Raw genomic sequence first — 57,671 nt, 5'->3', positions numbered from 1 at the left:
TTTAAGAAGAAATAATAAAACCAAATTAGAGGTTTCTATTGATGAACCTTTAAATGTGGATTGGGATGGGAATGAACTTCTTTTGTCGGATATTCTGGGAACAGAAGAGGATGTTATTTATAAAGGCATTGAAGAAGAAGTAGATCGAAAACTTTTAGGAAAAGCGTTGGCAAAATTAAGTGAACGGGAAAGAATTATCGTTCAATTACGTTTTGGACTAAATACGGAAGATGGTAATGAACGTACCCAAAAAGAAGTTGCGGATCTACTTGGAATATCACAATCTTATATATCCAGGTTGGAAAAAAAGATCATTAAGCGCCTTAAGAAAGAAATGTTAAGATTGGAATAATAGATCCATTTAAAGAATGAAGTATAAAGACTTCCATAAAAGGAAATTATTACATCCTTTTCAACCGTATAAAGAGACATGAAAAAGTGAATCATTAAACTAAGTAATTAATGATTTGGGAGGTTTTCATATGGCTCTTTATAAGGTAGAAATCTGTGGAGTAAATACTTCGAAATTACCATTACTAAATAATGCTGAGAAGGAAGAGTTATTTCAGCGAATATTGAAGGGGGACAAAGAAGCAAGGGAATTGTATATCAAAGGTAATCTTCGACTAGTTTTAAGCATTATTCAACGTTTCTCTAATAGTAATGAAAATGTAGATGATTTATTTCAAATAGGCTGTATCGGACTGATGAAAGCAATTGATAATTTTGATATATCCCAAAATGTAAAATTCTCTACTTATGCAGTTCCTATGATTATTGGAGAAATACGGCGTTACTTACGAGATAATAACAGCATACGTGTCAGTCGTTCTCTTCGAGATACCGCTTATAAAGCCATATATGCAAAAGAGGCATTAACCAAAAGGAATGATAAAGAACCTACAGTTACTGACATTGCAAATGAAATTGGTATTAGTAAGGAAGACATCGTTTTTGCATTGGACGCCATTCAAAGTCCGGTATCTTTATATGAACCTGTTTATTCTGAAGGTGGCGATACCTTGTATATTATGGATCAGGTCAGCGATAAGAAAAACAGGGAAGAAAATTGGGTAGAAGAAATTTCTCTAAAGGAAGCTCTATCTAAATTATCGGAAAGAGAAAAGAGTATTATAGAACTTCGGTTTTACGAAGGTAAAACCCAGATGGAAGTTGCAAAAGAAATATGTATTTCTCAGGCACAAGTCTCAAGGCTTGAAAAATCAGCATTAAAGAGTATGAAGAACTATTTAAGTCAATGAATGAAGATGCTTTACCCTAGGGATTATGAGACCTTCAAGGGAATACCCTTGAAGGTCAAAAAATAATTTTCTCCAATGCCTCATTGATATCTATATCCACCAGAATAACATCAGGCCCAATTTGCTTAATACTGCAAAAAGCTATGCAGTATTCATGCTCACGGCCTAAGATGCCCCAGATTTTACAGGGTCCGGGAACGATTAGTTTTGTTATGATTCCGGTATTTATGTCAAATTCTATATCACAAACATAGCCCAGTCTTTCACCGTCTCTACAATTTATTACTTCCTTTTCTCTTAATTCACACATTCTCACGACAAAACCCCCACTAAATGTATTGAATATTTATGTTTATTAACTAATATATGATTCTTCTTCTATTATATGTGATATTTCTTGACTTTGAAGCTATTTTACATATAATCTAAATTAGAACATTAATTGTCGCACACTTAAGGAGGAAACATTATGAAATGCCCATTTTGTGGGAAAGAGAATACCAGAGTTATAGATTCAAGACCCTCTGATGATAATAATTCAATCAGAAGAAGACGTCTATGTGATGAATGTCACAAAAGATTCACAACTTATGAGAAAGTTGAAGCTATTCCACTGGTAGTCATAAAGAAGGACAACAACCGTGAGCCCTATGATCGTACAAAAATTGAAGCAGGTGTGTTTCGTTCCTGTCATAAGAGACCAATTTCCGTAGATCAAATCAATCAATTAGTGGATGAAATTGAAACTGCAATTTTTAACCGGGAAGAAAAAGAAGTACATAGTTCTATTATCGGTGAAATCGTTATGGATAAATTAAAGGAACTGGATCCGGTTGCTTATGTTAGATTTGCATCGGTTTATCGTGAATTTAAAGATGTGAATACCTTTATGCATGAATTAAAGAAGATTTTGGATAATGAAACAACATTATAGAATAATTATAACCTTTATTGGTTAAGAAAAACTTTTTGGAGTATAAAATCTACCTATATAAAATGTAGAATTCAAGGAGATTTATAACTTAACCAATAAAGGTTTTTTATATTTAATGGCAATCAATATCCTCTAATCCAGGAAATGTAAGTTGTTCATATAGATTCTTTTCTTCATATTGGTGCAGGTATTGAAAACATGCATTTACATCCTGGAGTATATGATGAGTGGAACAGGTTTCTTTCAATATATTCATTAATTTAGTATTATTTGGACTATAGATTTCGTATGAGTTTCCATAGGTTTTTATATACCTTTCTTTTAGCCCCGGGAAATGTTCATCCAATTTTTTATAGAAATATTCCCGGTTTCCTTCTCTTAAGGTCAGCCCCATTCCAAAACATATAATTCCGTGTACTTTTGCTTCTATACAATAGTTTAAGATTCCTTTTATATTTTCCTCCGTGTCATTTAGAAAGGGCAGTATGGGACTTAACCAGACAATGGTGGGTATTCCGTTTTCCTGCATAATCTTAAGAACTTCATATCTTTCTTTTGTAGTGCTTACATTTGGCTCAATTATTTTACAAAGTTCTTCATCATATGTAGTTAAAGTCATTTGCACTACACATTTAGATTTCTCGTTTATTCTTCTTAATAAATCTAAGTCCCTTAAGATTCTTGCTGATTTTGTCTGTATGGCAAGACCAAACCCGTATGTTTCTATCAGTTCTAAACATTTTCTGGTGTTCCTTTGTGTTTCTTCCAAATGAATATAAGGATCTGTCATAGCTCCGGTACCAATCATAGCTTTCTTCCTTTTACGTCGAAGGGCTTCTTCTAATAATTCGGGTGCATTTACTTTGATTTCTATATCTTCGAATTCATGTTTTATCTGATAACATTTGCTTCTGGAATCACAATAGATGCATCCATGAGTGCAGCCACGATATACATTCATTCCATTATGGGCAGATAAGATTCCTTTTACTATTGATTCATGCATTAAACTTCTCCAAATTTTTATAAAAGATTTGCTTTTTTGAAAATTAGCGGTAATATATACTTTGAATGCTGTCGTAATTGTATTTGCTTCCATTATATCGGCAATTTATTTAATGATAGAACATATGGTCTGAAATAGCAATAGATTTATTGAATTCAACTAAAGAAAAATTAAAATAAAAATTTTTAAAAAAGTTGAAGATTTTTTTATTACAAATTCGTTCTATTTATTATGAGAGGAAGGAGGCGGATGAAATCAGTAGTGAAGTTTATTATGAATATCTAATCGATACATATCAGAACTTAGTCTTCTCTGTATGTTTTAAGATAGTAAAAGATTATTTTGAAGCAGAAGATTTAGCCCAAGAAACCTTTTTATCCGCTTATAAAAATCTCTCATCCTTTGACAGAGATAAGGAAAAAGCCTGGCTCTGTCGTATCGCAACCAATAAATGCTTGGATTATTTAAAAAGGGCTGAAAGAAGAAGTATTCCTGTTGAAGAAGAATATTTTCTTGTACAAAAAGATAATTCTCCTACCTTGGAAGAAAAAGTTCTTGATAGAGAAATAAAAAACCAGCTGCTAAATCAGTGTAATCAATTGAATTCACCATATAAAGAAATAGCATTAGATTATTTTTATTATGAAATATCTGCAGCTGATATTTCGGATAAAACAGGAAAGAATTTAAAAACTGTTCAAACACAGATCTACCGGGCAAAAGCAATGCTTAGGAAAAAATATGAAAAGGAGGCCGGATTAAAATGATAGAAAATCACCATATTTCTGATGACAGGTATTTGGAATTTCAACAAGACAGGCTGGATGAGGAGGAACGGATAAGGTTTCTTATGCACATTAGTCAATGCGATTACTGTTCTGAAAAACTGGCTGGTTTTTTGGAAGCAGATATGGTTTCAGCTCCACCGGATATGAAGATAAATATATTAACGGCTTCCAAGAAAGCAGATGTTCAGTTTGTTAAGAATGCGGTGGAAATGACAAAGAGAATGCAGCTTTTCCTATATAGCCTAAAAGTGGGGGCGGCAACCATAGGAGCATTTATCATTTTACTTCTATTTATAAATGGGCATGATTTTTCCAATGTTCCAAAAAATATTGAAGTAGATATTAAGAAACAATCGAATACATTTTCCATAACGAATATGATTAGGGAGAGTACCAATTCGCTAAGTGATAATTTATTTAATTTTTCTAATGAAATTATTAAAATGGAGGATAGAAATCATGACAAATAAAAAGAATGGATTTTTAACATTCATGTTCTCCCTATTACCCGGAGCGGGAGAAATGTATATGGGATTTATGAAAAGAGGTATTAGTACAATGGCAGCCTTTTTCGTAGTAATTGCTTTATCGGCCTGGTCAGGGATCGGAGTTGTTATGTTTGTGCTGCCAATTATCTGGTTTTATAGTTTTTTTACCGTTCACAATCTTCGGTCACTGCCGGATGATGAATTCTTTGCAATAGAAGATGATTATATATTTAACTTTACCACAGAAAAAGATAGAACTATATTATTTGCTAAAAAATATAAAAATATAATTGCAATATTTTTAATTATGCTTGGTGCTTCCAGCCTTTGGAATAATTTAAATCGTATATTTTTACCCTTCCTGCCGGGCAGATTAAGAGATTTTATTTATTCTTTAAGTTATATTGGGCCACAGAGTATGATTAGTCTTGCAATTATTGCTTTGGGAGTATATTTGATTCGGGGAAAGAAGAAAGAGCTGGATATGTTAGAGGACAAAGGAGAAAATCATAATGAAAATTCATAGAGTAGGAACTTTAACTTTTGGAATTCTCTTAATTACATTTGGTATATTATTCTTTTTACATGCGTTTATACCGGATTTATCTTATATGTTCATATTCAAATTTTGGCCGATTATTTTTATTCTACTAGGAATTGAGATTTTGCTGGTAAATATAAAGCAGACAGAAGATAAACTGCTTTATGATAAAACAGCCTTTTTCTTAATTATTGTATTATCCTTTTTTGCAATGGGAATGGCTTTTACAGAAGAAATTCTTAATTATGTGATGAATTATCGTATTGAAAATATACATCGTATTTTTTAGAAAGAAAGCAGGAAGAATCTATAAACAGAAAACAGCTGTTTAGGATTCCTCCTGCTTATATTTTTTAAAAATCTTGTAAATACAGCAGTTCTTTGCTATACTGACTTTGGATGAATGCTTCCTTTTTTTGCAGAGAGACAAGGAAAGGAGCTAATATATATGTTTAGTAAAGCATACAGTGCTGCTGTCAATGGTATAGACGGTATGATCGTCACTGTTGAAGCAGATGTAAGTGATGGATTACCGATGTTTGATTTGGTGGGCTATTTGGGTTCTGAAGTAAGGGAGGCAAGGGAGCGGGTCCGTATTTCCCTTAAGAATTCAGGATATCATTTACCGCCTAAAAGGATTACCGTCAATCTTTCCCCCGCAGATATTCGAAAAGAAGGTACAGCCTTCGATCTTCCTATAGCAATCGCTATTTTAACCGCTTTCGGTTATATTCCTCAAGAAAATCTAGCTCATACTTTATTTATTGGAGAACTAAGTTTAAATGGTGACATTAACAAAGTCAATGGAGTTCTTCCAATTGTTTATACTGCCTTAAAACAAGGCTTTACCAGATGTGTTATTCCTGCCGGTAATGTAAAAGAAGGTGCTGTAGTTCAGGAGATGGATGTATATGGTGTAAGCTGTCTTAAGGAAGTGATTGGATATTTGAATAATGATTCTATCCTAGAACCTTACTTTCTTGATGTAGATAAACTTTTTTCAAGTCATAGAGATGATGAGGATATTGATTTCTCAGATGTAACAGGTCAGGAACTGGCTAAAAGAGCCATCGAAGTGGCGGCTTCCGGAATGCATAATGTTTTAATGGTGGGTCCGCCGGGAGCCGGCAAAACAATGCTTGCAAAACGAATTCCCACAATTATGCCAGAACTATCCTTTGAGGAAAGTTTGGAAATATCTAAAATCTATAGCGTATCAGGGCTATTGGATAATAATCAGTCTTTAATTCTTAAAAGACCATTTCGGTCACCACATCATACCATAACAACGGCAGCTTTAACAGGAGGAGGCAGAATACCTATGCCGGGCGAGATTAGTCTTGCTCATTTAGGAATTCTGTTTTTGGATGAATTTCCGGAATTTAACCGTAATACCATTGAAATATTGAGACAGCCCCTGGAGGAAAATGAAATCACTATCGCAAGATTACAGGGAACCTTTCGATATCCTGCCAACTGTATGCTGGTGGCGGCAATGAACCCTTGTTCCTGCGGTCACTACCCTGATCGGAATAAATGCAATTGTTCACCTAATCAGGTAAAAAGGTATCTGGGTAAAATCAGCAGGCCTTTGCTGGACCGCATTGATATCTGTATTGAAACCCTGCAAGTGAACTATAAAGAGCTGGAAGAGAAAAAAGTTTCAGAAACTTCAAAAGATATAAGATCAAGGGTTATGAAGGCAAGAGAAGTACAAATGAACCGTTATTGTAATGAAAAATTCAATTATAATTCCCAATTAACTCCTAAATCCATATCAAAGTATTGTAAATTAGGAAAAAAGGAACAGATTCTGATAGAAAAAGCATTTACCAAGATGAACTTAAGTGCCCGGGCATACCACAGAATCCTTAAGGTGGCAAGAACGATTGCCGATTTGGATAGCTCGGAGGATATCAGTGTAAAACATTTAAGTGAAGCAATTTGTTATAGGAGTCTGGATAAAAAGTATTGGGAAGAATAAGGAAAGTAATAATAACCTTGTTTGGTGGGAGTTATTGAAATATAGAATTCACAGCCTGATTTGTGGCAGTGCTGCAGCTGCAAGCAGACGCAGCATGCAATGGAAGCTGGTATGAAAGAATAATACAATGTAACGAAGGTGCATTATAATTATATTGAAAGAAGGATTTGCCTGTGAAGAATAAAGAGTATTGGTTTTGGTTATGTAATATACATAACATTGGATTAAAGAAAATACAAGCTGTTTTGGAACTGTATGAGACTCCTGAGAGAGCCTTCCATGAAAGTGAAAAAGGATTAGAGTGTTTAAATATATTAACGGATGAAGATAGGTTTATGATGCATAAAAGTAAGGATTCTGGAAAAATTCAAGAAAACTATGCTAAACTACTGGATAAGGGCATATATTTTGTAACAAAAGAGGACAGTGAATATCCGGATAAATTGCGAAATATTTTTAATCCGCCTTATGCACTATATGTGAAAGGAAATCTTCCAAAGAACCAACTAGGTTCTGTTGCTATTATAGGTGCCAGAAACTGTTCTGAATATGGCAGGGAGGTAAGTAAGTATTTCGCATGTGAATTGGCAAAAGCGGGTCTGCAGATTATCAGTGGATTGGCCAGAGGAATTGATGGATATGCCCACGAAGGAGCACTGGCGGCCCAGGGAAGTACCTATGGAGTATTAGGGTGTGGAATTGACATTTGCTATCCAATCGAAAATTTTTCAATTTACATGGAGATGCAAAAAGAAGGGGGAGTTATATCAGAATATGGAATAGGAGTAAATCCAAAAGCTGGTAATTTTCCAATGAGAAACCGTATTATCAGCGGAATGTCCGATGGAATATTAGTAATAGAAGCAAAAGAAAAAAGCGGTTCTTTGATAACGGTTGATCTAGGTTTGGAACAGGGAAAGAACATTTATGCCTTGCCCGGACGCATTAATGACCGGTTAAGTACAGGCTGTAATAATTTGATAAAAATGGGTGCAAAATTAGTTTTAGAGCCCAAAGATATACTGGAAGATTTCTTTCTAAATTATAAAGAAAATGAAATGGATTCGAAAAAAAACTATAAATTGCTTGAAACCCAAGAAAAAATGGTATATGATAGTTTAAGTTTCTACCCGAAGCATATGAATGAAATTGCTGGAGAAACTAATTTTAGTATATATGAATTATCCGAAATTCTTTTAAGCTTAGAGCTAAAGAATTATATTAAGCAGGTTAGAAAGAATTATTATGTTTATATTCCATAAAAAATGTAATGAAAGCTGCAAAAAATTATAGGGGAGTGAATGATAGTGGCTAAAAATCTAGTAATTGTAGAATCACCGGCAAAGGCGAAAACCATAAAAAAGTTTCTGGGAACCAACTATGAAGTAATGGCTTCCAATGGACATGTTCGTGATTTACCAAAGAGCCAGCTGGGCATAGATGTGAATAATGATTATGAACCCAAATATATAACGATACGTGGTAAAGGAGAATTACTTGCTAAATTACGAAAAGAAGTAAAAAAAGCAAATAAAGTATATTTGGCAACTGACCCGGACCGTGAAGGAGAAGCTATTTCCTGGCATTTGTTTCAAACATTAAAGCTGGATAAGAATAGTACCAGCAGAATTGCTTTTAATGAAATTACTAAGAATGCGGTTAAGAATTCCATAAAGCAAGCCAGAGATATAGATATGAATTTAGTGGATTCTCAACAAACAAGGCGAATTCTTGACCGTATGGTGGGATACAGTATCAGTCCACTGCTATGGGCTAAAGTAAAAAGAGGATTAAGTGCAGGACGTGTACAATCCGTTGCTTTGCGAATTATTTGTGACAGAGAAGAAGAAATTAATGCGTTTGTACCGGAAGAATATTGGAATTTAGAAGCAACTTTTCAGGTAAAAGGTGACAAGCATCCCTTGATTGCCAAGTTTAACGGTAAAGGTAATAATAAAATGGTGATTTCTTCAGAAGAAGAAATGAATCAAATTCTAAAAGATTTAGAAAATGCTTCTTACAAAATAACGGAAATTAAAAAGAGTGAGAGACAGAAGAAAGCGCATCTTCCTTTTACAACCAGTACTTTACAGCAGGAAGCTGCCAAGACTCTTAATTTTTCTACTTCAAAGACAATGAGCCTGGCGCAACAATTATATGAAGGTGTTGACGTAAAAGGCCATGGTACGGTTGGTTTAATTACTTATTTACGTACGGACTCCGTTCGTATCTCAGATGAGGCAGATACTGCTGCAAGAGAATTCATTGGAGAAACCTATGGCAAAGAGTTTATTGCCGGCAAAGAGGAAGGAAAAGAAAGTAAAAAGCGTATACAGGATGCCCATGAAGCTATTCGTCCGACTTATGTTACTTTGACTCCTGTTCTTGTAAAAGAGTCTCTTTCCAGAGATCAATTCCGGTTATACCAGCTTATATGGAAAAGGTTCGTTGCAAGTAGAATGCAGCCGGCTAAGTATGAAACTACTACGGTTAAAATTGACGGCAATGGATACCGATTTTCCACTTCAGCCTCCAAAATAATATTTGAAGGATACATGTCTGTTTATACAACGGATGAGGATCAGGAACAAAATAAGACTTTATTAAAAGATTTAAGTGAAGATTCAGAACTTATTTTAGAAGAGTTAAATAATTCTCAACATTTTACTCAGCCTCCGGCTCATTATACGGAAGCGTCTTTAGTAAAGACTTTGGAGGAATGGGGTATCGGCAGACCAAGTACCTATGCACCAACTATAACCACTATTCTTGCAAGACGGTATGTAGTTAAAGAAAATAAAAATCTCTATGTTACAGAACTGGGCGAAATTGTAAACAACATTATGAAAAAAGCTTTCTCCAGTATTGTAGACGTTAATTTTACTGCAAATTTAGAATCTTTATTAGACAGTGTGGAAGATGGTACTGTGAATTGGAAAACTGTGATTCGTAATTTTTATCCCGATTTAGAAGAAGCGGTTAAATTAGCAGAAAAAGAACTGGAAGAAATTAAAATAGAGGACGAGGAAACAGATGTTATCTGCGAAGAATGCGGAAGAAACATGGTGATAAAGTATGGACCTCACGGTAAATTCCTTGGATGTCCAGGTTTTCCTGACTGTAGAAATACCAAGCCGTATTTGGAGAAGATAGGTATACCTTGCCCGATTTGCGGAAAAGATATAGTTATCCGTAAAACCAAAAAGGGAAGGAAATATTATGGATGTGAAAACAATCCGGAATGTGAATTTATGACATGGCAAAAACCTTCCAAAGAAAAGTGTCCAAAATGTGGTGGCTACATGTTGGAAAAAGGGACAAAATTGGTTTGTAATGACGAAAAATGTGGCTACGTGGCAGTTAATAAGTGAAAATTATGTTGAATCGTATGTATAATTTAGCTAATTTGTATAAATTACGTGAATTGGCTATTGTTTTTCGTAAAAATGTATGTTAATATTGAAATTGTAGCAGAATTTAAAGCCTATAATTTGTTCTCTGCTATGATCTATTGAATTAATTAAGTATTCTTATTAGGTGGGGAGTACTAGGAGGACGTTACATGAGCGTACAGTTGCTAGATAAGACAAGAAAAATTAATAAACTTTTACACAACAATGATTCACAAAAAGTAGTGTTTAATGATATCTGTGAAGTGTTAGGAGAAATTTTAGAATCCAATATTCTTGTAATCAGTAAAAAAGGTAAAGTGTTAGGAATTAAGAATCGTGATGATATTACAGAAATCAAAGAATTAATAAAAGACACTGTTGGCGGTTATATTGATACCTTGCTCAATGAAAGACTATTAAATGTACTTTCAACGAAAGAAAACGTTAATTTATTAACCTTGGGATTTGAATTCGACAATGTGAATGATTACCAGGCAATTATTACACCCATAGATATTGCTGGGGAAAGATTGGGTACATTATTCCTTTATAAAATTAACAGTCAGTATGATATTGATGATATTATTTTAAGTGAATATGGAACTACAGTTGTGGGACTTGAGATGATGCGCTCTGTAAATGAAGAAAGTGCGGAAGAAAACCGAAAGGTTCAGATTGTGAAATCAGCTATCAGCACCTTATCCTTTTCTGAACTTGAGGCTATTACACATATATTTGAAGAATTAGACGGTAATGAAGGAATTTTAGTTGCAAGTAAAATTGCTGACAGAGTAGGAATTACAAGATCAGTAATTGTTAATGCTTTAAGAAAGTTTGAAAGTGCCGGTGTTATTGAGTCCAGATCATCCGGTATGAAGGGTACTTATATAAAAGTGCTCAATGACGTAGTTTTTGAGGAATTAAAGAAATTAAAGAAGTAGTGTGAATTATTGGAATGCATAAGATTTTCACTAGTGCTCCATCTGCAAGCAGACGCGGCATGCAATGGGATATGGTGTGTAAAAGAGTTAATGTATGAAAATTTACATGAAATTAATAAAAACAATACTATAAAAGGTTATGATACAGATATGAAAGGGGTTTATGGGGGTATAACTCATAAACTTCTTTTTTTCGATTTTTTACTACAAGATATGGTATTATTAGCCTATTTTTTAAAATATTCCTTGTCTTTTTGTCGGATTGTATTTATAATATGCTTAAATGAAAGGAGAGGGGTAAAAATGATACAATCAAACGCATTCAACTATGTTAATATACTGGATAAAGCAGCTGATGCAAGCTGGATTAGAAACAAACTAATAACGAATAACCTCGCCAATGTCAGTACACCAAATTATAAAAGAAAAGATATTCAATTTCAGACATATTTAATGCGAGAAATGTCGGGAAAAGGTTCTTTAGATCAAAAAGTGGCAAATGCCAATCTGAAGTCTTTAGATGCTACTGTTTATACTGATCATGCCAATTTGTCTTACCGCTTAGATGGTAATAATGTTGATATTGATACAGAGAATGCATCTCTTACAGAAAATCAGATCAGATATTATACCCTTTTAGATTCTATGACAAAAGAATTTAGCAGAATAAAAACTGTACTTGGTGGTAATTAGGAGGTAAATTATGTCTTACATGAATGGAATGAATATTAGTGCCAGCGGTATGAGTGCGCAAAGATTACGTATGGATATTATATCCCAGAATATTGCTAACGTGAACACTACCAGAGATGAGAACGGACATCCTTATAGACGTCAGACTGTTGTGTTTTCTGAAAAAACACCGGCACCTTTTGCCGGATTTTTAAATAGTGCTACAGGTGCAAGAAACGGAAGCGGAGTGAAAGTAACGCAGATCATCCAAGATAGTAATACTCCCATGAAAATGGTTTATGATCCTTCACATCCGGATGCCAATGAAGAAGGCTATGTAACTTATCCAAATGTAAATACAGTAACAGAAATGACAAATTTAATCGATGCAAGCAGAGCATACGAAGCTAATGTTACTGCATTTAACGCAACTAAGAGCATGGCTTTGAAAGGTTTAGAGATTGGTAAGTGATAAAAAATTATCAAACTAAAGATTAATGCGTATACACTGGGAGATATGCAGGAAAGAGGAAAAAATGGACATATCATCTTTAAATAGTTTATCTGGTCTTAATAACTTATATAAAGAAAATAATAGTTTATCAAAAACGAATCGAAATGAAACCTTTGATAAATTATTTCAATCTGCACTTTCGATGGTTAAAGATACCAACAATTTAACAAATGCTGCAGAACAAGCAGAAATTTCCTACGCATTAGGATTAACCGATAGTACTCATGATCTTCAGGCTGCTCAAGAAAAAGCGAATATTTCTTTGCAATATACAGTTGCTGTAAGAAATAAAGTCTTGGAAGCTTATAAAGAGATTATGAATCTACAATTTTAACTTGATGACTAGGGGAGCAGTGTGATGACAGATAGATTAAAGAAGATACCGATTCAATTAAAAGAACAATGGAATAAGTATTCAAGTAAACAGAAGACAATAATCATAAGTGTAATTGCTGCTGTCTTTTTGGCATTGATAATTTTGTATGTTCTCTTAAGCAGGACGCATTTTAAAACATTGCTTGTTTGTGATACACCAAAAGATGCCAGTAAAGTTGCGGAAATATTAAAAGGAGATGGCATTGATTACAAACTGGGAGAGGACAACGTGACAATTTCAGTTGACGAAAAGAAACATGCGGATGCACTTCTGCTAATAGCAGGAAGTGATGTGCCATCAACCGGCTTTACAATAGAAACACTTATGAAAAATGATCTTAGTACAACAAATAAGGATAGAAACCTTAAAAATCATCTATATTTACAATCTGAGATTAGAAAATATTTAGTCACCATGAAGGGAATAAAAGATGCACAAGTAACTTATGTTCCTGAAGATAATAGTTATAGTGTTCTGAAAGAGAAACAAGATTATCCCGCAAGTGTTGCTTTAACCATAACGGAAGATTTTGAAATCGGAACAGCCGAGACTGTAGCAGAATATGTTGCAGCAGCTATCGGTAATGAAGCTACGGATAAAATAAAAGTAATTGATCAAAATGGTAATTTGCTATTTGGTGGTAAAGAGGATTTGTATTCCGGTAGTGCAAATTCCGTTTTAGAGTATAGAGAAAAGCTTCAGAATACATACAATAACAATATCTACATATTAATGATGAAATTAGGATATGACGATGTCCAGCCTATGTTTAACTGGTCACTTAATATGGATCGGGTAGAGGAATTATTTACGGAACAAATACCTGCAGAAGGTCAGGAGCAAGGCTTATATAAGAATTATTATTCCTATGAGGCAGAAAACACTGCTGGTTATGATGGCGGTATCCCGGGAACCGATTCCAATGATGAACCTTCATACGCTATAGAAGATGGTGCCAATGGTTCCAGTGTTTCTACTTTACAGATTGAATATCTGCCAAGTGAAAGAGTTACTAATACAACATATGAAGTAGGAGCAGTTATTCCGGAAGAATCTTCCGGCAGTATTGTATGCACAAAAGTCGTAACTTACAAAGAAGAGGATTTGAAATTGCAAGGATTGTTAAAGGATACCACCTTTGAAGAATATGTTCTTGCAAATAACGAAAGAAAACAGTTAGATGTGGATGAAGAGGTATATACATTAATCTCATTAGCAACAGGTATAGCACGAGATAAAATTCAAATCTTAGCTTATGAACAGCCGGTATTTATCCCAACACAATCTTCAAACAACTGGCCTTTATATGTACAAATCATTCTTGCAGTTTTAATTATAGCATTATTATTATTTGTAGTATTTAAGGGTACTTCCCCAGTGGAAGTAATAGAATTAGAGCCTGAATTATCTGTAGAACAGCTTTTAGCAACTACCAGAGAAAATCAAACCTTAGATGATATTGAATTCTCTGAAAAATCAGAGACCAAGAAGATGATTGAGAAATTTGTTGATGAGAATCCGGAAGCGGTTGCACAGCTATTAAGAAACTGGCTCACCGACGAATGGAATTAATCTGAAGGAGGATAGCATATGGCTAAGGCAAGTGAATTATCAGGAGTACAAAAAGCTGCAGTGCTATTAATTGCTCTTGGTCCTGAAAAATCGGCCAGAATATTTAAGCATTTAAAAGAAGACGAAATCGAGCAGTTGACACTAGAAATTGCAAATACAAGAAGTGTTTCTCCAGCTACTAAGGAACAAATATTAAATGAATTTTATGAAATATGTTTAGCGCAACAGTATATTACAGAGGGTGGTATTGCTTACGCAAAAGAATTATTGGAAAAAGCACTTGGAGAGGAAAAGGCGAGAAATGTAATTGGCAAGTTAACTGCCTCCTTACAGGTTAGACCTTTTGAATTCGTTCGTAAGGCGGATGCTTCTCAGATGTTAAACTTTATACAGGATGAACATCCTCAGACAATTGCACTTATTTTGTCCTATTTATCATCTGCACAAGCGTCTGCTATTATTTCCTCCCTGCCACCAGATAAGCAGGCTGATGTTGCAAGACGTATTGCACAGATGGATCGTACATCACCGGATGTAATTAAAGAAGTTGAAAGGGTATTAGAACGCAAGCTATCTTCTTTAGTAAATCAAGATTACACAATTGTTGGCGGTGTAGATGCTATTGTTGCAATCCTTAATACAGTAGATAGAGGAACAGAAAAACATATCATGGAAACTCTTGAAATTGAAGATCCTGAATTGGCTGATGAAATTAGAAGAAAAATGTTTGTATTCGAAGATATTCTTTCACTGGATGATAAATCCATTCAAAGAGTTCTTAGAGAAATTGATAATAATGAATTGGCTGTTGCTCTTAAAGGTTCTTCCGAAGAAGTTCAACAGGTTATCTTTAATAACTTGTCAAAACGTCTTGGTACTATGATAAGAGAAGATATGGAATTCATGGGACCTGTACGTTTGAAAGATGTTGAAGAAGCACAGCAGAAGATTGTTAACGTTATTAGAAAATTAGAGGACTCCGCTGAAATAATTATTTCCAGAGGTGGAGGTGACGAGATAATTGTCTAATATTATAAAATCCCAGTTTGTTTATATTCATCAAAATGAAAAGAAAGTAATCGATACCAATCAATTATGTGAGAAAATCTTTTTAAATCGATTTACAGCAGAACCGGATGAATATGAAGTACAGGATGAATTAGCGGCAACAGAAGATAGTTTTTTTAAAGAAGGAATAAAAGCCACTGTAGTTGAAACAAGAATTACAGAGGAAGAAGAGAAGTTTGCTAACCAGCAGAGAGAAGATATTATAGCAGGGGCAAGGCAGGAAGCGGCTGATATTATAGCCGCGGCTGAAGAAGAAGCAAAAAAAATGCGGGATTCTTTATATGAGGAAGCTTGTCAAAAGGGTTACAAGGAAGGGTTTGAAAAAGGTAAAGCAGCAGTAGAAGATTCAAAAAAAGAATTGGATATCTTAATTCAGAAGCAAAAAGAGGATTACCAAAAACAAATAGAAACCTTAGAGCCCGAATTTGTAAAACTCATGTGCGGTTATATTGAGAAAATCACAGGAATTATAGTAGAAGATAAGGAAGAAATTATCTTACATCTGATACACAATGCATTAATCCACGGAGACAGGAGTAAGAATTATTCTGTTAAAACTTCAAAGGATGATTACGATTTGGTATTATCTAAAAAAGAAGAGATATATGATTGCGTCGGGGAAGATGCTGTTATAGAAATTATTATGGATAATGAATTATCTAAAAATCAATGTTTCATAGAAACGGACAATCGAGTGATTCAATGCAGCTTAGACGTGGAGCTTAACAGCTTAATAGAAGATTTGAAGATTCTTTCCCATTGCTAAAATATAGAATGACTTAAAGATAATCCTGGCGGCTAAACAGACAGCAAAGTGATTGAATAGATAGCCGTGGAAATAATCTGAGAAAGTTTGGTACATATAATGATGACTGTTGATTTTGAAAAGTATAGAAAATTACTTGATAAAAATTATGAAAAAGCACTTGGAAAAGTTGTTAAAGTAGTAGGTTTAACCGTTGAATCCATAGGACCCAATGCTAACTTAAATGACCTATGCTATATCGTTTCGGGTGACAGAACTCAGACGGTCATGGCAGAAGTAGTAGGCTTTAGAGAAGATAGAATTCTATTGATGCCCTACGGAAACGTAGAAGGTATCGGTATTGGAAGCACAGTGGAATCAACTATGGCACCACTTAAGGTGCCGGTTGGAGAGGAACTGCTGGGGAAGACTTTAGATGGTTTAGGTAATCCTATTGATGAGTGTGAATTGGATTTTCAGGAGTATTATTCGGTCTTGGCCGCTCCTCCCGATCCTATGAAACGTAAATTAATCGATCAGGTTCTGCCTTTAGGAGTAAAAGCGGTTGATGGAATGATTACTGTGGGCAAAGGACAAAGAATTGGTATCTTTGCCGGCAGTGGTGTAGGAAAAAGTACATTATTAGGTATGTTTGCAAGGAATACCAAAGCAGATATTAATGTTATCGCTCTTATTGGTGAACGTGGCAGGGAAGTTCGGGAATTTATTGAACGAGATTTAGGGGAAGAGGGTATGAAACGGTCTGTTGTAGTAGTTGCTACTTCGGATAAACCTGCCCTGATACGTAAAAAAGCAGCCCAGACAGCCACAGCAATTGCAGAATATTTCAGAGATAAGGGAAAAGACGTCTTATTAATGATGGATTCTCTTACCCGTTTTTCCATGGCCCAAAGAGAGATTGGCTTGGCTTCTGGAGAACCGCCGGTAACAAGAGGCTATCCTCCCAGTGTATATTCAGAGATGCCAAAACTTTTAGAACGGGCAGGATATGCAGAGACTGGTTCTATTACAGGATTATATACCGTTCTTGTGGATGGTGATGACTTTAATGAGCCGATTACCGATACAGCAAGAGGTATTCTAGATGGACATATTATGCTGACACGTAAGATGGCTAATAAGAATCATTATCCTGCCATTGATGTATTACAAAGTATCTCCCGTGTTATGTCCTCCATTGTTACAAAAGAACACAAGGAGGTTTCGGGAAAGCTTAAGATGGTATTAGCTACTTACAATGAAGCAGAAGATTTAATTAACATCGGTGCATATAAAAATGGTTCCAATAAGAGCATAGATTATGCCATTTCCAAAATAGAAGCAGTAAATGATTTTTTACGGCAGCGAGTAGACGAAAAGTTAGATTTTAATCAGGTTGTTGAGCAATTGGAAAACATATTTGCTGAATAGGTGTAGGTAGAGAGAGTATATCCCTTCTACCGGAGATTTGTACTACACACAAATTCTCCAGACTTTAAAAGGAGTATGGCTGTATAGATGACCAAATTTGTTTATAAAATGGAAAGCATTTTGCAAATTAAATACAAAATGGAAGAACAAGCAAAAACTGCTTATGGAAATGCTCACGCGAAACTAATAAATGAACAGAAAAAATTAGAGGAGTTAATGAACAAAAGGCAGTATTATGAAGACGAATTAACTAGTCTGATGCATTCAAAATTAAAACTATTAGATATTAAACAGTGTGAGAACAACATTGAAATTATGAAGTATTATATCAAACTTCAGCAGATAGAAGTAAAGAAAGCGGAACAGCAGCTGGAAGCAGCCAGAGTTCGTTTAAACAATGCAATGGTTGAGAGAAAAACACATGAAAACCTGAAAGAAAAAGCATTTGAAGCTTTCATGCTGGAATATGAGGCTGAACAACGGAAAGAAATAGATGAATTGGTCAGCTTTAAATATAATAATCCTACCGATGACCAGGAGGAAGGTAATGGCTAAAAAAAATAAGAAAGATCGTATCGATACAACTAATAAAAAAGGTACGGTAAAAGGAAAAGTTTTTGCAATACTCCTTATATTACTTATTGTTTTCGTTTGGTTAGCTATTTTTGCTTTATTAATAAAATTAGATGTTGGAGGATTCGGAAGTTCTATACTCCGTCCTTTGATTAAAGATGTTCCTATTATTAATAAGGTATTACCGGATGTATCCGATGAACAATTAGCTTACGAGAATGACTATCCATATAAATCATTAAAAGATGCTATAGAACGTATCAAAGAACTGGAATTAGAACTAGAAAATTTATCAGATAATGATACAGATAGTACAGGTAAGATTAAGGAATTAGAGGCAGAGATTTCGAGACTGAAAGTTTTTGAAGAAAACCAGCTGGCATTCGAAGAAAGACAGAAAGCCTTTGATACAGAAGTAGTATTTGGTGAAAATGCTCCCAGTATTGAAGAATATAAGAAGTATTATGAAAGCATTAATCCAACACATGCGGAAGAAATATACAGACAAGTAGTAGAACAAGGACAGATATCTAAGTCCATTCAGGAAAAAGCAGATATATACAAAAAGATGAAACCAAAAGCTGCTGCACAAATACTGGAGACTATGACTGCAGATATTGACTTGGTAGCGCAAATGCTTCTTAGCATGAGCCCTTCTGAAAGTTCTGCCATTTTAGCAGAGATGGATTCTACAGCTGCTGCTAAGATAACAAAGAAAATGTTTGATTTAGGGCAGGTAAATGAATGACTTAATATGGTAACCATTCACGTGGCTCCATTTAAGTATATACAAAAGTTTTAAAATACTAAGAGAAAGGAGGGAACAAAGGATGGTAGCACAGGGCGTTCAGTCAGTGTCTGTTAGAACCAATAGTTTAAAGTCTGTTAGCGGTAAGAAAAGTACTGAAAATTCTGCATTTGATAGTATTATTAATGATAACTTAAAATCCAATGACATAGCTAAAAGTATGGTATCTCAGAAACAACAGAAAAAGAATCTGCCAGACTATATTGGGTATTCAAAAGAATCTGCCAATACACAAAAAGCTAATGGAGAGCTGGATAAAACAAGGAATCAAAATACAGTAAAAACCGAAACAGCAAAAACGCCGAAATTGATTAATGATTCTACTGCAGAAACCGAAGCTGCTAAAGCTTTAAAAGAATTAGAAAATACTGTGAAAAAAGCTCTAAAGCTGACAGATGAGGAATATGCAGAAGCTATGGGGGTTCTTGGACTAACTGCGGTGGATTTATTAAACCTTGAGAATTTAAAACAATTATTATTAACAGTAAATGGAGCAGAAGACATTACTGAAGTTTTAACCAACGAGACTTTAGCAAATTCAATGGAAAATTTATTATTAGAGGTTAATAAGTTTTTGGAATCAAATGAAGAATTATTAAGAGAATTACAACCGGAGATTTTGGATACGGATTCTATGGAAGGTTTGATACAGCAAGGGGATATACAAAAGGCAATCGATGCGGATAATTTAGCAACTGAGAATACTAACCGAAGTCAAGAATCGAAAGAAGCAATTTCTGGTATGCATAGGGATGCTTTTGAAGTAGTAGTGGAGAAAAAAGAAAATTCTACTGCCGGATTAGAAAGTGGTAAACCTGAAGAGGTTATGAATTCTCTATCTTCTGGCACACAAAGTTTAAGTAATAGTAAAGACGGAGAGTTAAGTTCCACTAATTCGAATCTTTTAGATGAAAGTGAAATACAAGATGATTCCGTTGGATTAGAAGGTAATTCCAAAGACAGCGAATTAAAGTTTGAACCGCTAAATGATATGAATTCCTTTATTAACAATTTGGCTGCTGCTATAGGCGAAGAATATGTTGATGGGGAACAGGTAACTGGCACGAGTACCATACATGACGTTGCCAATCAAATTCTGGAGCAGTTAAAGGTAAGCATAAAACCAGATGTTACTTCTATGGAATTACAGTTGAACCCGGAACATTTGGGTAAAGTAGCACTGACCATTGCATCCAAAGACGGAAGTTTAACAGCGCAATTTACGGCACAAACTGAAATGGCAAGAGAAGCCATTGAAAGCCAGATGCATGTATTGCTTGAAAACTTAAATAATCAGGGATTAAAAGTGGAATCAATTGAAGTTGCTGTTTCCAACTTTACATTTGATGAAAGTAATCAGGCTGCTAAAGGTGAGGAACAACAAAGTGGTTCACGAGACAGAAATCATTTTAGAAGTGATGAAGAAATATTGGGTAATACGGAAAGTGTATCAGAACTAAACGGTATTGTTTCAGAAGTTTTAGGGCAAAACGGAAGTATAATCGATTACACCACATAATGGAAAACGATAATGAGAAAGGAGGAAACTATGAGTGAATTAATAAAATCGGTTAGTAGCGGCGTGGTTGAGCAAAGAAAAGACACCACGGATAATACAGGAACCTCAGCTCTTGGAAAAGATGCGTTTTTAAAATTACTGGTTACACAGATGAAGTATCAGGATCCATTAAACCCTAATACCGATACGGAGTTTGTGGCACAATTAGCAACTTTTTCACAATTAGAGCAATTACAAAACCTTGGACAGACTTCAACCAACGCACAGGCCTTTAGCCTTGTGGGCAAGGATGTAGTAGTAAAAACCACCAATTCATCTGGTGAGATAATATATAAGCAGGGTAAAGTAGATTATGTTAATATTACTAAGGGTAAAGTACAATTATCCATTAATGGAAATAATTATGCCATGGATGATTTATATCAGGTAATTGACAGTTATTTTCTTATTCTACAAGATATACCTAACATTCTGCAAAAGATTGATCTGGAGTTTGACAGAGATCTCCCAGAAGATGTTACCTTCCAGGTAAATATGGGTAAAGGTGATTATGTCGCTGATGATGTGGCAATCGTAATCAAAGGAAAGGTAATAGAAGAAAAATATATTAAAGTAGAAGGCAACAAGATTACTATTAGTAAAGAGGGATTGGCTGAGTTTGAACCTGGTGTCTATAATGCAACAATAGTATTCAATGACCCTCTTTATACAACAGTTGCAGATAAAATCACTATTAATGTAAAAGGAACTCCAAGCGATCCAGATGAACCTAAAGATCCAGATGAGCCCAAAGATCCAGATGAACCGAAAGAACCAGAGGAGACTTAAACTGCGTATGCATATTGAAGGCACTAAAGCCCAGGAAAAGAGGATAGCATGAATCAAATTTCCAAAACAAATTTCTCTTCCATAGAGCAGATGACCGGGCAATTCTTAAAAACTGGAAGTGCTGCAGTAAAACAACCCCAGACAGGCAGAGCATCTTTCCATGAAATGCTGTTAGAACAACAATCTCTTGCGAAACAGGAGTCTTTGAAGTTTTCTAAGCATGCCAATGAAAGACTGGCTAGCAGAAATATTGATTTATCACAGGCTCAATTAAATAGATTGGAAACTGGTGCAAAGAAAGCCGGGGAGAAGGGAATTCAAGAATCATTAGTAATGATTGACGATATTGCATTTATAGTGAATATTAAAAACAATACTGTAATAACAGCAGTAAATGACAGTGATGAAAAAATATTTACTAATATAGATGGTGCTGTGATTGCTTAATGCCGGACCGAATGGAAGCATATTATCCTTGAACGCCAGATAGGATAAATAATACAATAGCAGAACGGCAAATATCCCAATTATACATAGAAAAATAGTTCCAAAAAAGTACTTAAGAATACGTAAATTGGAGGAAATACAATTATGATGAGATCATTATACTCTGGTGTATCCGGACTTAGAGTTCACCAGACAAAGATGGATGTTATAGGTAATAATATTGCAAACGTAAATACAATTGGTTTTAAATCAAGTACAGTAAACTTTTCTGATATATTTTATCAAACAACACAAAGCGCAACAGGTCCCAATGCTGAAACTGGAGCTGCTGGCCAGAATGCTATGCAGATTGGTCTTGGTTCAACAGTAGCTTCTATTAAAGCCTCTATTACACAGCATGGTGGTGCTCAAAGAACAGATGATCCTTTTGATATTATGATTTCGGGAGATTCATTCTTTATTGTAAACAGCGGTGGTACTAATTATTTTACAAAAGCAGGTGCTTTTGATATAGATGGTGCAGGAACCTTATGTACTCCTTCTGGAGCAAAAGTTATGGGATGGCAGGTAGATCCAAAAGATGAGAAAAGAATCTTATCAGGGACTGTTTCAGAACTTAACCTAAGATCTCCTGAAAATCTGTATTCAGAGCCGGAAGCAACTACAGCAGCACATATATTCGGTAATATTGATAATAAAGATCCACAGGTAGCAAGCACCGGTTCAGGGAAAAATGTAACCGTTGAGTTTTATGATAGTTTAGGACATACTTATAAGGCGAGTTACAACATTAAACAAAGCTCGGCAACTAATACCGATAATTATACTGTAGCATTAACAGATGTTACAGATTCGGAAGGTAAGTCCATATTCGTTGATTTTGATGCTACGAATAATAAATATGTGTTAAAAAGTCCACTTCCTACAGTTAATTTTGGTTCAGCAGGTACTGTGGCTGTTGATGATAAAACCGGTAAAGTTACAATAACTGGGGCTTCCACTACGTTGGAAATGGATGGAGTAACCGGAAAGTTTAAAAGCGTTGCCGCTACGGCAGGAAAGACTTCAGTAGGATTAAAAGTGGGTACATCACCAGATCCATTTAAAGAGGTTTCTATAGACTTTTCAACTATCACTATGTTTTCTGCAAGTAATTCCTCATCTCTGGAATCTGCAAAAGGTGATTTAAATGGCCTAGGCGCTGGTAAAAAAGTAGGTAATATGAATGGTATCAGCATTGATACTTCCGGTAAAATCTACGGTAAGTATGACAATGGTGACAGCCGTTTATTAGGACAAATTGCAGTTGCATCCTTTGCTAATCCAGCAGGTCTTGAAGCAGTTGGTGATAATATGTTTGCACAAACTCTTAACTCAGGTTCATTTGATGGAATTGGTCATGATGTAAGTCTTGATGGCGGTAAATTTACAACTGGTGTACTTGAAATGTCAAACGTAGATTTATCACAGCAATTTACGGATATGATTACAACCCAAAGAGGCTTCCAGGCAAATTCAAGAATTATAACAACTTCAGATAGTTTATTGGAAGAGTTAGTTAACTTAAAACGATAAGTAAATTTATAAATTAATATTATTTTAATATAGAAGAAATTCTTTAGAAATGATAGGTAAAAGAATATAGTTTAATTAGGTTGGTTAAGAAATGATAATCGGTGGCAGGAAAACTGCCACCGGAATAAAAAATTGAGTATGTTTTTATGTCTCAATAATAACTGCAACATATTTTAATGCGTAAAAAGCACATAATGTAAATACTAAAACGCGGATGGGAGATAAATATGATTAATGTTACGAAGATGAATAATGTGAATATTACAATTAACGATGATTTGATTGAAGTGATTGAGGAGACTCCGGATACTGTAATTACTCTAACTACCGGTAAAAAATTAATAATAAAGGAGAGTAGGGAAGAAGTAATTGAGTTGGCTAAAAAATATAAGAAGGAGTTGTATCGACAAGAAAATTAATATTATTATATAATATTTTATATAAATCAAAAGAGAAAAGAATAATTCATTTTTATAAAAAATATAAGTACAAAAGACTAAGTTAGGTAGGTGACTATTTTGAATATCGCGTCATTATTAGGAATAGTAAGTGGTTTTGCTTTAATGGTATTTGGTATTGTATTTGTAATGACAACAAAAAGCTTAGACATGTCATTATTAACAAACTTTTGGGATATTCCTTCTATATTAATTACATTTGGTGGTTCCTTTACAACGTTAATGACTATGGAACCAAGTTTAAGATCCTATATTGAGAAACTATCTTCTTTTCGTTTAATCTTTAAGAATCTTCCCTCTAACGAAATGGAGACGATTCAGAATATTATAGCTTTATCCAATGTTGCAAGAAAAGAAGGACTTTTGGCACTGGAAGAAACAGCTAATGGAATTGAAGATGAATTCTTAAAAAAAGGTATTTTATTAATTGTAGACGGTACCGATCCGGAATTGGTTCGAAGCATTTTAGAAACCGAATTAAACTGCATTGAAGGAAGACACAATGATGTAATCGGTTTCTGGGATAAGTTATCAGCTATGGGTCCTGCCTGGGGTATGATAGGTACATTAATCGGTCTTATAAACATGTTAAAAGACTTAAATGATGTGGCAACTATTGGACCTAATATGGCTGTTGCTTTAGTAACAACCTTTTATGGTTCCGTATTGGCTAACTGGATATGTATCCCTGTTCTTAATAAGCTAAGAATTAAGAATGCCGGGGAAATCATGATGAAAGAAGTAGTTGTAGAAGGTCTTCTTTCCATACAGGCCGGTGAAAATCCTAGAGTTATTGAAGAAAAATTAAAATCTTTCTTAAAACCAGCAGTTCGTTCAGAATATGAACTAAATGAAGGCGGTGAAGAGAATGCCTAGACAAAAGAAGAGCGAAGAACCAAGCGCAGGAGCTCCCTGGCTGAATACATTCGCGGATTTAATGAATCTTTTGCTTTGCTTTTTCGTTTTACTATTTGCTTCCTCTAATATAGACGCAGAGAAATATGAGCAAATTGCGGCTTCTTTATCAAATAATTTCAGTATACTTCAAGGCGGAGGATCTGCCATAAAGGAAGGTCAGTTAATTTCTACTGGTATAAAACAAATGGACAACCTTGGTGAGTATGAAGATACCATGGGAGAAGCGTCCAAAGAAACTGGTGGAAATTCAGACTCAACGAATGAGTTAGATATGAAACTACTGGAAGAAAAAAAGGAAGTTTCGGAAACTATGTATGATGAGTTGGCCGATTTATCTGAAAAATATAAAGTCAATGACGATATGGAAATCAGTATTGATCCCAATTTTAATTATGTAAAATTATCATTGAGTGGTTCCATATTATTTGACTCCGGCGAAGCAAAAATTAAGGCAGATGCATTACAGTTATTTAGTAAAGTCGGTGATATATTAAAAGTTTATGACGATTACAAAATTGAACTGGAAGGCCATACAGATAATGTTCCTATTCGTAATAGTAAATATGAAAGTAATAATTGGTTATCATCAGCTAGAGCACTAAATGCAGCCACCTACCTGATTGAGAAAAAGGGATTAAGCCCTGCGACTTTAAGCTGGACAGGCAGAGGAGAATATGATCCGGTGGCAAGCAATTCCACAGAGGAAGGCAGAGCCAAAAACCGTCGTGTTGAAATTAAAATATATAACGATGTTGGACAATAATACATGTTTATAAAAAGGCAAAAAAACTATAACGTAATAAGAGCATGAATGTATTGTGAGCAAGGTCAAACGCTTTGCTAGAAAAAACGAAAGCTAGGAAAGGCACGGTATACCAATGAAAAAGAACATGTTATCTATTATTATCTTAGCAGTAGGTATTTTAAATGTTATATTAGGAGCAGTTATCGTTTTTGCAGTCGTACCTACCGCAACCCGTACTAACAATTTGATTTCTAAAGTAGCCTCTGTGGTTGATTTAGAGCTGGAATCTAAGGATAATTCGAAAAATCAAGTTAAGATTGAAGATATAGAAAATTATTCAATAGATGATATAACGATTACCTTAAAAAGAAACGAAAATGATTCAAAAAATCATTACGCTTTAGTATCTTCTGTATCCATATCCATTAATAAGAAATCAACAGATTACACTAAATTAAAGCCTATAATAGAGACAGGCCAAAGCACTATCAAAGAAATCATATCAGATGAATTCTCAAAATATACAGTAGATGCTGTTATGGATAATAAAGAAGCTATTAAATCAGAAATCCTAAGAAGATTACAAGAAGAAATATACAATTCTGATTTTATTGTCGGATTATCTTTAGGGGAAACCCTCGTAGAATAAAATATTTTGATGATTTTATGGAAAAAGTATGATATTATAATTACTAGAAAGAACTTGGGAGGTAGTGATAATGGGTGATGTCTTATCTCAAAACGAGATAGATAACCTACTAAAGGCAATAAACAGCGGTGAACTGGACGCAGATGATATGAAAGACAGTGGTGAAAAGCAAATTAAGAATTATGACTTTGCAAGACCATCCAAGTTTTCTAAAGAACATTTAAGAACCTTAGAAAATATATTTGAGCATTACGGAAGATTACTTTCAACCCATTTACCCGGCTACGTAAGGAAAAATGTTCAAGTTGAAGTGATGAATTCGGAAGCTGTTACATATTCAGAGTTTACCAATGCATTATCTAATCCGGTTTTATTAGGAATCATTGATTTTGCGCCTTTAGAAGGAAATATTATTATTGAATTAGCTGATAATCTAGGTTATGCCATTGTAGACAGAATGCTTGGCGGTGGTGGTAATCCACTGGAAAAAGCAAGAGAGTTTACTGAGATAGAGTTAACGATTATTGAAAGACTTTTTAATTTATTTACGTCTTTACTAAGCGAACCGTGGAGTAATGTGGTGGAAGTAGAACCTAGATTAATAAGAATTGAAACCAACTCTCAATTTGCCCAGATTATAGCGCCTAGCGAAATGACATCCATCGTTACTATGAACATAAAGATTGGTAATGTGGAAGGAATGATGAATGTTTGTCTTCCTTATGTTTGCCTTGAAAGTGTGATTGATAAGTTAAATACTAAATTCTGGTTTTCCACAATGCAGACAAAGGATGATAAAACCTATAGAGATTTCATTGAAGTTGCCATATCCAGAGCAAGGGTTCCAATCAGAGCGGTTCTTGGTAAGAGTACTATTTCGGTGAATGATTTTATGGGCCTACAATGCGGTGATATTATCAAGCTTAATACAAAACTTGAGGATGAGTTAAATGTTTATGTTGGAAACATAAACAAGTTTTCAGCTCTACCAGGAGCTGCTTCAGACTCCTATGCAGTTAAAATTTCATCAATTATAAGAGAGGAGTAGAATTTATGGATGGAATGTTATCTCAGGAAGAGATTAATGCATTACTAAACGGCATGAGTTCTTCTGATGATAGTGATAAAAAAGTAAATACACAAGCAGATTCCTTAACAGATGCTGAGAAAGATGCAATTGGGGAAATATCTAATATTAGCATGGGGACGGCAGCAACCACTTTATCTTCTTTGGTAAATCAAAAGGTTGTTATAACAACACCTGTTGTGTCCTATGCAACTTGGAGTGATTTAGCAGATACCTATGACAGACCTTGTGTTTTCATACAAATTTATTATAAAGATGGTCTGGATGGGAACAATATTCTGATTTTAAAGGAAAGAGATGTTAAAATCATTACTGACTTAATGATGGGTGGAGATGGCACAAATACAGATGGTGATTTATCAGAATTACATTTAAGTGCAATCAGTGAAGCGATGAATCAAATGATGGGTTCTGCTTCCACTTCAATATCTTCTCTATTAGAAAAGAGAGTGGACATCAGTCCGCCAGAGGCTAAGATTGTGGATCTAAATGACACCATCGACGCTGAAGATGTTGCTCCATTTTTAAAGAATTTATTCGTAAAAGTAGCTTTTAAGATGGAAATTGGTGACCTTGTTGATAGTGAATTAATGCAGTTATACCCATTTGACTTTGCAAGGGATATATATAATAAGTTTGTAAAGGACAAGCAGCCGAATAACGAAAATAAGGCGGTGCAAACATCATCTGTAACTGCAAATGTAACTCAAGATGATGATGCAGGGATGAATATAGAACAAATGATGCAGCCAGATCAAGGAACACCAACAACGCAAAATATGCAAGGCATGCAGAATATAACTAGGGGAGTGAATAATATGATGCCAATGATGCAAGATGTGAATGTTCAACCGGCACAGTTTCAGCCATTTACTGCAGGTGTGGCGCCAGTGGTTCAACCGGAGAATATTAACCTTTTAATGGATGTTCCATTAGAGGTGACCGTAGAACTTGGTAGAACAAGTAAATCTATAAAAGATATACTTGATTTTACACCTGGTACAATTATTGAGTTAAATAAACTTGCAGGTGAACCTATTGATGTTTTAGTAAATGGAAAATTTGTAGCTAAAGGTGAAGTAGTGGTAATTGAAGATTCCTTTGGTATAAGAGTGACAGAGATTATTAAATAAATTACAAAATTAATAGGATAGGAGATTTAAAAATGGCAAAGAGTATTTTAATTTGTGATGATGCTGCTTTTATGAGAATGATGATTAAGGATATTTTAACAAAGAATGGTTACACCATCGCAGGGGAAGCTGAAAATGGTGTAAAGGCAGTTGAAAAATATACAGAAACAAAACCGGACTTAGTTATGATGGATATTACAATGCCGGAAATGGATGGTATCCAGGCATTAAAGAAAATAAAAGCAACAGATCCAAGTGCGAATATTATTATGTGTTCTGCAATGGGACAACAGGCAATGGTTATAGAATCTATTCAGTCAGGAGCAAAAGACTTCATAGTAAAGCCTTTCCAGGCAGATAGAGTTCTTGAAGCAGTAAAAAAAGCGGTTGGTTAAAATGGGTATATTATCAACAAGAACATCGGAATTGTCCAGTGGATGGCAATTAGTAGGTGTATTCATACTATTTATATTTATTCTAGGAGCCACTTATTTGACCACCAAAATTGTGGGTGGGGTTAAATTAAATCAAACAAAAAACAGTAACTTTCATGTGATTGAAACTTATAGAATAACCCAGAATAAATATTTACAGTTAGTAAAAGTGGGAACCAGATATATTGTTTTAGCAATTAGTAAGGATAATGTGAATTTTATCACTGAATTAGAAGAAGATGAAATTTTAAACTTAGACCAAATGGTTCATAGTAAAATGAGCTTTTCAGATGTTATGTCAAAGATTACGAACCGGCAAAACAATATCTTTTCCCCAAATATAAAACACAATCCTGAGAATCAGCAATATGATGATGCTTCTCAAGATAATAAAAATAACTAGTAAAGGTTGGTATTCATGAGTACATATATAAAAAAGCAATTAAGAAACGCGACAAAAATTAGTGGAATCTTATTTGTTGTGTTATGTATATTAACCTTTATTTTTATTGCACCAATGAAGGTATCTGCTACGAATATTAATGATAACAGGTCAACAGAAACTACCAATAAAAAGGACACTGCTAAAGAAGATGATGGGGCAGTAGATATTACAGGTGCAATTGGACCTTTTCAATTTAATCTTGATACAGGTTCAGAAAGTAATGGGTTATCAGCAACACTACAGATTTTACTGTTATTAACGATTATTTCATTAGCACCTGCTATATTGATTATGGTAACATCCTTTACCCGTATTCTGATTGTTATGCATTTTGTTAGGTCTGCGTTAGGAACACAAACCACACCGCCAAATCAAGTACTTATAGGACTGGCATTATTCCTTACCATATTTATTATGTCACCGGTGTTTACACAGATTAATAATAAAGCGATACAGCCGTTACAGCGGGAGGAAATTACAACCGAAGAAGCTATTGACGCGGGTATAGAACCACTTCGTGATTTTATGTTGAAACAGGTAAAACCCAAAGATTTAAAATTATTTATGGATATTGCAGAAATTGGTCCTGTTGACGATTTTAAAGAAATACCAATAACGGTTTTAATTCCTTCTTTTATTATCAGTGAATTAAGAATCGCATTTATTATAGGTTTCTTAATCTACATACCATTTATTGTAATTGATATGGTTGTGGCTTCCACACTAATGTCTATGGGTATGATGATGCTTCCTCCAACTACTATATCTATGCCATTTAAAATACTATTATTTATATTAATAGATGGATGGGGATTAATTATTGGAGAGTTGGTAAAGACCTTCTATTAACTTACATAAATATAATCAGTTGTATGAAATGTTTATATAACTAGAAAATAGCACAATAAATAATTTACATTAAAAAAGACTAAGGTAGGATAGCGGTTATTGAAGTTAAGTAAAATCAATAAGCGAAACCTATATTTAAAAGTACCATATGTAACAGGGAGGTTTTTCATGAATGAAAATATTATAATAGATATTGCTAGGGGTACGTTGTGGCTTATTATAAAAGCATCAGCACCTATGTTAATTGCCTCCTTAGTTATCGGTCTAATAATTAGCATACTGCAAACTGTAACTTCCATTCAAGAACAAACCCTCACATTTGTTCCTAAACTGATTGCTGTATTCTTAATATTAATGCTTTTTGGAAATTGGATTCTTACGGAAGTGAAGGATTTTGCAATTAATTTGATTACGAATTTCAGTTACTATATTCAGAACCTATGACAGTTCAAGCAGATCATTTAGAAGCTTTTTTGCTGATACTAGTGAGGATAACAGCATTTATCTATGTAGCACCATTTTTTAATTTAAAAAACGTGCCTCGAAAAGTGAAAGCAGGTTTTTCGTTTTTCTTTGCCTTAGTATTATATGAGGTAGTTCCAATACCTGATTTAGCTTACCAAGGGGTAATTGGATTTGCAGGTTTATTAATTAGTGAAGCTTTAGTTGGTATTATACTAGGATTTTTCACTAATATTTGTTACTATATTTTGGCATTCGCAGGACAAATGATGGATATGGAAATTGGTTTTGCTATGGTTAATGAATTTGATCCGGTTTCTAATATTCAGACTACCATCACCAGTAATTATTATTCTTATATAGTAATGTTAATTATGATGGTGACAAATCTACATCATTATTTAATCATTGCATTTGCCGATGCTTTTAAGATTGTTCCGATAGGAGGGGCACATTTTAGTCCCAATCTATACTTACTGATGGTTGAGTTTATAAAGGAATATTTTATTATTGGATTTCGGATTATTTTGCCTGTCTTTGCGGCTACGTTAATTTTGAATGTCATTTTAGCAATACTGGCTAAAGTTGCACCCCAAATGAATATGTTTGTTATTGGTATTCAGCTTAAAATATTTGTGGGATTAGCTGTTTTGTTCCTGGTTGTAGGCTTGACACCCAGAGTGGCAGAGTTTATTTTTGATGAAATGATTTTTATGATGCGTTCTGCCATAGAAGGATTACGTTAATTATGTTTTGAAATATTCAGAGATTCCGCTACATAGCTTTATTATTAAAAAATAGATTAAAATAAGATATGAATTGGAGAAGTTATGATGGACAGTAATTTGAAATCATTATACCAATGGGGCAATCGTACATATCATCATAATTTATCATCAAGACATAGCTTCTCTTACAATCTGCAATTTTTTGCAAAAGATGGTCCGGGCGGAGAAAAAACAGAAGCAGCTACACCGAAGAAATTAACCGATGCCAGGAAAGAGGGACAGGTTGCAAAAAGTGTAGAATTAGTTACGGCTGCTTCTTTGATTGCCTTGTTTTATTCCATAAAGATGTTTATAGGCTATATTGGAAAAGGATTTTTTGATACTTTTAATCTGGTATACGGGAATATTGACAAGATATCAGGTGAAGAATTCAATACGGTTACTGCAACTTTGCTTTTAAGGGAGTCTATTCTGACCATATTAAAAATATGTCTTCCCCTTTTTATTGCGGCTTTTGTTGTAACCTTTGCAGTGGACCTGGTTCAGGTGAAATGGAAAGTCTCGGGAAAACTGTTGCAACCAAAGTTTAGTAAAATAAACCCAATTAAGGGGTTTAGCAAAATTTTTTCAAAGGAAAAAATAGTAGAATTAATTAAATCTGTTTTAAAAATTTTTGTTATTGCTTATTTGGCTTTTGATGCCTTAAAAGATTATAGTACTACGTTTTTAAAATTATATGAAATGGATTTGGAACAAGCCATTGTTTTAATTGGTTCTATTGTTATTGATTTAGGTCTTAATATCAGTATGCTATTTTTGATAATCGGACTTGCAGATTATTTCTACCAAAAGTTTAAATTTAAAAGAGACATGATGATGACTAAACAAGAAATAAAAGATGAGTATAAACAAACAGAAGGGGATCCCCAGATTAAAAGCCGTATTAAAAGTAAGATGAGGGAGGCTTCCCAAAGAAGAATGATGCAGCGCTTGCCGGAAGCGGACGTAGTTATTACAAACCCAACACATTTTGCGGCAGCCATAAAATATGATAAAGATGCGGCAGAAGCGCCTATTCTATTGGCGAAAGGTGCTGACTTTCTAGCCGAAAGAATCAAAACTGTTGCGAGAGAGAACGAGATTGAGATTGTGGAGAATAAACCGCTTGCAAGAATGTTGTATTATAATGTTGAAGTTGGAAATGAAATTCCACCGGAGCTGTATCAGATGACAGCAGAGGTTTTAGCATATGTGTATAGTTTAAAAGGGGGTAGTCACAAATGAAAAAAACCGATTTAGCTATTGGTTTATATATATTGGCAGCAATTGTATTTCTAATCGTACCATTGCCTTCTATTATATTGGATGTTTTGTTGGCATTTAATTTAGCAGTATCAATGGTTATTTTATTTAATGCTTTATTTTCAAGGGAAGTATTAAATATGTCTACTTTCCCCACTATTCTATTATTTACTACGGTATTTCGTATTTCTTTAAATGTTTCTTCCACAAAATTAATTCTTAAAAATGGTAATCCGGGTAACGTTGTAAGAACCTTCGGAGAATTCGTAGGTGGCGGAGATGCAGTCTTAGGTATTATAGTATTTATAATCTTGCTGTTAGTGCAATTTATGGTTATTAACAAAGGTTCTGAAAGAGTTGCGGAAGTAACTGCAAGATTCACACTGGATGCGATGCCTGGTAAGCAGATGGCTATAGATGCAGACTTAAATACAGGTGCAATCAATGATACACAGGCCCGTGAACGAAGAGAAAAGATTCAGGAAGAATCAAACTTCTTTGGTTCTATGGACGGTGCTACCAAGTATGTAAAAGGTGATGCCATTGCCGGACTTATAATTACCATCATTAATTTAGCTGGTGGTATGATTATGGAAATGACGAGAAATGGAACAGCTGCTGGTGAAGCATTTAGTATGTATTCCCTACTTACTATTGGTAATGGTTTAGTAAACCAGATTCCATCTTTAATGATTTCTTTGGCAACCGGTATTCTGGTAACCAAGGTATCTAAAGATGCAGATATTGGTGACTTGTTAGTAAAACAGCTTTTCTCTATCCCGAAAGTATTGTACGTTGTAGGAGGCAGTCTTATCTTTCTTGGAATTGCAACTCCATTAAATGTCGTTGTATTTTCTACCTATGGTGTTATATTTATTGTGACAGGAAGAGTAATTGCCGGTAAAATGGAAGTACATAGTATTGAAGAACAGGTGGCTTTAGAAGAAGGTTCCACAGATGAGATTCGAAAGCCGGAAAATGTAAATTCATTGTTACAGGTAGATCCAATCGAATTAGAATTCGGTTATGGTATCATTCCTTTAGCAGATGTGAATCAGGGTGGTGACCTGCTAGACCGTGTTGTTTTAATACGTAGGCAGATTGCCTTGGAATTGGGATGTGTAGTTCCGATTATCCGTTTAAGGGATAACATTCAATTAAATCCCAATCAGTATGTAATTAAAATCAAAGGAATCGCTGTAAGTGAAGGCGAAATTCTATTTGATCACTATATGGCAATGAATCCAGGTTATGTGGAAGATGAAATCAGTGGTATCCCTACCTTCGAACCTTCCTTCCATTTGCCGGCACTTTGGATAACGGAAAGTCAGCGGGAAAGAGCGGAATCCTTAGGCTATACGGTTGTGGATCCTCCTTCCATTATTGCAACACACTTAACAGAAGTGATTCGCAGTCATATACATGAATTGCTTACAAGACAGGATGTGCAGAATCTTATTAACAACGTACAGGAAGCCAATTCTACTTTAATATCCGAATTAGTTCCTAAGTTATTAGGCGTGGGAGAGATTCAAAAAGTATTGCAAAACCTTTTAAAAGAAGGTATTTCTATCAGAGATTTGATTACTGTTTTTGAAACTCTTGCAGATTATGCATCTACTACAAGAGATACTGATGTTTTAACGGAGTATGTAAGACAAAGCTTGAAAAGAGCTATTTCAAACAAATATTTTCCACCTAAAGAAACTACAAGTGTAGTAACGTTAGATCCGAAAATAGAGCAAGAAATTATGGGTTCTGTAAAGCAAACGGAGCAGGGGGCATATATAACCTTAGATCCGGAAAAAACACAAGATATTATTCATTCAGTTGAAGAAGAAATACAGAAGTTAGAGAATATCGGAAAGAATCCAATTATAATAACTTCACCCATTGTAAGGATGTACTTTAAAAAACTTACACAGGATTATTTTAAAGATTTAATCGTTATTTCCTATAATGAGATTGAATCTAATGTTGAATTACAGTCAGTAGGGATGGTGACAGCTTAATGATAATAAAGAAGTTTCAGGCAAATACAGAAACAGAAGCGATTATGCTTGCAAAAGAAGAGTTGGGAAAAGATGCAATTGTTATGAATATCAAAACAATTACACCGAAGGGTATCTATAAGCTTTTCCGTAATCCCACTGTAGAAATTACAGCTGCAATGGACGATTCCAATCAATCGTCCATTGAGAATAAGGAATCAGCTCCAGAGAAAACATCACCTAAGTTTAGTGCATACGTAAAGGATAGCTTATCTGACATTGTACCGGAGGATGATAAAATCTCTACTACTGTAGAAGCATCGGCTATTGAAAAAAAACTGAATAGTTTACAAGAATTATTAGAGAAACAGATGAATGAGTCCCGTCCAGAAGAAAAGGAAGCCTACGCAAAACAATGGGCGGAAAAAGAAGAAATTAGAGCAGAAGAAAAAGAAAACGCGAATAAGAATCATTCTTTGATTCAATTGGTTTACAACCAATTATTGAGTAATGAAGTAGATGAAAAGTTTGTGAATCAAATATTAGGTGAAATTGAGAACAAGTATAAGAAGGATACAACTCTTGATAATTTATTGGCAAGTGTATATCAAAAAATCATTCTAAAACTGGGTCAGCCTAAAACGATTGAACTAGAGGATAACAAGACAAAGTTCATATTTTTTATAGGACCTACCGGAGTTGGAAAAACAACGACCATTGCTAAAATTGCGTCTACTTTAAAATTAGGCAAGAAGGCAAAAGTTGCTATGGTTACTTCAGATACATATAGAATTGCAGCAGTAGAGCAGCTAAGAACTTATGCCAATATTCTTAGTGTACCAATGCAGGTAATTTATACACCGGAAGAAATGGAAACAGCTAAAGAAGAATTTAAAGATTATGATGTAGTGTTGGTGGATACTGCCGGACGTTCCCATAAGAGCCCAGAGCAAAGAACGGACTTAGACCAGCTGATTCATTCTGTAGAGGAAGAGGTAAGAGAAGTTTATTTAGTGATGAGTGCAACTACCAAATATGCAGACTTAGTTAGAATTACAGAAGCTTATTCTGAGATAGCAAACTACAGAGTAATATTTACAAAATTAGATGAAACCGGAAGCATAGGCAATGTTCTTAATATTAGAATGCTGACAGGTGCTGATTTGTCCTATACAACCTGGGGGCAAAATGTACCGGATGATATAGGTAAGTTAGATACTCAAGAAACGGCGAAGCAGTTGCTAGGAGGCAGTGATTAATGGATCAGGCAGAACAATTAAGAAATATTATGAAACGCCAAAGCCAACCAAGAAAAGTTGCCCGGGTTATCACTGTCACCAGCGGTAAGGGTGGAGTCGGTAAATCAAGTATTTCTGTTAATCTAGCTATTCAAATGAGCAGATTGGGTAAAAGAGTAATTATATTAGATGCGGATTTTGGTTTAGCCAATGTAGAGGTTATGCTGGGAATCCGTCCAAAATATAATTTAGCTGATTTATTATTCAAAGGCAAAGAGATAAAAGACATTATAACAGAAGGTCCAAAGGGAATTGGATTTATATCCGGTGGTTCTGGAATACAGGAATTAAACCATATTTCCAGAAACCAAATTATTGATTTAACTCACAAATTAGATGAAATAGACAGCATTGCAGATGTTATAATTATAGATACCGGAGCTGGTATCAATGACATGGTTTTAGAATTTGTTATTGCAAGTTCTGAAACTTTATTGGTTACCACTCCGGAACCTACATCTATAACTGACGCTTATGCCTTATTAAAAACATTAAATAGAAAACCAGAATTCTCTGCCATGAATTCTACCATTAAATTAATTGCAAATCGTGTAGAAACATCTTCTGAGGGCAAAGAATTATTTAATAAATTGAATGCAGTTGTTAATAAGTTTCTGAATATTAAAATTGAGTATTTGGGAAGTATTCCACAGGACTCTAATGTTCCTAAGGCTATTATACAACAAAAACCATATTCTATTTTATATCCCAATTCGCAATCAACAAAAGCTATATGCAATCTTTCGAATATACTATGTGAGATTAAAAAAGAAGAGCAGAAAAGAAAAAGTATTTCACAACTATTTTCCGGTTTGATTCACAGTAGGAGGTGACATATGATTAAAGATATTGTAGCAATAGGGGATAAACTTGAATTAAGGCGGCTAAATTCAGAGGATGCAACTTCCGGTAGAGGTAAAATGTACATCAGCCAATTACTTGACCTTGTTGATAATGATAAAGCTATAATAGCAATGCCAATAGAAAGAAGTCATATTGTTCCCTTGTCTGTTGGAGAAAAATATACGATTTCTTTTTATACTGGTAAAGGACCCTATCAATGCAATGCAGTTATTTTGAATCGCTATAAGGTTAAACATATATATGTATTGGAAGTTCAGTTCACATCTGAGCTGGAAAAAAATCAAAGAAGACAATATTTTCGTTTAAATTGTATTGTTGATGTTCTATATCATGTAATAACAAGAGAAGAAGAGATATTAGAGAAAAAGATTAACAATACTGCGTACATAGATGAGGAAGAAAAAGATAAGGACTATGAGAGTTTAGAGGCATTAAAAAAGATTTGGTATGAAGGTACCATTACAGACTTAAGTGGAGGCGGAGCCAAGTTTGTTTCAAACCAGGTACACGAACCGGGTGAAGACATAATCTTGTCCATAACGCTTAATACAAATGCTGAAAATAAAAAAATACCTTCTAAAATTATTATTTCTTCAAAAATGCTAAACAGAGTAGGTTTCTATGAGCATAGAGTTCAGTTTACAGATATAAATAGAGAGGATCGGGAGGCTGTAATTAAATTTATATTCGCAGAAGAAAGACGCCAGAGAAAAAGAGAAAAGGGATTAGACTGATATGCAAAAAAAAGTTTTGATTGTTGATGACTCTGCACTCATGAGAAGAGTGCTTTCTGATATAATTAACTCAGATACTAGATTTTGTGTTTTTAAAATCGTATCAAACGGGTTAGAAGCTCTTAATTTATTGATTCAGGATAAAGAAGAATTCGATGCCATTTTATTGGATATTAATATGCCGGTTATGGGTGGAATTGAATTCTTGAAAGAGTTGGGTAAAAGAAAAATCAATGCAGCTGTCATTGTTGTGAGTACTGTGGCAAAAGAGGGGGCCAAAGAAACGATTCAGGCCTTAGAACTAGGTGCATTTGATTTTGTAACGAAACCAGAAAGCTTTTTAGATGTAAAAAGCAATCGTTTTCGGGATAAAATCATTAATACTCTTACTGCAGCAACCAATTCTTCTAAATCTTCTATAAAGTCATTGATTGAAGAAGAAACAGACAAGAGTTGGAAAACTCAGCTAACATATCCGAAGCAGCAGACCCTGCCGGTTATTAAAAATAATCATCAAAGTAAAAGTAAAGGAATTACTGGGCAAAATAAGAACAAATTAATAGCCATTGCTTGTTCTACCGGAGGACCAAAGGCACTTCAGAAAATTATACCTTTGTTACCATCGGATTTGGCATGCAGTGTGCTAATCGTACAGCATATGCCGGAAGGTTTTACCCATTCACTTGCAAATCGTCTGAATGAGACCAGTAAGTTAAAGGTAAAAGAAGCCGAACAAGATGACATACTGCAAAAAGGTGTAGTTTATGTGGCTAAAGGCGGCTATCATATGCGATTAACGAATCAGGGAAGTAGAATACATAAAATTGCAATAACAAAAGAAGAAGCAAGAAATGGTTTAAGACCCTGTGCAGATATTATGTATGAATCTTTAGTAGATGCTGACTTTGATGAAATAATATGTGTTGTATTAACCGGTATGGGCAGTGATGGTACCCGTGGAATCAAATTATTACATGAGAAAAAAAATATTTACGTAATAGCCCAAGACGAAGCTACCAGTACGGTTTATGGAATGCCAAAAGTAATTACTGAAACAGGACTTGTGAATGAAATATTACCTTTGGACCAAATCGCAGGCGCTATACGAAAGAACATGGGGGATTGATTATGGACGTAAGCCAATATTTAGAGATTTTTATTGATGAAACGAAAGAACATTTGCAAAGTTTAAGCGACCAGCTATTAATTCTGGAAACAGAACCAGAGAATGTTGAAACTATTAATGAAATATTCAGAGCGGCACATTCTTTAAAAGGTATGGCCGGAACTATGGGATATAAGAGAATGCAGCGCTTAACACATGATATGGAAAATGTATTCTCTGAAATTCGTAATGGCAATATGAAAGTTACGGCTGATTTAGTAGATGTTTTATTCAAGGGATTAGACGCATTAGAAGCATATCTGAGTAATATTCAGGAAAGTGCGGATGAAGGTACGGAAGATTATGAAGATATCATTAGCCAGTTAAATACAATTCTAAGCATCGGATTAGGGGAAGGAACAAAGGAACAAGGAAAAGCAGTTCCTGAGGCTGCTGCTGTTGCTGCGGTTACAGCACAATCTGATTCCGGCGTTGAAAAATTCAGAAATCTGAATATTCAAAGCTATGAAAGAAAAGCAATTGAGAAAGCATATGATCTTGGTATGAATGTATTTGGAATTACGGTATACATACAAGAAACCTGTATCTTAAAAGCAGCGAGAGCATTTTTAGTATTTAAATCCCTGGAAGGTTTGGGGGAAGTAATTAAATCTCAGCCGGACATTCAGGATATTGAAGATGAAAAATTTGATTTCGATTTCAGTATGGTTTTATTAACCAAAGAAAGTCTGGAAAATATTAAGAAGACAATTTCTAATATTTCTGAAATACAGGATGTTTATATTGATAATCTGATATTGGAACCGTCAGCTGATGATGCTAACGAAACAGAAGATGATAACAACCATAAACAGGAAAAAAGCGGATCCAAAGATACGGGTAATACTAAGACTAACGGGGCATCCACAAAGCAGTCTTCCAAACCGGTGGTTAACCGTTCTGTTAGAGTAGATATTGAAAAGCTGGATGTTTTAATGAATTTGGTCAGCGAATTAATCATTGCAAAGAATGGACTTGTTTCCATAAGCAGCTCAGAAGGAAATTCAAGAGGCGAGTCTGGCTTTAATGAACAAATAGAATATCTTGAAAGAGTTACTACCAATCTTCACGAGTCTGTAATGAAAGTAAGAATGGTGCCAATTGAAAGTGTAACCAACCGCTTCCCAAGAATGATTCGAGATTTATCTAAGAAATTAGATAAGAAGATGGAATTGTACATATCAGGTGAAGAAACAGAACTTGACAGAACGGTAATCGATGAAATCGGTGATCCGCTGATGCACTTATTACGTAATGCTGCAGATCATGGACTAGAAAGTAATAAGGAAAGAATTGCAGCAGGAAAACCAGAGGTTGGTTCTATATTCCTTGAGGCATATCAGGATGGTAACAATGTAGTTATTGAAGTCAGAGACGATGGCGGCGGAATTAATGTAGAGAAGGTTAAGAGAAAGGCAGTAGAAAAAGGTACTCTTACTCAGGAACAGGCAGATGTGATGTCAGAAAAAGATGCTATTGATTTATTATTCAGACCGAGTTTCTCTACCGCAGATACCATTTCCGAAGTTTCAGGAAGAGGCGTTGGACTTGATGTAGTAAAGACTAAGATTGAAAGTCTTGGCGGCGATATTGAAGCCAATACAAAACTGGGAGCGGGCAGTGACTTTATTATTCGTCTACCTCTTACATTAGCCATCATTCAGGCACTTATGGTAGAACTGGGAACGGAAAAATATGCCATACCACTGGGAAGCATTCAGACAATTGAAGATGTTAAAATTTCAGAAATAAAATATGTGCATTCCAAAGAGGTAATTAATCTTAGAGGAAATGTTATTCCAATCATCCGCTTAGATAAAGTGTTAGATGTTGAAAGCAATCATGAAGAGGCAGATAACCTTACAGTAGTTATTGTATCAAAAGGTGATAGATTAGCCGGATTAGTAATTGATAATTTAATTGGACAGCAAGAAATTGTTATTAAGTCTATCGGTAAATACATTACCAATAACAAAATTATTGGTGGTGCAACCATTCTTGGTGATGGTGAAGTAGCCTTAATTCTTGATGTTAATACTTTAGTCTAGGAGGGGTCTGCAATGGAAGAGAATATAAAAGCGTTAGAGGCAAAACAGTATATTGTTGTAAATATTGGTCAGGAACAATATGGAATTGACATCAAATACATTGATAATATTGTAAGAATGCAAAGAATCACCAGGGTACCAAAAGCACAGCATTATTTTAAAGGTGTTATTAATCTGCGTGGTGAAATCATACCGGTTATGAGTATTCGTTTAAAGTTTGGTTTAGAACCAGATGAATTTGACAATGCAACCAGAATCATTATTGTTAAATTAGATGCCCAATCAGCAATCGGAATTATTGTTGATGAAGTTAAAGAAGTTGTAACTCTGGATGAAAGTATGATTTCTAAAGTAAATACAGAATTGGATGAAAAGAATAGTTATTTAAGCGGTGTGGGTAAACATGGAGACGGTTTAATATCACTGCTGAATATCCAGGGAGTCATTAATGACTAAAGAGTAAGGAATGAGTGTACGCAGTGATTTGTGAAGCAATTCACTTTGTTTTGGCAGAATGGAGATTATCAATGTCAAATATTAATTTGGATCAAATAGATAATATGCAATTTGACGTTCTAAAAGAAATAGGTAATATTGGCGCTGGTAATGCAACTACGGCTTTATCTAAGATGATTAACGGTAAAGTGGATATGAGTGTACCGGAAGTTGCATTACTGGAATTTAAAGAGCTTCCGGATATGGTAGGCGGAGCAGAAAACATTGTTGTGGGCATCTTAATTCAATTAGAAGGTGAAGTTAATGGAATGATGATGTTCATAATGGAAACAGAATCTGCTTACCATTTGGTAAATATTTTAATGGGAAGTTCCATAAATCAATTTGAAGATTTTACTGAATTAGAACTATCAGCATTACAAGAAATTGGGAACATTATTTCAGGAGCTTATTTATCATCTTTATCAACATTAATAAATATTAGGATTGATGCAAGTATTCCTTATATGTCTATTGATATGGCAGGAGCCATATTAAGTGTACCTGCTATTGAATTTGGAAAAGTAGGAGATAAGGCACTAATGATTGAGACAAAGTTCTCAAAAGATGAATCTGATGTTAAGGGTTATTTTATTCTTATTCCTACCCTAGAATCCTATAATGTAATACTGAAATCTTTAGGATTATAGGTGAGGGGTTATGAGTGAAGTAATTAAAGTAGGAATGGCCGATTTAAATGTGTGTGCTGCACCGGATGCAATTACCACACTGGGTCTTGGTTCCTGTGTAGGAATCGTGTTATATGACAGTGCTGTCAAGAAAGCAGGCATGGTACATGTCATGCTTCCTGACAGCACCAAAATAAGAAACAATGAGAACGTTGCTAAATTCGCAGATACAGGAATAGATGTATTAATTGCAAAACTGGAGAAAATAGGTGCCTGCCGTAGACGTCTTACTGCTAAAATAGCAGGTGGAGCCCAAATGTTTGCTTTCAGCAATAACAATGACATGCTGCGTATTGGTGACCGGAATATAGAAGCCAGCAAGAATAAATTAAATGAATTAGGAATACGTATTCTTGCAGAAGATACCGGACTTAATTATGGTAGAACTATCATTTTCTATCCAGAAACAGGTGAATTACATGTTAAGTCCGTAGGTAAACCATTAAAAATTATATAAGAAGAAGGTGATACAGTGCAAAGACGTTATATAGCACCTACCGTTATGTTAACTGCTGGTGCAATCACCATTATATTAAATATTGTTTATAAATTGGAACTTTTGGCTAGTTTAAAAAGACTTTTACTTGTCTTATTTATTTTCTATATAATCGGTAAAATAGCAGAAAAGATTATTGGAAAAATAGCTGACAATCAGAAACGGATGGAGGAGACTCACGATTCTTCCCAAGAAGAATCATTGACAGAAACCGTAATGGAATCTGGGGAACCTCAAGATAGTCAGGAAGCAAAAAATGAGGCGGGCATTACTGAAGACTAAAATTAGAGTACAAAAGGGGTATTAGTATGAATGCTGAAGATAGAGCAAAGCTTTGGGAAGAATATAGCAAATGTAAAACAACCGAAGGCCGGGATAAGATTATAATGGAATATTCGAATCTAGTTAAAATCGTTGCAGGACGCCTTAGTATGTATTTCGGAAGTAATGTAGAATACGACGATTTAGTTGGATATGGTATATTTGGCCTTATTGATGCTGTTGACAAGTTTGATTATAGCAAAGGCGTGAAATTCGAAACTTATGCAAGCTTTCGAATCAGAGGCTCTATTATTGACGAAATTCGGAAGATGGATTGGATACCAAGAACCTTAAGACAAAAACAAAGAAAAATGGATGCCGCATACCATAAAATTGAAGCCGAGCAAGGAAGAATAGCTACTGATGAAGAAGTGGCAAAAGAATTAGAGATTACAATAGACGAATTGGATACATGGCAAAATCAAACCAAGTTAACAAATATCCTCTCTTTAGATGAATATATTGATCAGGGCAGTGATGTAAAAACAGAGGCCAGTTTAAGCACCCAATTTGACACGCCGGAACGGTTTATGGAGAAACAGGAATTAAAAGAAATATTGACTAAAACATTTGAATCATTGACTGAAAAAGAAAAGAAAGTAATCATATTGTACTATTATGAGGAGTTAACTTTAAGAGAAATCAGTGCAATACTGGAGGTTTCGGAATCCAGGATTTCTCAATTACATACAAAGGCCTTACAGAAAATGAGATTGAAATTAGGAAATAACTTTGATGTATTACTAGGAGTATAAGAAACATAGCATCATTATTTATATAAAATTCATGATGTTTCGATTAAATATCATGGAGATACGTTCAGTATTATTAAGAAGAAAGTGTATTGCTTATTGAAACCCGACTAATGAGGAACTGGAAAAAATAATTGATTAAGAGGGAGCGAGTATGAGTAGTAAAAATAGTTATTTTCAGCTGGATATTAAAAATGATGGTACATATTTAAAAATTTACCCACCTGTAGATAATGGGCAGCCGATTACTTATGATGAAATCAGCGAATATTTAATCGATAAAAAAATCTACGATTACAACATTAAAGATCTGGGACATGCCATTGCCAATGCTCAAAGGGAAGTTACAGAAGTAAAACTTCTTTCGGTTCCAATTTTACCGGAAGGTGAATATGTACGGATAAAAATATCTCAGGATCGTATGTATGCCGTTGGCAGGTTTTATCCTCCTTCCAATAATGGATCCTGTATGGACTCCAGAGAAATTATGAATAGTTTAGCACAGAATGGTATAAAAGAAGGTATCGTACAGGATAATATAGAAAGTTTTATCAATAATCGCAGATATTGCGAAGATATTATTCTGGCTAAAGGTTTAAAACCAGTGGAAGGTAAAGATGCAGTTATTAATTATCATTTTAATACAGATACTACCATTAAGCCAAAGGTAAATGAAGATGGTACTGTGGACTTCCATCAGTTAAATGTAATAAGCACCATTAATAAAGGAGATTTATTAGCTACCCTTGAACCTGCAATAGACGGCAAAAATGGTTATGACATTTGTGGGAATGTATTAAAGCCTGGAAAGGTAGTAAAAAAGATTCTAAGGCATGGTAAAGGAATACATTTATCGGATGACGGACTTAAGATGTATTCTGACGTGAATGGTCATGCTATGCTTCGGGACAATCGGGTATTTGTTGCAAATACATATGAAGTTCCTGCAAACGTGGATGTTTCTACAGGAGACATTAATTATGAAGGAAATGTATCCATTAAAGGAAATGTAATAACGGGCTTCTCTGTTCAGGCTAAAGGTGACATAATTGTAGATGGCGTAGTGGAAGGGGCTACTTTAAGAGCTGGCGGAAATATTATCCTCAAGCGCGGTATGCAGGGAATGAGCAGAGGAACGATGGAAGCAGATGGGAACATTATATCCAAGTTCATTGAGAATGCAGAAGTGAAAGCAGGAGGTTATATCACTACAGAAGCCATTTTACACAGTAAGATATCTGCCAGAGGCGATATTACAGTGGGAGGTAAAAAGGGATTTGTGACTGGAGGAGAAATCCGGTCTGCTACCAGTATAACCATAAAAACAGCAGGTTCCACTATGGGAACCAATACGGTGCTGGAAGTTGGTATTGATCCGGCGGCTTCTGATGAGTTCAAAAGTTTAGAACAAAGTATTACTTCCATGAGAACGGATATGGAAAAATTAATGCCAATTCTGAATAATTTTAAGAAGAAAGTCAGTAATGGGGAAAAAATGCCCCCGGATAAGTTAAATTACATAAAAACAGCGACCCTGCATTGTATTGATTTAGATAATAAAATAAAAGAAGCCACTTATCGTTATGAGCAATTAAAACTTGAGATGAATAAAAATGAAAGTGGCACCATTCGTATTGAAAACATAGCGTATCCTGGTGTAAAGATTGTTATTTCTAACGTGGTTTATTATGTTAGAAGTGAGGTGCATTACACTAAATTTATACGAGAGAGAGCCGATATTAAGCTTATAGGCTTATAAAGGAGGATTGCTATGCCAATAAAACCAATCGATATTATTACCATGCCGCCAAAATCCCAGGAAGTTTCTGTTTATAAGCAGCATGAAGTACAAAAACCGATGAACGAACAGATGCATTTGAATAACCAGTTCAATAACGAAATACGTCATAATGGACAGCAAACCACAAAAACCATTAAAAGTGAGAATACAGAATACCGTTATGACGCAAAGGAAAAAGGTAATGGCTCTTATACCGGTTCCGGTTACCATGGACAGAAGAAAAAGAAAGAAGAAGAAACTGCATCAAAAGATCATTTTCATTCAGGTTCAATCGATATTAAAATATGACAGGAGATAAACAATGACACCAATTGAAATCGTTTTAATTCTAATCGGAGTAGGAATTTTAGTGATTAGTATGTTCTTGGTGGATAAATCTAAGGACACGAAAGAAGAATTCAATAAGGATGGAAATGGTCCAGGTAGACTTACTCAGGAAGACATTGAGGCAATAAAGAAAAAAGTTGACTTAGTTTTATCCGAAGTATCCGAAGAAGTCCTTCAAACTACAGATGATAAGCTAAGTCACTTGTCTAATGAAAAAATCATTGCGGTAACCGATTATTCCAATCAAATATTAGAAAAAATCAATCAGAATCATGAAGAAGTTATCTTCCTCTATAATATGTTAAACGAAAAAGAAAGTGAATTAAAGGAACTGATGAAACAGCTTCAAAGCACAAAGAAAGTATTGAAAGAAAATGTTCTTCAAACAGCAAATGATAATAGGGTGAAGGCTATTACTGCAAATAGCAATTTGGCTAACAATACTGCAAGCAGCAGTACAGTAAATAAGGGTGTTTCAGAATCAAAAAGCAACACTAATTCTAATCCTACAGCAGTAGAAGTTTTTGGTGACAGCAAAAGGAATAAGGAAAAAAATCAGCAAATGGAATTAAACCAGCTTATGGAAAAGAATCCTGAAAACAACAACGCTAAAATATTGGAGTTGTATAAACAGGGATACTCTATTGTTGAAATATCCAAATTATTAGAATTGGGCCAAGGAGAAGTAAAATTAGTAATTGACCTGTTTAATAAGAGGAGATAGACTAGTTAAACATGGCATTGGATAAAGATTGGAGTTAGAGCAGCATGAAACTAAAATATTATTTAAGAGGATTGAGTGTAGGTATTTTATTTTCTACCATTATATTATCAATTGCGTTTAGAGCCTCTTCTAAAGACAAGGCTAATTTAAATACGAGTAATACCCCTGGTACAGAAGCAGCAGATGGAAACGATGAAATAAAAGCGTTAGAAGATTTGTTAATTCCGTCGGTAACACCTTCAATAACACCAACGGAGTCACCAATAGAGGCACCAATAGAGAAAGGCACAAAAGATAAAGATGAAACCGACACTGACACTTCTAGTGGGGAACCATCAGTAACCCCAGCAGAAATAACTACAGAAGAGGATGCAGATAAATCAGTTGATGAATCAATTGCGGATAAGACAGTTCAAGCTGCAGATTCAAAAGAGCAGAAGGAAGCAGAAGATTACTTAATTATTCGGATTGAGAAAGGCATGACTTCTGAACAGGTATCTTCTCTTTTATATAATTACGGACTGATAGAGGACAAAAACGATTTTAATAATTATATGAAAGACCATGATTATAGCAGAATTATCAATGTAGGTGACTTTAAAATATCAAAAAATGCAACTTATGAACAAATTACAGATTTAATCGTAGAAAAATAAAATAAACCTTGCAATTGTGTTTTAATTGTGTTAAAATATTTTTCGCATGGTTCTTGCGGATGTGGCGGAATGGCAGACGCAGCAGACTCAAAATCTGCCGGGGGCAACCTCGTGAGGGTTCGAGTCCCTCTATCCGCATTAGAAGATTAGGCCAAAATAGATGCTGGGCGGGAAAAGCCAGTGTTTATGCAGACTTACGAGGGTTTTGAATGAAAAATTCAGGACCCTCGTTTTTCATAGAAGCACCTCGCTTTTTAACAAGAAAGCGGGGTGCTTTTTGGCCGGAATCAGTCCGGTATACAACTTCCTGTGAGTACTATAAAACCTTTCATTCAATGTAAGTGTTTTTTAGTACCTTGCTCCATTATAATAATATTAAAAGCAAAGGAGGTATTTTTTATGAAACAGGCAATTCTGGAGATTAAATCTCTGCGAAAATATTATGGTAGACAGGAAAATCAAACAAAGGCACTGAACGGGATCTCTTTCAAGGCACTGCCCGGTGAATTCCTCGGCATTATGGGAGCCAGTGGATCGGGTAAATCCACACTGCTAAACTGTATCGCCACGGTCATTCGCCCCACAGAAGGACACATTTTGATGGGCGGTGTGGAGATTGGTGCACTGAAAGGAAGCAAGTTGGCAGATTACCGGGGGAAAGAAATCGGATATCTGTTTCAAAACTTTGAATTGCTGGACAACTTAACGGGTCAGGAGAATATTCTTTTACCCCTTGGCATTCATGGAGTGGCTGAAAATGAGGGAAATAAGCGTCTGAAGGAGTTAGCGGAATATTTTGAAATCACCAACGTGATGAAGAAATTTCCCTCTCAAATGTCAGGCGGCCAAAAACAGCGTGTGGCAGCAGCCCGGGCACTTATTCTTAATCCCCAAATTATCCTTGCAGACGAGCCTACCGGTGCATTGGATTCTAAAAACGCTCGTATATTGATGGATAAGCTGGCTGGTTTTAACCGCATCCAGCAGTCCACTATTTTAATGGTTACCCACGATTCCAACGCCGCCAGTTTCTGCAGCAGGATTCTCTTTATACAGGACGGAATCATTTTCCATGAGCTGCGACGAAAAGTACCGAATGAGACACAGCAGCAGTTTTATGAACGTATCCTTGCTGTCATGGCACAATTGGGGGGAGGAAGCGCAAATGTTCTTTGATCTTGTACGCCGTAATAGTAAGCGGAACCGACGGGAAGACGGGCTTTTTTTCTCATCGCTTCTGGCGGCTGTCGTGGCTTTTTACATTATCCTCTCACTGCCAAACCAGGGAGTTATGGGATTTCTTAAAGAGATGGAGAGCGGTGCTGTTGATAGACTTTTAAGCCTGATCCCAGCCTTTTATATGGTAACATTGTTTATGCTCTTTTTCCTTGTTTATTTTGCAAGCAAATACCAACTGGAGCGCCGAAGCCATGAGCTTGGGATGTATTTGATGATGGGCATGCGCCGTTCCAAATTGTTTTTCATGCTTCTGGCAGAAGACTTGTGGAGCAGCCTTGCTTCAATTGCTGTCGGTATCCCCGTGGCAGTGCTGCTTTCGGAGGTTATCAGCCTTGTTACAGCACGAGTGGTTGGCATTGGTATTTTGGGACAGCAGTACACATTTTCTCTCACAGCAGTTTTTTGGACGATGACCGGATTTCTGCTGATTAAATTGGCTGCGTTTCTTTTGCTCAGCGGAACATTTGCTTCCAAAGAGATTGGCACGCTTCTTTCCCCAGCTCCGGAAGGCGCAAAGAAGCAGCGTCCGGCGCTGCTGTATCGGATATCACTCGCCATTGGTGTCTTGTTGTTAGCAGCAGCATATATACTGGCAATCAGCGGTGAAGCGTGGTATTCACTGGCGATTATGGGAATAGATATGAGCATGGGAATTTTAGGAACAATGCTGCTGTTTTTTGGTTTGCGCACGCTGCTGGACATCTTGGCAAAGCGTCAGACGGGAAAATCCGGGTTGGGAATATTCACGTTCCGACAGCTGCAGGAGAATGTAATGGGCCAACCGATTTCACTGGCTGTCAGTTCCCTTTTAATTCTGGGGGCACTTTGCTGCTTTGGCTACGGTGTCTCCATGACACTATATTACGGCAATGATGACACTCACACGCTGGATTATACCTTTCAAGATTCAGAAAATCCTCTGATGATTCCTGAAAAACTAAAAAGTGCAGGATTGGCAAACGATCTTGAATCCCTTTTTGATATGCGCATCGGTCATGTTCGCAGTGGAGATGACAATGAAGGAGTAGCGCTCGGTATGGATGAGGTGCTGGCACTGATAGAACAGGAACCGAATTCCTCCGCAAAGTCCGAGCTTTTGGGCGAATACAGTAATCTTGACAATCCTTATGTCATTGCACTCTCGGGTTACAATCAGCTTTTGGCTGCGGCAGGCGAGCCAGCAATCACACTCAACAACAATCAAGCGGCCATCTATGGCTACGATTCTTTTACAAATAGAGAAAAAGCGAAACTCATAAACCGTGTGCTCTTGCAGAAACCGGAAGCAGTCGTCAACGGCGAACGCTTGCAGCTGGCAGGTGCCATACAGACCCAAAATCCTGTAACAGACCGATCGATTACGCTGTACTTTGCCCTAATCGTTCCGGATGAGGTCTTTGATCGGTTGGCAGAGAAATCGTATACCCATTATTGGAATGCAATATTATCTCCCCAGTTTGTACAGGAAAAAGGGCTAATGCAAGCAATTCAGCAGATGAATCAAAAGCTGGACACAACGGATATCAACTACGAAAGCTATCTGCAAAGCATGGGACGGCAGCTTTTTTATCAAGTCTCTTCCAGCTATCTCACGCTGTACCTCGCAGTTATTTTTCTTATCATAGCCAATACCGTCATCGGAATGCAATTCTTAACACAGCAGCGCAAGACCGGCCGACGTTACCAAACACTGGTGCGGCTGGGCAGCCATTATGAAGCACTCTGCCTTTCCGCGAAACACCAAATTCGATGGTTTTTTGCTTTACCTGCGGTCGTTGCGGCAGTGGGAAGCCTGTTCGGAGTTCGGGCGTTATTCTCCGGATTTTTGCCGCCGGATATGGCGGAAAGTATTTCGGGGCTATATCGCATCGCTTTTGTGATACTTTTTCTGCTTTGTGTGGTAGAATGTGGGTATATGCTTGTTGTGATGCGGGCCAGTTCAAAATATATTCTGACACAGATGGAAGCGAATAGGGAAGAATAGAGAAAGGAGGGAGCTGCCATGAAGAATGATTTTATGCGCGCCTTAAAAAAACATGCCGTCTGGTTTCTGCTCTTTATGGGGCTCAATCTTCTATACGCTCTGGCACTATGGCTTTCAGAAAGCGAGGCCTTTCTACGGCTTTGGCTTGTAATTGCGCTCGGTTCTCTGTTGATATTTTTAACGGCACTATTTTTTGTGTGCCGTGTGGAAAAACAACAAGAAACGGCTTTTCTGGAGTTCTTCAATCATCCGGATGAAATGACTGAAACTAAAATGCTGCGCCTTGTCAGCCGGCAGGATGGTGCATTTGTCCAGCACATTGGGGCTCTGCTTCGGGAAAAAGAACAGGCTAATCGGGTTTTGATGACACAAGTGAAGGACTATGAGGAATATGTGGAAACTTGGGCACACGAAATCAAAACTCCGCTTTCTCTTTTGACCTTTCTTCTGGACAATCGCAGGGATGACTTGCCACCTGTCGTCTATCAACGACTTGATTATGTACGTTCACAGATGCAGGGATTGGTTGAGCAGATGCTCTACTATGCAAGACTCAAGGGTAAACAAAAAGATTACCTCTTTGAATCGCTGTCCCTTACAGAATGCTGCGAAGAAGCCTTGGTGAATTTTCAGCCTTTGCTCAACGAGAAAGGATTTAAAGTCATAAAAGTACTGCCACCGCTTTATGTTCTTTCTGATTACCGGGGGCTGCTATTTATCATTAATCAAATACTCAGTAATGCCATTAAATATACGAAAAGCACAGGAATACCGGAGGTGCATCTAACTGCAGAACAAAATGAACAAGGAGTTATCCTTCGTATCCGGGACAATGGGATTGGCATACAGCCGTGGGATTTACCATTTTTGTTCGAAAAGGGCTTTACCGGCGATACCGGTAAAGACAGAAAAAAAGCAACCGGCATGGGACTGTATCTCGCAAATGGAATGGCAAAGGATTTGAAAATTGAACTGGATATCCATTCAACGCCGCAAAATGGCACTGAGATGATTGTTCGTTTCCCAACTATTGATGCATAATGTGGATTTACGAGGGGAAATGAAAAATTCAAAATATGAGAAATACCACAAAATTGAGTATGCATTAAAAAATAATTTGCTATATAAAAAATATAGCAGATTATTTTTTTGCGTATAATCATAGGAATTAACCTTAAACGGAGGAACAACAATGAAGATTAGAACCCTAAAATCAAAGAATAAGCTTGAGAAAACGATATTAAAAAAAGACAGCCTGACCGTTAGAATGCCACTTCAGTTAATATGTATGATTGCCATTGTCTTGGTATGTATTTTAGCTGTTCTTTGGATTCAGCTGACCAGTATGGTAAGTAACAGTACGGAAAAGGAGATTACGGCTCTTGCAGAACACAATGCAAATCTTTCTACAGATTATTTTGAAAACATGCAGACCCAGGCAGCTGCTTTGGCTGAGGCTATGTCTCAGGTTGAAAACATGAATATTTCTTATGAGGAAAAACAATCCCTAATTCAAAAGCTAATGGGTGGAGTGATGAAAGATGAACGTGTTTTTAGTGTGTATACAGCCTGGGAACCAAATCTTATGTTCCCCGATACCCCTAATGGATTGTCCTATTACATTTATCGCTCAGATTCCGGATTGAGAACGGACATTTTAAATGACTACGATACTTACAAAAAGGGTGACTATTATGAGACTACGAAATCTATTCTTGCACCTCATATTACTGAGCCATATCCTTATGAACTTACAAATGGAGAAACCAGTTGGCTTATCACTATCAGTAATCCAATTTTGTCCGAGACGGGTAAGTTTTTAGGAGTTGCTAACTGTGATATAATGGCAGATACCATTAACGGATTGGATTACAGCCTTGGTGGATATGAAAAGGCCTATAGTTACCTCTTATCCAACGGTGGTGTATATTTATCCCATTCCCGGGATGAAAATCTGATGGGTAGTGCTCTGGAAGAGAGTATGAAAAATAAAAAGGAATGTGAAAAAATTCTTTCCATGGTTTCTGGAGGGGAACAAAAGCTTTGGGAACGCAAGGATGATGTTTTAGGTGGAAATTCTTATGTGGTACAGATACCGATTATTATTAAGGGGTTAGATAGACCCTTAGCAAGCAGTTTTGTTGTTTCAAAAGGAGAAGCTCTTGCACAGGTAAGAAAAATTGTAATTATAGTGTCACTTCTGAGTATGTTACAGCTTGCAGCCATCGGTGCAGGTGTCGTTTGGATTCTAAGAAAGGCATTGCATCCTATGCAGGATATTATACATGTTGCAGAAAGTATGGAACGAGGTGAACTGAATGTGCAGGTCAATGTTACTGCCAAGGATGAGTTTGGACATTTGGCAAAGGTATTTCAAGGAACTACTTATGTTTTACGAAATTATATAAGTGAAATCTCTGCCATTCTAAAACAACTTGCGGAAGGTGATATGAACATATCCATCGAAAATAATTATTTAGGAGATTTTGCACCCATCAAAGCAGCTCTTTTAGAGATATCTTCTTCATTAAACCAAACCTTACTGAATATCAACACTGCTGCAGAGCAGGTTAGTACCGGTGCAGAACAGGTTTCCGGCGGTGCACAGGCACTGGCTGTTGGAGCAACTGAACAAGCCGCCTCTGTTGAAGAATTAAGTGTTTCCATTACAAAGATTGCTGAACAGGCTTCAGATAATTCAAAGAACGTCAAGATGGCGGCAGAATATGTTGAACAGGCCGCTGTAAGCGTTAATAAGGGAAATGAACAGATGGAACATCTTGCAAAGGCAATGGAGGATATAGGATCGGCTTCTAGCCAAATCGTTAATATTACAAAAGTTATTGAGGATATTGCATTCCAGACAAATATTCTTTCCTTGAATGCAGCCATTGAAGCAGCAAGAGCTGGGAATGCAGGAAAAGGATTTGCTGTTGTGGCGGATGAAGTTCGAAATCTTGCTGCTAAGTCATCGGAAGCAGCAAAACAAACGACTGAACTAATTCAGAATTCGGTTGCCACTGTGAACCAGGGCTCCCACATAACAGAACAAACTGTGTTAATTCTACAGGAAGTAAAGGAAAAAGCATATAAAGTAACCGAAAGCATTGTCAAAATTGAACAGGCATCTGCTGAACAAGCTGGAGCAATTGAACAGATTAAGCAGGGACTTTCCCAGGTTTCTGCTATTGTTCAGACAAATGCAGCCACTGCAGAAGAAAATTCTGCCACAAGTGAGGAAATGTCGGCTCAGGCTGCTACGTTGCGGGAAGAAGTAGGAAAGTTCAAGCTGAATTAATAATGAGGGAAGCCGACAGTTATATTGCTGTTAGCTTCCTTTATTATTACACTACTTTTTATTTAGTATAATCCCATTAAGAAAGAATTTAACAACTGTGTTTTCTTGTAATTATTTTTGCACAATATCCAATTTTAATTCTGATATCGAGTCAGATCATATATAGTTTCAGCCATTTCTTTTGCCGATTTTTTGAAACCGTTTTTTAACCAATGCTGTATGAGACCAACACTTCCGTTTACAGCGAATATAAAAGCATCTTCATTTATCCCCAGACTTATATTTGCAGGGGAGAGAGAGGACATACCGCATTGCTGGTATATTAGTGTGAATATCTCCTTTTGAAAATCAATATCCCCCTGTTCGCTCATCAAAACTTGAAGATGCTTGCTGTTTTCTACAAAGTAATGACAAATTTCCTCCATAATCTGCATGGTACCGGATTTATCCGTTATTTTGCCAAGAAGGGTGATAATAGCCTCCTTTAGCCATAAAAGGACTTCATCCTCAATTTTACGAAGAAGGTCATATTGGTCGGTATAATGGGCATAAAAGGTGGTCCGGTTGACATCCGCCTTTTCGCATAATTCTTTAATGGTTATTTTTGAAATTGATTTTTCTTTCATCAGTTCAATCAAGCTGTCCTGCAATACCATTCGGGTATACTGTGTTCTTCTGCTCATTTTTAATTCTTTCACAAAAATTGACCTCCTTACAGAATAATTACCCCAGTTTTGTTTTGAAAACAACATTTACAAGGTGTTTTGTTGCTAATACATCGTTTTATAAGCATCTGACGGTTGAGAAAACAACACTGTGTATATATAATAATCTGCAAGGTAGGCATAAGTCAAGAGGCTGTATTTTTTTGCAGTTTTTTAGACAAATCATGTTGTCTCCTGGTATAACAAAAAGGAGAGGATATAGTGGCATTTATTGAATTTAATCATATTGTAAAGGAATACGCCTCCGATGGGGTGGCAATCCGTGCGCTGGATGATGCAAGTTTTTCCGTGGAAAAAGGCGAGCTGGCCGTTATTTTAGGTGCCTCCGGTGCCGGTAAGACTACAGCACTGAATATATTGGGAGGTATGGATACCGTTACATCCGGTGATGTAATTGTAGATGGTGAATACATCTCCAAATATAACCATAAGCAATTAATAGGTTATCGACGTAAAGACATTGGTTTTGTGTTCCAGTTCTATAATTTGGTGCCGAATTTAACAGCACTGGAAAACGTGGAGCTAGCTGCACAGATTTGTCAAAACTCTCTAAGTGCATCTGAAATGCTTGACAAAGCAGGGCTTTCGGAACGTAAAAACAATTTTCCCGCTCAGCTTTCCGGTGGAGAGCAACAGAGGGTATCCATTGCCCGTGCCATTGCGAAAAATCCCAAATTGCTTTTGTGTGATGAACCCACAGGAGCCCTGGATTACAATACCGGTAAGCAGATTTTACAGCTTTTGCAGGATACTTGCCGCAGGGAGAATATTACGGTACTTATTATAACTCATAATTCGGCGATTGCACCTATGGCCGACAGGGTTATTCACTTTAAAAGCGGTAAGGTCATAAAATCGTTACAAAATAAACAGCCTATGCCTATTGCGCAGATTGAGTGGTGATGGTATGAGCAAAGCTTTTCATAAGGATATCTGGCGTTCCATTAAAAAAGGCTGGAAACGTTTTTTATCCATTCTTATTATAACGGCGCTGGGTGTTGGAATGATGACAGGACTATACGCCGCCTGTCTTGATATGTATTACTCAGCGGATAAATTTTTTGACAAACAGAATCTGTTTGATATTCGAATTCTGTCCACCCTGGGGTTAACTCAAGAAGATGTGGATGCTCTTGCGGGAGTGGAGGGAGTAGAAGCTGTTGAAGGAGAATATAGTGAGACTATTCACACCTATGTAAATGGTATGAATAAAAGCGCAGATATGACTGTGCTGAATCGTAAAGGCCTGAACATGCCACAAGTACTGGATGGTGCGATGCCAGCTAAAGCAGGGGAGATTGCCGTTACCCAGAAATATCTGGATGAAAGCGGTAATTCAATAGGCGGCACAGTGATCATAGAGGAAGACAGGGAGAAAAGTGATGAGGAGAGCACTAAAGACAGGCTGAAGGATACGGATACGAAAACCAGCCCGGATGAGGACGGCAATTCTGATATAGATATGGATTTGGATATGGAGTCGGAGCTGGAAGAAAAAACAGCGGTTCCCACCTTTGCCAATACTACCTATACTATTACCGGTATGGTATTGGATCCCAGGGATATTCAGGGCAGTGACGGAACCGGAAATATTTTTCGTTCTACCTCCACCTCTGATTATACGTTTTTTGTCACTGAGGAAGACGCTAATAGTGATATTTTTACCACAGTCTATATTACACTGACTGGAACGAAAGAGATGAACTCTTATTCCAATGAATATGAAAATAAGGTACAATCCGTAATCCGTGATATTGAAAGCCGCGTAAAAGTACAGCGGGAGCAGTCCCGTTACAATGCTGTCTTGTCTGAGGCAAAAAAGAAAATTGCAGATGCCGAGATTACTATGAATGAAAAATTTGAGGAAGCAGACAAGAAGTTTACCGATGCAAGGAGAGATATAGACGAGGCCGGACAGGAACTCATCGATGGCGAGATAACCCTTGCGGATAAACAAAAAGATGGCGAAGAAAAAATTGCCCAAGCTCGTTTGAAACTGGAAAATGCAAAGAAGGAGCTGGCGAAAGCCCAAGAAGAACTTTCAGAGGGTGAAGAACAGCTTAGACAAGGCAAAGTAGAATTGCTGAAAAATGAAAAGAAGCTGGCAGATGGAGAAAAACAGCTGAAAATGAGCGAAAAGAAGCTGGCAGAAGGCGAAAAGCAACTCTTGGAAGGGGAAAAGAAACTGACGGAAGGTGAAAAACAGCTTGTGCAAGGTGAAATCCAATTGAGGGAAAATGCTCAAAAAATAGAAGAGGGAAAACAACAGTTGGAGGAAGAACGGAAAAATGCAGAAGAACAATTTGCCTCTGCCCGGCAACAGCTAAATGCGGTCCAGAGCCAGTTGGACACAGCCCGTGGGCAGCTGGAGCCAGAGATCACACAGCTTAAAAATGCTTTTGGAGACCTGTGGCCCATAAATGAATGGAACCTGCTGGTAAATGCCACTGCTGCCCTGGCGGCAGCAGGTGCTGATGATAACGCTATCGCGGCGGGTACCATTACCGAGAGTACCCCCCTTAGTAACGCTATCAGGCAAATAAAAGAACAGGATGCAGGGCTGGATCCATTGTCTGAAGCTGCTGTCATTCAGGCTGCCTTGGGGATTGGTAAAGTAAATGGCAATCAACAGGCGCTGGAGGTTCAGAAAAAAATCTTTGCAGAAGAACAGACAGCTGCTTTTCGAAAATTGGACGAAGTGGAAGCAGAGTTGGCAAAAGGACAGACAAAGCTGGAGGAAGTGGAGAAGACTATTGAATCCCAAAAAGTGGAACTGGAAGCTGGAAAAGCAAAGCTGCCTAAGGAAAGAAGCAAACTGAAAGCCGGAAAAGCTGAGCTGGAAAAAGGATGGACTGAATGGAAAGCTGGTAAGACGGAACTGGAGAAAGGCTGGGTTCAGTGGGAAGAGGTAAGGGTAAAACTACTTGAAGGACGGGCACAGCTGAAGGAGGGAAAAGTTGGGGCAGCTGATGGCGAAGCGAAACTAAAGGCAGAAGAGGCAGATGCCAAAGCAAAAATTGCTGATGCATGGGACGACATTGCCAATGGAAAACAAGAACTGGCTGACGGCGAAGCAAAGCTAATAGAACAAGAACAGGAATACCTGGACAAAAAGGAAGAGGCACAGGAAAAACTCGCCGATGCGTATACCCAGCTCAACGACATTGATATGACAAAGTGGTATGTTCAAGACCGCACGGTCCTTGATAGTTATTTCAGCCTTAACCGGGATTTGTCCTCTATAGAGGGTGTGGGCAAACTATTTCCTGTTATATTTCTACTGGTCGCCGTGCTCATGAGCCTGACCACAATGACTCGAATGGTGGAAGAAGAACGTGGCCTGATTGGCACATATAAGGCTTTGGGATTTGGAAATGCAGAAATCTACCG

The 57,671-nt window shown here is 36.2% G+C and carries 59 protein-coding genes, 1 tRNA gene and 1 pseudogene (1 of these 61 cut by a window edge); 58 read left to right on the top strand and 3 right to left on the bottom strand.

Annotated elements, in window-relative coordinates; genetic code table 11:
* Both sigE and sigG read left to right on the top strand, forming a co-directional pair.
* Nucleotides 1–352, top strand: partial view of an RNA polymerase sporulation sigma factor SigE gene (gene sigE / locus RT261_RS10795; protein WP_091686242.1) — the 3' portion only. 389 nt of this gene lie to the left of the window's left edge; only the last 352 of its 741 coding nucleotides appear in the window; its start codon lies off the left edge, out of view; it ends in the stop codon at nt 350–352.
* A gap of 130 nt (nt 353–482) precedes the next feature.
* The gene (sigG, locus tag RT261_RS10790) at nt 483–1,262 is read left to right on the top strand and encodes an RNA polymerase sporulation sigma factor SigG (RefSeq protein ID WP_313132441.1); all 780 of its coding nucleotides are present in this window, start codon (nt 483–485) and stop codon (nt 1,260–1,262) included.
* 55 nt (nt 1,263–1,317) lie between these two features.
* On the opposite strand, the gene RT261_RS10785 is transcribed toward sigG, so the two are convergent.
* On the bottom strand, nt 1,318–1,578 hold the full coding sequence (locus tag RT261_RS10785) for a YlmC/YmxH family sporulation protein (RefSeq protein WP_313132439.1): 261 nt from the start codon (nt 1,576–1,578) through the stop codon (nt 1,318–1,320).
* A gap of 153 nt (nt 1,579–1,731) precedes the next feature.
* Here RT261_RS10785 and nrdR point away from each other — a divergent pair, with 153 nt between their 5' ends.
* Nucleotides 1,732–2,196, top strand: a complete 465-nt coding sequence (gene nrdR / locus RT261_RS10780; protein ID WP_313132437.1) for a transcriptional regulator NrdR — start codon at nt 1,732–1,734, stop codon at nt 2,194–2,196.
* A gap of 112 nt (nt 2,197–2,308) precedes the next feature.
* Here the strand turns inward: nrdR and RT261_RS10775 are convergent, their stop codons facing one another.
* Nucleotides 2,309–3,202 carry an SPL family radical SAM protein gene (locus RT261_RS10775; protein WP_313132436.1) on the bottom strand — a complete coding sequence of 298 codons (894 nt, stop codon included), beginning with the start codon at nt 3,200–3,202 and terminating at the stop codon, nt 2,309–2,311.
* Nucleotides 3,203–3,396: 194 nt separating this feature from the next.
* On the opposite strand from RT261_RS10775, the gene RT261_RS10770 reads away from it, so the two are divergent.
* The 53 genes from RT261_RS10770 to RT261_RS10510 all read left to right on the top strand — a co-directional run bounded on the left by RT261_RS10770 (nt 3,397) and on the right by RT261_RS10510 (nt 53,556).
* Entirely contained in the window at nt 3,397–3,969 is a 573-nt protein-coding gene (locus RT261_RS10770) for an RNA polymerase sigma factor (RefSeq protein ID WP_313132434.1), read from the top strand.
* Nucleotides 3,966–4,460 (top strand): hypothetical protein, encoded by a 495-nt coding sequence (locus tag RT261_RS10765; RefSeq protein ID WP_313132432.1) that lies wholly within the window; start codon nt 3,966–3,968, stop codon nt 4,458–4,460. Before RT261_RS10770 ends, RT261_RS10765 begins: the two co-directional genes overlap by 4 nt.
* On the top strand, nt 4,450–5,004 hold the full coding sequence (locus RT261_RS10760) for a hypothetical protein (RefSeq protein ID WP_313132430.1): 555 nt from the start codon (nt 4,450–4,452) through the stop codon (nt 5,002–5,004). Before RT261_RS10765 ends, RT261_RS10760 begins: the two co-directional genes overlap by 11 nt.
* Nucleotides 4,991–5,308 (top strand): LiaI-LiaF-like domain-containing protein, encoded by a 318-nt coding sequence (locus RT261_RS10755; protein WP_313132428.1) that lies wholly within the window; start codon nt 4,991–4,993, stop codon nt 5,306–5,308. Before RT261_RS10760 ends, RT261_RS10755 begins: the two co-directional genes overlap by 14 nt.
* A 159-nt stretch (nt 5,309–5,467) precedes the next feature.
* The gene (locus RT261_RS10750; protein ID WP_313132426.1) at nt 5,468–7,003 is read left to right on the top strand and encodes a YifB family Mg chelatase-like AAA ATPase; all 1,536 of its coding nucleotides are present in this window, start codon (nt 5,468–5,470) and stop codon (nt 7,001–7,003) included.
* Nucleotides 7,004–7,176: 173 nt separating this feature from the next.
* Nucleotides 7,177–8,265 (top strand): DNA-processing protein DprA, encoded by a 1,089-nt coding sequence (dprA, locus tag RT261_RS10745; protein ID WP_313132425.1) that lies wholly within the window; start codon nt 7,177–7,179, stop codon nt 8,263–8,265.
* A 45-nt stretch (nt 8,266–8,310) separates the two neighbouring features.
* The gene (topA, locus tag RT261_RS10740) at nt 8,311–10,374 is read left to right on the top strand and encodes a type I DNA topoisomerase (protein WP_313132424.1); all 2,064 of its coding nucleotides are present in this window, start codon (nt 8,311–8,313) and stop codon (nt 10,372–10,374) included.
* Between the two features lie 191 nt (nt 10,375–10,565).
* A complete protein-coding gene (gene codY / locus RT261_RS10735; RefSeq protein ID WP_313132422.1) occupies nt 10,566–11,336 on the top strand; it encodes a GTP-sensing pleiotropic transcriptional regulator CodY in 771 nt (256 codons plus the stop codon).
* A gap of 303 nt (nt 11,337–11,639) precedes the next feature.
* The gene (gene flgB, locus RT261_RS10730) at nt 11,640–12,029 is read left to right on the top strand and encodes a flagellar basal body rod protein FlgB (RefSeq protein ID WP_313132421.1); all 390 of its coding nucleotides are present in this window, start codon (nt 11,640–11,642) and stop codon (nt 12,027–12,029) included.
* 10 nt (nt 12,030–12,039) lie between these two features.
* Nucleotides 12,040–12,480 (top strand): flagellar basal body rod protein FlgC, encoded by a 441-nt coding sequence (gene flgC, locus RT261_RS10725; protein WP_313132419.1) that lies wholly within the window; start codon nt 12,040–12,042, stop codon nt 12,478–12,480.
* A 64-nt stretch (nt 12,481–12,544) separates the two neighbouring features.
* Nucleotides 12,545–12,856, top strand: a complete 312-nt coding sequence (gene fliE, locus RT261_RS10720; RefSeq protein WP_313132418.1) for a flagellar hook-basal body complex protein FliE — start codon at nt 12,545–12,547, stop codon at nt 12,854–12,856.
* A gap of 24 nt (nt 12,857–12,880) precedes the next feature.
* Nucleotides 12,881–14,470 carry a hypothetical protein gene (locus RT261_RS10715; protein WP_313132416.1) on the top strand — a complete coding sequence of 530 codons (1,590 nt, stop codon included), beginning with the start codon at nt 12,881–12,883 and terminating at the stop codon, nt 14,468–14,470.
* An 18-nt stretch (nt 14,471–14,488) separates the two neighbouring features.
* The gene (gene fliG / locus RT261_RS10710; protein WP_313132414.1) at nt 14,489–15,499 is read left to right on the top strand and encodes a flagellar motor switch protein FliG; all 1,011 of its coding nucleotides are present in this window, start codon (nt 14,489–14,491) and stop codon (nt 15,497–15,499) included.
* Nucleotides 15,492–16,304 carry a FliH/SctL family protein gene (locus tag RT261_RS10705; RefSeq protein WP_313132413.1) on the top strand — a complete coding sequence of 271 codons (813 nt, stop codon included), beginning with the start codon at nt 15,492–15,494 and terminating at the stop codon, nt 16,302–16,304. Before fliG ends, RT261_RS10705 begins: the two co-directional genes overlap by 8 nt.
* 102 nt (nt 16,305–16,406) lie before the next feature.
* Nucleotides 16,407–17,714, top strand: coding sequence for a flagellar protein export ATPase FliI (gene fliI / locus RT261_RS10700; protein WP_313132521.1), 1,308 nt, complete (start codon nt 16,407–16,409; stop codon nt 17,712–17,714).
* 87 nt (nt 17,715–17,801) lie between these two features.
* Nucleotides 17,802–18,269 carry a flagellar export protein FliJ gene (gene fliJ / locus RT261_RS10695; RefSeq protein ID WP_313132412.1) on the top strand — a complete coding sequence of 156 codons (468 nt, stop codon included), beginning with the start codon at nt 17,802–17,804 and terminating at the stop codon, nt 18,267–18,269.
* Nucleotides 18,262–19,035 carry a MotE family protein gene (locus RT261_RS10690; RefSeq protein ID WP_313132411.1) on the top strand — a complete coding sequence of 258 codons (774 nt, stop codon included), beginning with the start codon at nt 18,262–18,264 and terminating at the stop codon, nt 19,033–19,035. Before fliJ ends, RT261_RS10690 begins: the two co-directional genes overlap by 8 nt.
* Before the next feature lie 82 nt (nt 19,036–19,117).
* A complete protein-coding gene (locus tag RT261_RS10685) occupies nt 19,118–20,614 on the top strand; it encodes a flagellar hook-length control protein FliK (protein ID WP_313132409.1) in 1,497 nt (498 codons plus the stop codon).
* Between the two features lie 30 nt (nt 20,615–20,644).
* Entirely contained in the window at nt 20,645–21,442 is a 798-nt protein-coding gene (locus RT261_RS10680) for a flagellar hook capping FlgD N-terminal domain-containing protein (protein ID WP_313132408.1), read from the top strand.
* A gap of 48 nt (nt 21,443–21,490) precedes the next feature.
* Nucleotides 21,491–21,889, top strand: coding sequence for a TIGR02530 family flagellar biosynthesis protein (locus tag RT261_RS10675; RefSeq protein ID WP_313132407.1), 399 nt, complete (start codon nt 21,491–21,493; stop codon nt 21,887–21,889).
* Nucleotides 21,890–22,033: 144 nt separating this feature from the next.
* Entirely contained in the window at nt 22,034–23,464 is a 1,431-nt protein-coding gene (locus RT261_RS10670) for a flagellar hook protein FlgE (protein WP_313132406.1), read from the top strand.
* A gap of 227 nt (nt 23,465–23,691) precedes the next feature.
* A complete protein-coding gene (locus RT261_RS10665; protein ID WP_313132405.1) occupies nt 23,692–23,883 on the top strand; it encodes a flagellar FlbD family protein in 192 nt (63 codons plus the stop codon).
* Between the two features lie 99 nt (nt 23,884–23,982).
* Entirely contained in the window at nt 23,983–24,798 is an 816-nt protein-coding gene (locus RT261_RS10660; RefSeq protein WP_313132403.1) for a motility protein A, read from the top strand.
* Nucleotides 24,791–25,603: a flagellar motor protein MotB gene (locus RT261_RS10655; protein ID WP_313132401.1), complete on the top strand. Its 813-nt coding sequence runs from the start codon at nt 24,791–24,793 to the stop codon at nt 25,601–25,603. The genes RT261_RS10660 and RT261_RS10655 overlap by 8 nt, the downstream gene beginning before the upstream one ends.
* A 115-nt stretch (nt 25,604–25,718) precedes the next feature.
* Complete coding sequence (locus RT261_RS10650) at nt 25,719–26,234, top strand: hypothetical protein (protein ID WP_313132399.1); 516 nt, start codon at nt 25,719–25,721, stop codon at nt 26,232–26,234.
* Between the two features lie 70 nt (nt 26,235–26,304).
* On the top strand, nt 26,305–27,282 hold the full coding sequence (fliM, locus tag RT261_RS10645; RefSeq protein WP_313132398.1) for a flagellar motor switch protein FliM: 978 nt from the start codon (nt 26,305–26,307) through the stop codon (nt 27,280–27,282).
* A 5-nt stretch (nt 27,283–27,287) separates the two neighbouring features.
* Complete coding sequence (gene fliY, locus RT261_RS10640) at nt 27,288–28,454, top strand: flagellar motor switch phosphatase FliY (protein WP_313132396.1); 1,167 nt, start codon at nt 27,288–27,290, stop codon at nt 28,452–28,454.
* Between the two features lie 32 nt (nt 28,455–28,486).
* Nucleotides 28,487–28,849 (top strand): response regulator, encoded by a 363-nt coding sequence (locus RT261_RS10635; protein WP_313132395.1) that lies wholly within the window; start codon nt 28,487–28,489, stop codon nt 28,847–28,849.
* A 1-nt stretch (nt 28,850) separates the two neighbouring features.
* The gene (locus RT261_RS10630) at nt 28,851–29,291 is read left to right on the top strand and encodes a flagellar biosynthetic protein FliO (protein WP_313132393.1); all 441 of its coding nucleotides are present in this window, start codon (nt 28,851–28,853) and stop codon (nt 29,289–29,291) included.
* A gap of 15 nt (nt 29,292–29,306) precedes the next feature.
* Nucleotides 29,307–30,182 (top strand): flagellar type III secretion system pore protein FliP, encoded by an 876-nt coding sequence (fliP, locus tag RT261_RS10625; RefSeq protein ID WP_313132392.1) that lies wholly within the window; start codon nt 29,307–29,309, stop codon nt 30,180–30,182.
* A 168-nt stretch (nt 30,183–30,350) separates the two neighbouring features.
* Nucleotides 30,351–30,626 (top strand): flagellar biosynthesis protein FliQ, encoded by a 276-nt coding sequence (gene fliQ, locus RT261_RS10620; protein WP_313132390.1) that lies wholly within the window; start codon nt 30,351–30,353, stop codon nt 30,624–30,626.
* A complete protein-coding gene (gene fliR, locus RT261_RS10615; protein WP_313132388.1) occupies nt 30,623–31,390 on the top strand; it encodes a flagellar biosynthetic protein FliR in 768 nt (255 codons plus the stop codon). The genes fliQ and fliR overlap by 4 nt, the downstream gene beginning before the upstream one ends.
* 87 nt (nt 31,391–31,477) lie before the next feature.
* Complete coding sequence (flhB, locus tag RT261_RS10610) at nt 31,478–32,656, top strand: flagellar biosynthesis protein FlhB (RefSeq protein WP_313132386.1); 1,179 nt, start codon at nt 31,478–31,480, stop codon at nt 32,654–32,656.
* Nucleotides 32,653–34,686: a flagellar biosynthesis protein FlhA gene (gene flhA / locus RT261_RS10605; protein WP_313132385.1), complete on the top strand. Its 2,034-nt coding sequence runs from the start codon at nt 32,653–32,655 to the stop codon at nt 34,684–34,686. The genes flhB and flhA overlap by 4 nt, the downstream gene beginning before the upstream one ends.
* The gene (gene flhF, locus RT261_RS10600; protein WP_313132384.1) at nt 34,686–35,924 is read left to right on the top strand and encodes a flagellar biosynthesis protein FlhF; all 1,239 of its coding nucleotides are present in this window, start codon (nt 34,686–34,688) and stop codon (nt 35,922–35,924) included. The genes flhA and flhF overlap by 1 nt, the downstream gene beginning before the upstream one ends.
* Nucleotides 35,924–36,796 carry a MinD/ParA family protein gene (locus tag RT261_RS10595; RefSeq protein ID WP_313132382.1) on the top strand — a complete coding sequence of 291 codons (873 nt, stop codon included), beginning with the start codon at nt 35,924–35,926 and terminating at the stop codon, nt 36,794–36,796. Before flhF ends, RT261_RS10595 begins: the two co-directional genes overlap by 1 nt.
* Before the next feature lie 3 nt (nt 36,797–36,799).
* The gene (locus RT261_RS10590; protein WP_313132381.1) at nt 36,800–37,561 is read left to right on the top strand and encodes a flagellar brake protein; all 762 of its coding nucleotides are present in this window, start codon (nt 36,800–36,802) and stop codon (nt 37,559–37,561) included.
* A 1-nt stretch (nt 37,562) separates the two neighbouring features.
* The gene (gene cheB / locus RT261_RS10585) at nt 37,563–38,687 is read left to right on the top strand and encodes a chemotaxis-specific protein-glutamate methyltransferase CheB (protein WP_313132379.1); all 1,125 of its coding nucleotides are present in this window, start codon (nt 37,563–37,565) and stop codon (nt 38,685–38,687) included.
* Between the two features lie 2 nt (nt 38,688–38,689).
* On the top strand, nt 38,690–40,774 hold the full coding sequence (locus RT261_RS10580) for a chemotaxis protein CheA (RefSeq protein ID WP_313132378.1): 2,085 nt from the start codon (nt 38,690–38,692) through the stop codon (nt 40,772–40,774).
* Between the two features lie 12 nt (nt 40,775–40,786).
* The gene (locus tag RT261_RS10575) at nt 40,787–41,230 is read left to right on the top strand and encodes a chemotaxis protein CheW (protein WP_313132376.1); all 444 of its coding nucleotides are present in this window, start codon (nt 40,787–40,789) and stop codon (nt 41,228–41,230) included.
* Between the two features lie 71 nt (nt 41,231–41,301).
* Nucleotides 41,302–41,919: a chemotaxis protein CheC gene (locus tag RT261_RS10570; protein WP_313132374.1), complete on the top strand. Its 618-nt coding sequence runs from the start codon at nt 41,302–41,304 to the stop codon at nt 41,917–41,919.
* Between the two features lie 10 nt (nt 41,920–41,929).
* Nucleotides 41,930–42,415 (top strand): chemotaxis protein CheD, encoded by a 486-nt coding sequence (locus RT261_RS10565; protein WP_313132373.1) that lies wholly within the window; start codon nt 41,930–41,932, stop codon nt 42,413–42,415.
* Between the two features lie 15 nt (nt 42,416–42,430).
* Nucleotides 42,431–42,736 (top strand): hypothetical protein, encoded by a 306-nt coding sequence (locus RT261_RS10560; RefSeq protein WP_313132372.1) that lies wholly within the window; start codon nt 42,431–42,433, stop codon nt 42,734–42,736.
* A gap of 26 nt (nt 42,737–42,762) precedes the next feature.
* Complete coding sequence (locus RT261_RS10555) at nt 42,763–43,530, top strand: FliA/WhiG family RNA polymerase sigma factor (RefSeq protein ID WP_313132371.1); 768 nt, start codon at nt 42,763–42,765, stop codon at nt 43,528–43,530.
* A gap of 151 nt (nt 43,531–43,681) precedes the next feature.
* Entirely contained in the window at nt 43,682–45,286 is a 1,605-nt protein-coding gene (locus RT261_RS10550) for a DUF342 domain-containing protein (RefSeq protein WP_313132369.1), read from the top strand.
* A 12-nt stretch (nt 45,287–45,298) separates the two neighbouring features.
* On the top strand, nt 45,299–45,616 hold the full coding sequence (locus tag RT261_RS10545; protein WP_313132368.1) for a hypothetical protein: 318 nt from the start codon (nt 45,299–45,301) through the stop codon (nt 45,614–45,616).
* Nucleotides 45,617–45,629: 13 nt separating this feature from the next.
* Nucleotides 45,630–46,379 carry a DUF6115 domain-containing protein gene (locus tag RT261_RS10540; protein ID WP_313132367.1) on the top strand — a complete coding sequence of 250 codons (750 nt, stop codon included), beginning with the start codon at nt 45,630–45,632 and terminating at the stop codon, nt 46,377–46,379.
* Nucleotides 46,380–46,423: 44 nt separating this feature from the next.
* The gene (locus RT261_RS10535; RefSeq protein ID WP_313132365.1) at nt 46,424–47,035 is read left to right on the top strand and encodes a hypothetical protein; all 612 of its coding nucleotides are present in this window, start codon (nt 46,424–46,426) and stop codon (nt 47,033–47,035) included.
* 55 nt (nt 47,036–47,090) lie between these two features.
* Nucleotides 47,091–47,173 (top strand) — tRNA-Leu (locus tag RT261_RS10530).
* 261 nt (nt 47,174–47,434) lie between these two features.
* On the top strand, nt 47,435–48,211 hold the full coding sequence (locus tag RT261_RS10525) for an ABC transporter ATP-binding protein (RefSeq protein ID WP_313132519.1): 777 nt from the start codon (nt 47,435–47,437) through the stop codon (nt 48,209–48,211).
* Complete coding sequence (locus RT261_RS10520) at nt 48,201–50,258, top strand: FtsX-like permease family protein (protein ID WP_313132364.1); 2,058 nt, start codon at nt 48,201–48,203, stop codon at nt 50,256–50,258. Before RT261_RS10525 ends, RT261_RS10520 begins: the two co-directional genes overlap by 11 nt.
* 18 nt (nt 50,259–50,276) lie before the next feature.
* Entirely contained in the window at nt 50,277–51,299 is a 1,023-nt protein-coding gene (locus RT261_RS10515) for a sensor histidine kinase (protein WP_313132363.1), read from the top strand.
* 151 nt (nt 51,300–51,450) lie between these two features.
* Nucleotides 51,451–53,556, top strand: coding sequence for a methyl-accepting chemotaxis protein (locus tag RT261_RS10510; RefSeq protein WP_313132362.1), 2,106 nt, complete (start codon nt 51,451–51,453; stop codon nt 53,554–53,556).
* Nucleotides 53,557–53,690: 134 nt separating this feature from the next.
* Here the strand turns inward: RT261_RS10510 and RT261_RS10505 are convergent, their stop codons facing one another.
* The gene (locus RT261_RS10505) at nt 53,691–54,254 is read right to left on the bottom strand and encodes a TetR/AcrR family transcriptional regulator (protein ID WP_313132360.1); all 564 of its coding nucleotides are present in this window, start codon (nt 54,252–54,254) and stop codon (nt 53,691–53,693) included.
* Nucleotides 54,255–54,479: 225 nt separating this feature from the next.
* On the opposite strand from RT261_RS10505, the gene RT261_RS10500 reads away from it, so the two are divergent.
* Complete coding sequence (locus tag RT261_RS10500; RefSeq protein WP_442871774.1) at nt 54,480–55,184, top strand: ABC transporter ATP-binding protein; 705 nt, start codon at nt 54,480–54,482, stop codon at nt 55,182–55,184.
* Between the two features lie 4 nt (nt 55,185–55,188).
* Nucleotides 55,189–57,671, top strand: a pseudogene (locus RT261_RS10495) (hypothetical protein); the annotation flags it as partial.

The sequence above is a fragment of the Anaerocolumna sp. genome, from assembly GCF_032079385.1.
GTDB lineage: Bacteria > Bacillota > Clostridia > Lachnospirales > Lachnospiraceae > Anaerocolumna.
Note: the sequence above shows the minus strand (reverse complement) of the source record. Positions and strands in the feature narration are given on the sequence as shown.

Coding starts and splice junctions, on each gene's coding strand:
- RT261_RS10760 (WP_313132430.1), top strand. CDS start 4,450: ATGACAAATAAAAAGAATGGATTTTTAACATTCATGTTCTCCCTATTA.
- RT261_RS10750 (WP_313132426.1), top strand. CDS start 5,468: ATGTTTAGTAAAGCATACAGTGCTGCTGTCAATGGTATAGACGGTATG.
- fliR (WP_313132388.1), top strand. CDS start 30,623: ATGACAGTTCAAGCAGATCATTTAGAAGCTTTTTTGCTGATACTAGTG.
- RT261_RS10570 (WP_313132374.1), top strand. CDS start 41,302: ATGTCAAATATTAATTTGGATCAAATAGATAATATGCAATTTGACGTT.
- flhF (WP_313132384.1), top strand. CDS start 34,686: ATGATAATAAAGAAGTTTCAGGCAAATACAGAAACAGAAGCGATTATG.
- RT261_RS10675 (WP_313132407.1), top strand. CDS start 21,491: ATGAATCAAATTTCCAAAACAAATTTCTCTTCCATAGAGCAGATGACC.
- RT261_RS10520 (WP_313132364.1), top strand. CDS start 48,201: ATGTTCTTTGATCTTGTACGCCGTAATAGTAAGCGGAACCGACGGGAA.
- RT261_RS10540 (WP_313132367.1), top strand. CDS start 45,630: ATGACACCAATTGAAATCGTTTTAATTCTAATCGGAGTAGGAATTTTA.
- flgB (WP_313132421.1), top strand. CDS start 11,640: ATGATACAATCAAACGCATTCAACTATGTTAATATACTGGATAAAGCA.
- RT261_RS10590 (WP_313132381.1), top strand. CDS start 36,800: ATGATTAAAGATATTGTAGCAATAGGGGATAAACTTGAATTAAGGCGG.
- RT261_RS10525 (WP_313132519.1), top strand. CDS start 47,435: ATGAAACAGGCAATTCTGGAGATTAAATCTCTGCGAAAATATTATGGT.
- RT261_RS10565 (WP_313132373.1), top strand. CDS start 41,930: ATGAGTGAAGTAATTAAAGTAGGAATGGCCGATTTAAATGTGTGTGCT.
- RT261_RS10655 (WP_313132401.1), top strand. CDS start 24,791: ATGCCTAGACAAAAGAAGAGCGAAGAACCAAGCGCAGGAGCTCCCTGG.
- RT261_RS10755 (WP_313132428.1), top strand. CDS start 4,991: ATGAAAATTCATAGAGTAGGAACTTTAACTTTTGGAATTCTCTTAATT.
- RT261_RS10680 (WP_313132408.1), top strand. CDS start 20,645: ATGAGTGAATTAATAAAATCGGTTAGTAGCGGCGTGGTTGAGCAAAGA.
- RT261_RS10650 (WP_313132399.1), top strand. CDS start 25,719: ATGAAAAAGAACATGTTATCTATTATTATCTTAGCAGTAGGTATTTTA.
- RT261_RS10630 (WP_313132393.1), top strand. CDS start 28,851: ATGGGTATATTATCAACAAGAACATCGGAATTGTCCAGTGGATGGCAA.
- RT261_RS10535 (WP_313132365.1), top strand. CDS start 46,424: ATGAAACTAAAATATTATTTAAGAGGATTGAGTGTAGGTATTTTATTT.
- RT261_RS10555 (WP_313132371.1), top strand. CDS start 42,763: ATGAATGCTGAAGATAGAGCAAAGCTTTGGGAAGAATATAGCAAATGT.
- cheB (WP_313132379.1), top strand. CDS start 37,563: ATGCAAAAAAAAGTTTTGATTGTTGATGACTCTGCACTCATGAGAAGA.
- fliI (WP_313132521.1), top strand. CDS start 16,407: ATGACTGTTGATTTTGAAAAGTATAGAAAATTACTTGATAAAAATTAT.
- RT261_RS10510 (WP_313132362.1), top strand. CDS start 51,451: ATGAAGATTAGAACCCTAAAATCAAAGAATAAGCTTGAGAAAACGATA.
- fliJ (WP_313132412.1), top strand. CDS start 17,802: ATGACCAAATTTGTTTATAAAATGGAAAGCATTTTGCAAATTAAATAC.
- codY (WP_313132422.1), top strand. CDS start 10,566: ATGAGCGTACAGTTGCTAGATAAGACAAGAAAAATTAATAAACTTTTA.
- RT261_RS10715 (WP_313132416.1), top strand. CDS start 12,881: ATGACAGATAGATTAAAGAAGATACCGATTCAATTAAAAGAACAATGG.
- flhB (WP_313132386.1), top strand. CDS start 31,478: ATGGACAGTAATTTGAAATCATTATACCAATGGGGCAATCGTACATAT.
- RT261_RS10670 (WP_313132406.1), top strand. CDS start 22,034: ATGATGAGATCATTATACTCTGGTGTATCCGGACTTAGAGTTCACCAG.
- fliP (WP_313132392.1), top strand. CDS start 29,307: ATGAGTACATATATAAAAAAGCAATTAAGAAACGCGACAAAAATTAGT.
- flhA (WP_313132385.1), top strand. CDS start 32,653: ATGAAAAAAACCGATTTAGCTATTGGTTTATATATATTGGCAGCAATT.
- RT261_RS10665 (WP_313132405.1), top strand. CDS start 23,692: ATGATTAATGTTACGAAGATGAATAATGTGAATATTACAATTAACGAT.
- RT261_RS10595 (WP_313132382.1), top strand. CDS start 35,924: ATGGATCAGGCAGAACAATTAAGAAATATTATGAAACGCCAAAGCCAA.
- sigG (WP_313132441.1), top strand. CDS start 483: ATGGCTCTTTATAAGGTAGAAATCTGTGGAGTAAATACTTCGAAATTA.
- RT261_RS10550 (WP_313132369.1), top strand. CDS start 43,682: ATGAGTAGTAAAAATAGTTATTTTCAGCTGGATATTAAAAATGATGGT.
- RT261_RS10575 (WP_313132376.1), top strand. CDS start 40,787: ATGGAAGAGAATATAAAAGCGTTAGAGGCAAAACAGTATATTGTTGTA.
- RT261_RS10635 (WP_313132395.1), top strand. CDS start 28,487: ATGGCAAAGAGTATTTTAATTTGTGATGATGCTGCTTTTATGAGAATG.
- fliE (WP_313132418.1), top strand. CDS start 12,545: ATGGACATATCATCTTTAAATAGTTTATCTGGTCTTAATAACTTATAT.
- fliQ (WP_313132390.1), top strand. CDS start 30,351: ATGAATGAAAATATTATAATAGATATTGCTAGGGGTACGTTGTGGCTT.
- RT261_RS10685 (WP_313132409.1), top strand. CDS start 19,118: ATGGTAGCACAGGGCGTTCAGTCAGTGTCTGTTAGAACCAATAGTTTA.
- fliG (WP_313132414.1), top strand. CDS start 14,489: ATGGCTAAGGCAAGTGAATTATCAGGAGTACAAAAAGCTGCAGTGCTA.
- RT261_RS10775 (WP_313132436.1), bottom strand. CDS start 3,202: ATGCATGAATCAATAGTAAAAGGAATCTTATCTGCCCATAATGGAATG.
- RT261_RS10580 (WP_313132378.1), top strand. CDS start 38,690: ATGGACGTAAGCCAATATTTAGAGATTTTTATTGATGAAACGAAAGAA.
- flgC (WP_313132419.1), top strand. CDS start 12,040: ATGTCTTACATGAATGGAATGAATATTAGTGCCAGCGGTATGAGTGCG.
- RT261_RS10515 (WP_313132363.1), top strand. CDS start 50,277: ATGAAGAATGATTTTATGCGCGCCTTAAAAAAACATGCCGTCTGGTTT.
- nrdR (WP_313132437.1), top strand. CDS start 1,732: ATGAAATGCCCATTTTGTGGGAAAGAGAATACCAGAGTTATAGATTCA.
- fliY (WP_313132396.1), top strand. CDS start 27,288: ATGGATGGAATGTTATCTCAGGAAGAGATTAATGCATTACTAAACGGC.
- fliM (WP_313132398.1), top strand. CDS start 26,305: ATGGGTGATGTCTTATCTCAAAACGAGATAGATAACCTACTAAAGGCA.
- RT261_RS10765 (WP_313132432.1), top strand. CDS start 3,966: ATGATAGAAAATCACCATATTTCTGATGACAGGTATTTGGAATTTCAA.
- RT261_RS10690 (WP_313132411.1), top strand. CDS start 18,262: ATGGCTAAAAAAAATAAGAAAGATCGTATCGATACAACTAATAAAAAA.
- RT261_RS10545 (WP_313132368.1), top strand. CDS start 45,299: ATGCCAATAAAACCAATCGATATTATTACCATGCCGCCAAAATCCCAG.